This window comes from Bacteroides sp. An279, from assembly GCF_002159615.1.
GTDB lineage: Bacteria > Bacteroidota > Bacteroidia > Bacteroidales > Bacteroidaceae > Phocaeicola > Phocaeicola intestinalis.
Genome location: NZ_NFJA01000002.1, coordinates 1 through 57,671, shown reverse-complemented (window position 1 = coordinate 57,671; position 57,671 = coordinate 1). Strand labels below are relative to the sequence as shown.

Sequence of the window (57,671 nt, the reverse complement as noted above, 5' to 3'; positions counted from 1 at the left end):
TTCTTTTCATATCGCACAAAAGTAGCGAATTTATCTTAGAGAAAATCGTACCTTTGCAAAAACTTTGATGAAATATGAGGGTACTTATCATAAATACATCCGAACGAATAGGAGGAGCAGCCATTGCCGCAAGCCGACTGATGGAAGCCTTAAAAAGCAGTGGTATCAAAGCAAAGATGCTGGTACGCGACAAACAAACTGAACAGGTAACTGTAGTAGCACTGAAGAAGTCTTGGCGGCAAATCTGGCAATTCGTATGGGAGCGTATCATTATATGGAAAGCCAATCACTTTAAGAAACACAACCTCTTTGCCGTAGACATTGCCAACACAGGTACCGACATCACCTTGTTGCCCGAATTCAACCAAGCCGATGTTATCCACCTGCATTGGGTCAACCAAGGCATGCTCTCGCTGAAAGACATTGAGAAAATACTACAATCGGGCAAACCCGTAGTATGGACAATGCATGATATGTGGCCTGTGACAGGTATCTGTCACCATGCACAGGATTGTATCCGTTACCAAACGCAATGTCACGATTGTCATTTGTTGTACCGTGGGCACAAACATGACCTTTCTTATAAGACTTTCGTCAAAAAACAACGCCTCTACAAGAATGCTCCCATTACTTTTGTAGCATGCAGCCGCTGGCTGGAAGGATTGGCTCAGAAAAGTATCCTCACCCACGGACATACCGTAACCAATATTCCCAATCCTATCAATACGAATCTGTTTCATCCTACCGACAAGCTTGCTGCCCGACGGAAATTGAACCTCCCTGAAGACAAACGATTGTTGCTGTTCAGTTCAATGAAAATTACCGACAAGAAAAAAGGCATCGATTATTTAGTAGAAGCCTGCCGCCTCCTGAACGAAATGCAACCCGATTTTTGTCGCGAACTTGCAGTAGTGGTGGTAGGCAAGGAATCGCAACAATATGCCGACCTCTTCCCATTCCCTGTTTATTGCCTCAATTATGTAGGTAAGGAAAAAGAAATGCCGACTATTTATAACGCCGTAGACCTCTTTGTCACCCCCTCGCTTCAGGAAAACCTGCCCAACACCATTATGGAAGCCATGTCGTGCGGCGTGCCCTGCGTAGGATTCTGCATCGGGGGCATCCCCGAAATGATAGACCACCTGCACAACGGCTACGTGGCACGCTACCGCTCTGCCGAAGACCTGGCAAACGGCATCTGCTGGTCACTCACCGAAGGCGATTACCAAAGCCTCAGCACCGAAGCCCGGCGCAAAGTGCTCAGCACCTACGCCGAACACGTGGTAGCAATGAAATACATCGGAATCTACAACCGCATCACCGGACAAAACGACTGAAACACGCCTATGCTGACACACTTTCATCCCAAGTTCTCCATCATCACGGTGACCTACAACGCCGCTGCCGTCATCGAAGACACCTTGCAGAGTGTCATCACCCAGACGTACAAGAACATCGAATACATCATCATCGACGGAGCCTCTACCGACCGCACAATGGAAATCATCGGACGCTACCGCAAGCACATCCATACCGTAGTGAGCGAACCCGACCGCGGACTATACGATGCGATGAACAAAGGCATCCGCCTCGCTACGGGCGACTACGTGTGTTTCCTCAATGCCGGCGACGAGCTGCACGAAGACGACACCCTCCAGCTTATCGTCCACAGCCTTACGGGATTGACCGGACTGCCCGATGTCATTTACGGGCGTACTGCCATCGTCGATGAAGAAGGGCATTTTCTGCGAATGCGCCGCCTCGAACCGCCTGAGAACCTTACATGGCACAGTTTCCGCCAAGGGATGCTCGTCTGCCACCAGGCTTTCTTCGCCCGCCGCGACCATGCCGTGCCCTATGACCTCCGCTACCGCTTCTCCGCTGACTTCGACTGGTGTATCCGCGTGATGAAGCAAAGCACCGTGCTGCATAACACGCGCCTCACACTCATCGACTACCTCAACGAAGGCATGACCACGCGCAATCACCGCGCCTCCCTCACCGAGCGCTTCCGCATCATGTGCCGCCACTACGGCTATGTACAGACCATCCTGCTCCACCTCAAGTTCGCGCTGCGCCTGCTGTATAAGAAATAAATGATGTTTTTCACCACAGATTACACAGATTTTTTAAGTTATTTCTCTTGAAACGCAGATTGGCGCAGATTCACGCAGATAAAATAAAAATAATCTGCGTGAATCTGTGGTGAGAATCACCCGCGCCTCCGCAGGCGGAGCACAACCAGCACAATGGCACCTGCGAGCAGGATGCCCAGCGCACAGTAGGCAATAGTTTCAGTAATAGTAACCGATTTCGGCTCGAAAAGCAAACGGACGGTGTGCTTTCCGGCCGGGACATTGATGGCACGAAGCACGTAATCGGCTCTACCTACGGGAACTTCCTCTCCATCCACAAAAGCCTGCCATTCGGGATAATAGATTTCGGAGAACACCACCGTACCTCCGGCTTGTGAACTGATTTCGTACGTCAGTTCGTTCGGTTCGTAATGCTTGAACGTAATACTGCGTGTCGAATCGGCAACCGATGCTTGTGAAGGAGCTTTTACTTGCTCGGCAAACTGAAGATTAACTACGGCTATCTTGCGTAAGTCAACTACTGCAAGGCTGTCCAGCTCTTCATTGGCATTGCCCACATAACGCACATCGTCTACAAACCAAGCGTTGCCCATTGCGTATGGGTTCTGCACAGGCATCGTGCCTCCGCCCTGCAAGGGGAAGATGAAATATTTCGCGTTCAGCATGTTCAAGATACGTATACGGTCGGGGTCGAGCGCCGACATGTCACCTCCCGTCTGAGGAAGTTCAGAAAAGAGATTACCCATTTCGCCCTGGATGTACGCTTCAATAAGCTCCTGATAGCGGCGGAGCTTGGCGGCGTGATATCCCCCGATGCTTTTGTGCCAATAAGAAGTCTCGTTTTCATTGAAGGTATTGGTTGATAGGTTCAGCACCCGATAATACGTGGTATCCTTCAGAATCGCCTTATCGGTCTCCGAAGGCTGCGCGAAAGGTTTCATCTCGGTGCCTTTCGCCACAAACTGCGCGTCGTACAGATAACGCTTGTTCACCGTCCACATATCGAGCAGGCAGAGAGCCGCCAGCGAAAGGATGAGAGCGGTGGATTTCAGTTTCCCGCGCACATACATCAACAGCAGTGCCACACCCGCCAGAATGACACAGAAGCTGCGCCAAGCGTCGGCGGTAAAGATGCTGACACGCATTTCTTCGAGGTTCATCAGGACAGGCGCCAGATGTTCGGCGGGAAGCGCGTTCTGCAACGCGTTCATTTCCATCGTCGATACATACGAAGGGAAGAATACGCGGGGCGCGATGGCAAACAATAGCGACAAGCCTCCCGTAAGCCCCAGACTGACGAAGAACGCTTTTGCCTTTTCGCGCAGCAGTTCGGGATGCTCCACTATCTGTTTCAGCGCCAGCATCGCCAATAAAGGTATAGTGAATTCGGCTATGACGAGGATAGACGAAACGGCACGGAACTTATTGTACATCGGCACATAGTCGATGAAGAAATCGGTCAGCCCCATAAAGTTCTTTCCCCACGAAAGCAGGATAGAGAACAGCGTTCCGCCCAGCAACGCCCACTTCATCGGCCCCTTTACAACGAAGCAGCCCAATACAAAAAGAAACATCACAAAAGCGCCTACATAGACTGGTCCCGACGTGCCCGGCTGTTCGCCCCAATATTGCCCCAACTGGCTGTACAGGCCTGAATACACCGGATTGGCTTTGCTCATCGCCCGCTCGTTTTGTGCCAAAGGTACGGAGGCTCCGCCTTTCACGTTCGGCACGAGCAGCGAGAAGGTTTCGCCGATGCCGTAGCTCCATTGCGTAATGTAACTGCGCTCCAGCCCGCTTCCGGTCTGGTCGGCAGACTGCGGCTTCACCAGCTCGCTCTTGCCACGCATGCTCTCCTTACTGTATTGGTAGGTGTGATAAAGGTTCGACAGATTGATGCATACCGCCAGCACACCCGCCAACGCCAGCACGCCCGTTGCCTTCAGGAAGCGGGGGAAAGCCTTTTCCTTCCATGCTTTCACGCCGAACGCGATTGCCATAAAGAGCATCACGAAGAGGAAGTAATACGTCATCTGCAAGTGGTTCGACACTATCTGAAGTGCGGCGAAAAGCGCGGTGACGATACCTCCTGCCCAATACTTGCCGCGATACGCCAGCACCATTCCCGCAATGGTAGGCGGTATGTAGGCAAGCGTGACGAATTTCCAGATATGTCCGGCGGCTATGATGATGAAGAAATACGAGGAGAACGCCCATATAACCGCTCCCAATGCCGCCATCCAGACTTTGAAATTAAACGCACGAAGCAGGATGTAAAATCCCAACAACATCACAAACACGTACCATACATACGTGGGCAAATACAAATGATACAGATCTTGCACCGTGTTCAGCGTACGGCTCGAATCATATCCCGGAGCCAGCTGATATGTAGGCATTCCGCTGAACAGCGAGTTCGTCCAACGGGTCACCTTTCCGTGTTTTTGATGATATTCCTGATGTTCGCGTCCGGCTCCGATACCCGCTACCGCATCGTGTTGCGCCAAGATGCGCCCCTCGAACACCGCCGGATAGAAATAAGCAAACGAAATCGCTATGAAAAGCACAACCGCCGCCACATCCGGAAGAAGTTTCTTTAATTCATTCATACGATATAAGTTTTTGAGTTTTAATGGGGGCAAAGATAACACAATACTCCTTGAAAATGCTAACTTTGCGGCGTAAAATAAAATCATTTATGAAAATAGGAATCATCACCGCCATGTCTTCCGAGCAGAAGCAACTGGCAAACCAACTGGACAATAAAACGGAACATCGTGAGGGACCTTTCTCTTACATTGAAGGAACGGTAAAGAACAACACGCACATCCTGATGCAATGCGGCATCGGGAAAGTAAACGCTGCCGCCGGAACGGTAGAGCTCATCCGCAATTTCCAGCCCGACTGCATTATCAGCACCGGAGTGGCGGGAGGCATTGACAGCGAACTGAATGTAATGGATGTAGTGGTAAGCCGGAACATCGTTTACCACGACGTGTGGTGCGGCGAAGGAAATGCCTACGGACAAGTACAAGGTTTCCCCACTTTCTTCCGTGGTGATGACACCTTATATAATTGTGCACTCTCGCTCGATACCGAAACGCCGATTCACGGCGGACTGATTTGCACGGGCGATAAATTCATCACCGACCGCACGGAACTGAATGCCATCAAGCAGAACTTTCCCGAAGGACTTGCGGTCGATATGGAATCGGCTGCCATTGCCCAAGTATGCCATCTCTACCGCGTGCCTTTCATCAGTTTCCGTATCATCAGCGATACGCCGGGAGCGGACAAACACTTGGAACAATACAAGAACTTCTGGGGCGAAATAGCCGATAACTCGTTCCGTGTGACCGAAACCTTCCTGAAAGCATTACCGAACAAACTTTAAAACCCTACAGATATGAAAAAGATACCCAGCTTTACCGTAGACCATATCCGCCTGCTGCGTGGCATCTACGTATCACGCAAAGACGCGGTGGGAGACGAAACCGTCACTACATTCGATATCCGCATGAAAGAACCCAACCGCGAGCCGTGCCTCAGCCCTTCGGCTATTCACACGATAGAACATCTTGCCGCCACGTTCCTGCGCAATCATCCCACATGGGCAGACAAGATTATCTATTGGGGACCGATGGGATGCCTTACGGGCAACTATCTGGTTGTGAAAGGCGACCTTCAGTCCACCGATATCGTCGGACTGATGAAAGAGACTTTCCGCTTTATCGCCACTTTCGAAGGTGACGTGCCGGGAGCCAGTCCCAAAGATTGCGGCAACTACCTGATGATGAATCTTCCGATGGCACGATGGGAAGCCCAAAAGTTCCTTGACGAGGTGCTGGAGAAGCTGACGGACGCCAACCTGAATTATCCAGAATAATATTCTCTGAATACAAAGCCCCCGAAAACCGCTTTCTCTTGTGTTTCCGGGGGGCTTGTTCTTATTTTGACTAGATAACTTCGTCTGGTGTAAGATTAATAATCTTCCGCTTGTAAGATTAATAATCTTGCAGCCTGAAGATTAATAATCTTACAGCGGATGGACCTATATGATACCTTACAATTGTTACAAATAATCCCGTAATAATTTGGCAAACTATTTCCATTCTAATTTCTATTTCAAAATTTATTTCGTCACAAGGTTATATAAACTCTGATAATCTTTTACTACTCCATAAACCACTTTACTGTCACTTATCGCAGCAAAATGGCGGCGTGCACATTCTATCTTTGCATCCTCAGAACCTCTAAGTTGTGATTCCTGCCAGTCATTGCCTTTAGTTTCTGCAATGAAATATATATGCTTTACACTGCCTTCCTTAAATGCTACAGCCCAGTCTGGATTATAATGCCCCATAGGGGTATTGATATAGAATCCACGTGGCAGTTTGGTATACACTTCCACCGCATCTTCCTTTTCCAATGCTTCTGCAAAGTTTTTCTCTGTGCCTTGGCTATCAACGACTACAATATCATACAGCGATTTGGCACTTTCCAGAGCATTGATACCCAATTTACCTCTAATGGTACTTTCTGTAAAAATATCCATATCGTAAGTATTCGTACTACGCTCGTATGCTATTTTCTGGATAACAGCTATAGCTTTGGCATCATTAATGATATTTGCAGTCTTTATAATGAATTCTTCCGGATTCATCTTGAACTGAGCAAAGGTTGTTGGTTTAATGCCCTTTAATATTTCCACTATGGTTTTTCGTGTTAATCCGGTTGCATTTACCAGATCACCTACCAAATCATAGCGGACACTATTACCAACAGTCTCCGAAACACGGATTGTACGTGTCTTTCCTGCCGTCATGGCTACTCCAGCCTGTAAAGACTCCTTGTCGCGGATATTTTCTAATGAACCACCCTCTATTACAATGTGTATTTCTGTAACACTCAGATGTTTGTCAATACTTTCTATGGCCTTCTTTATCAATTCATCTGTACTGAAATCCACTTTATAGTAAGTCTTCACATTGATACGTTTCCAGACTTCTGTAAACTTTTCTTTGAACAAATCTTCTCTAAATGTGGCAACTTTTGGCTTACGTGCATTGTCCGGTTTCATGCTATCCGGGTTAAAGATGGTATCAAGTCTGCCAAGTATTCCAGCTTTAATTGGATTCAGCTCTTCTCCCAAATCAATAGTTCCGGATTTCTTGTCATTGAAATACTTCTCTGTAAGTTTACCTTTCTTCACATAGCCATTACTGATAAGCTCCTCATGAATTTCACACGCCAATTCACGGTTGATTTTTATCTCTTTACCGTCTGAGGATACCATTACAATATCTTCAAACAAATGCGCCGTTACTTGAACTGGTCTGTCTGCCACATCTTCAGCGAGTTCACTCTGAAGCTGTTTGCTGAAATGCTCATAGCTTTCGCTGGCTATCACCGTCAGGATATTGACATCGAACACACCATCACCCAACACATCCTGATCCTGGCGCTCACCATTCTTATTTACGCAAAGACGCATACCACGGCCAACTTCCTGACGCTTCTTTATTTCGCTGCCGGTATCTTTCAATGTACAAATCTGGAATACATTCGGGTTATCCCAACCTTCTTTCAGGGCAGAGTGAGAGAATATAAAGCGTACCGGTTCCTCAAAACTCAACAGCCGCTCCTTATTCTTCATAATCAAATCGTATGCACGTATTTCATTATCTCCCTCTTTTTCTTTTGAATCAACGGCTATCCCCTTCTTATCCTGAGAAAAATATCCTTGGTGTACTTTTTCTGCTGAGAACTTATGCAGATATCGGACATATTCTTCATCAGAGAAACGCGGCTGCATTTCCTCAATTACATTTTTGTATTCTTCTTCGAACATATCAGCGAATTTACCATTGCTTGTACCGTCTTTTTCATAAATACGATAGCTATTTACATGGTCAATAAAGAAGAGTGAAAGCACTTTAATTCCTTTATGAAACAATTCTCTTTCTCTCTCAATATGAGTACGAATAGTTTCACGTATCTGAATCCTGCGAAGCATATCCTCATTTATTTTTCCAATAGCATCACCCTCATAAAGAGTTATGCCGTTCAGAAAACGAACAGATCCCTCAACACCATCTATGCGTTCTACAATGAAGTGGTTGTCATATTCCGCCAGTTCACCACTTTGCTCATAAAGATTAAATCCTTCACCCACCAATCTCGTTGCTTGCTTGAAACCATTGGCTGTTTTTACATCAAACGAAATGCGGGCTTGCGGATTACCTTTTCCTATTACAATTTCATCCAGATAGACAAAACCGTTTGTAGCCGTTGAACCTTTTTGTGAGATACCTTTTACTTCAATCTTCTTCACCAACTTACGGTTGTAGGCATCCATCGCATCCAGCCTATACACCATATTGTACACATCGTCTTTCCTATGGGTTGCGCTATACAGTAAAGTGAACAAAGGATGAAACTTCGCAATTCCTTTTCTTGTAGCGTTTGTCTTATTTGCACCAAGAACACTTTGCGGCTCGTCAATAATCATAATCGGATTTGTCTGAGCCAATATATCAATAGGTCTTCGGCTACCAAACTCATCACGTCTGGAGAATATAATACGTGCAGCAGCATCACCACTACGTCCTTCCAGATTCTTATCTTCGTTCATGGAACTGTTGAATGCCTGTGTGTTGATAATCATCACGTGCAGTCCGCTATCATTGGCAAAACTATCTATCTTGGAGAGTTGTTTGGAATTATAGACAAAAAACTGGATACGCTTGCCGTATTCTGTAGCAAAGTGTTCCTGCATGGTTTCAAAACTCTTCTGCACACCTTCACGAATGGCAATACTGGGCACTACTATGATAAACTTATTCCAGCCATACAACTTGTTCAGCTCATACATCGTCTTGATGTATGTATAAGTCTTACCGGTACCGGTCTCCATTTCAATGGTGAACATCAGATTTGAAATATCACCTTGCAAATATTCAACAGGTTTAAGTCCCCAGTTCATCTGAATTTGTCTCAGATTCTCCGTAATTGACTCTCGGTCAAGCATCAACTTCTGATTACCAAAACCCGTCAAATCAAACACTCCTTTATTCTTACCCTGGTCTATCAGAAAATCAGCACTATCACAATATTGCTGACCGGTAAATATATCTGTCACACTTTTGGCTGCATCAGCCTGAAAGCGTTGGTGCTTATATTTCAGTTTCATTCTGACTCTTCTTTTTTTTCAAGTTGTCCAACATACGGATAGAATCAAGATAATCTTGTTCTACGTCACTGATGGTTCGTTGTTTGTATTTACGGTACTCGTTCGTAGCATGTTCCATAGCCTCTGTGTGCGACACTTTACCGGAATCTTGCAATAACTGTTCTCCCGACATGGTCAGGATTCTGTCAAGATAGTTTGCCCAGTCACTCATTGTCATGGGTTGTTCACGCTCTGCCTGACGCTCCGCAAAGTCCAGATATCCGGAAACCAGTTGCCCCATTGCGCGAAGTTCTTTTTCGTCCAAATAATTCTTGGCAGTCTTTGCTTCTGCCAATGTAGGTTGAGTACCCTTAAACGTCAGCAAACCCATAAAATCCTTTTCGGCATCGGCACGCTCCACAATCAGTTCAGCAGCCGTATGTCCGTGAACCGCATAATGAATTTTATTCTGTACTTTTTTAAAGAACTCCTGGCTTACGGAAGCACGAGGATCATAATCTATACTGGTAGCATATATTTCCAACACCTGACGGTAGAACACCTTTTCTGTGGCACGGATATCACGTATGCGCTCCAGCAATTCCTTCCAATAACCACCGCCACCCAACTTTTTCAACCGCTCATCGTCCAGTGTAAAGCCTTTTATCATGTATTCTTTCAGCCTTTGTGTCGCCCATTGCCGAAAGCGAGTGGCTATCACAGACTTGATACGATAACCAAGTGCTATAATCATATCCAGATTATAGTATGTAGTATTATATGATTTTCCATCTGAAGCAGTTGTTCGGAATTTCCGAACAACTGAATTTTCCTCCAATTCTCCTTCTTCAAAGATATGTTTGATGTGTTCACTCACATTCGACTTGCTCGTCTGATACAGTTCACACATCTGTGCCTGAGTAAGCCAAAGTGTTTCATCCTCCAGTCTGACATCAATCCTAGTCTGACCGTCAATGGAGGTATAAATAATCATCTTATTTTCTTCCATACCTCAACACTTTATATAACCTTGATATTTTTTATGGCTTCTTCCTCGCTCCAGTCTAACAACTGTTTCAGGGTTTCAAACACATTGATTTTTGCATCGTCACGGGCAAAGCAACTGTCACGGAACAATACACGGAGCGGTTGTTTGTCAGCCATGGCTTTTACGATATTTTCTGTAATATCATCTGCAAAGCAAGCCACAAGGTCACCATCATTAACCGAATAAATCATCTTTCCATCTACTTCTTCACTGGTCATAGGCAAAGAGAGCTGTACACCCCAACTGAGCATAGCTCCAAATAAAAGATCGAGATCTGTACGGTCACTCTTAACGTTATTGAGGAAAAGGTCAAGCTGTGCTTGGTCGTATTCCGCTGGAGCTTTCTTTACTTCTTCAAAATTGCTATCCGCCAAGCGGAATACACGAAAACCTGTGTCAAGGTTTTGGGTTGTCAATGGGGATTCTTCCTTGATTTTCTTTCCGGCACGGCGGATACGTTCTTTTCCGATTCCACAAATAGTTTTATAACCTTGTTCTTTTTTAGTTTCGCTTACCTCCTCGGGTAACTGTACAAGAATAAACTTGTAACTAGTTTGTTTTTCTGCATTAACTTTCATCAAAGCATGAGCAGTTGTAGCTGAACCAGAAAAGAAATCCATAACAATAGAATCTGACTTCAAATTAGCCAATGTGATTAATCTTTCTAACAATCTTACAGGTTTAGGGCCATCAAAAACTCCCTTATTACCAAACAAAGAAACAACCTCTTTAGCTCCTTCTTGGCTATGACCAACCTCCTTATAAAATAAGATAGAAGTTGGTGCCATTCCTTCATATTTCAGTTCAGAAAGAAAACGTTTTATTGATGGGGTACTATCTCCATTAGGACCAAACCAAATACGATTATCTTGGAGTCTCTCAGCGAAAGCTTTCGCTGAGAGACTCCAGCAGCGCCCTGCTGGAGGCTCTACTATTTTCCCCGAAGGGGTCGTTATTTTATAATCACACGATGATGTATAAGTTTTTACTGACATATCGCTTGCTTTCCACACTCCACGAGGATCATTATCAGGATTAGAATATCTGGCATTAGCTTCTTCTGTTCGAGGTAATCGTCCTATAGTAAACTTTTCTAAATCTAAAGCATACATTAATACATAATCATGACTATTAGATATGTATTTTGCATCATTTTTAGGCGAATACGCTCTTTCCCAAATTAACTGAGCTATAAAATTTGATGAACCAAATATCTCATCACAAATATTCTTCAGATTTCTCTGCTCATTATCATCTATCGAAATAAAAATCACCCCATCATCTGTAAGTAAAGAACGAGCTACCATAAGACGTGAATACATCATCGAACACCAGTCCGAATGAAAACGACCATTAGTATCTGTGTTCTTACGATAACGATTCCCTAATTCATCCACATTACCCGAAGCTAATTCTTCTTCATTTTGCGAACGGGCAAAATCATCATCATACACAAAGTCATTACCCGTATTATATGGCGGGTCAATATAAATCATCTTCACCTTACCCATATATGACTTTTGAAGCAACTTCAATACCTCCAGATTATCGCCTTCAATATACAGATTCTGTGTATTATCCCAATCCACGCTATCCTCTACTACCGGACGCAAAGTCTTTGTAATAGGACGAGCAGCTTCACGACGAGCTTCCTGTTTGCCCGGCCAAGTAAACTGATACATTTCATCCGCATCTTCCACTGCATTGTCTCCAAGCAGTTGACGCAAGGTCTTGAAATTTACCACATGACGCAGCTCTCCGGTTTTATCATCCTTTACTTCCGTAAAGCAGGATGGTGCTATCTGATAAAGAGCTTCCAAATTCAGTTGTGTTCCGTCAACTGAGCTCAATTCTAATTTATTGGGTTTCATGATTATATTTTGTTCTTATTTCGTTTTTGTTATATATTTCTGATTAGGAGAATTCTTACTCTCTAAAGATGTCATTTCAAGCAGTTCACCAAGTATCGGGTCGATATAAACACGCTTCATTCTGTTCCTATCAGCATATCCTAAATAATCGGCTATTTCCTGCAATGTACGTGCTTCACGGCAGAAAGCAATTAAGGCATCGCGTATTTCCTTTTTTTTCTGCTCTCTTGATTTTACACCTTGAGTTTTACTCCTTGAGTTTTTTACTCCTTGAGTTTTACTCCTTGAGTTTTTTACTCCTTGACTATAATCTGAATTAATGGAGTAAGAAGTCCATCGTCCCCTATTGTTGGACAAGAGCATACCTTTGTCAACCAACGCATAAAGAATTCTTCCTGCCTCCAAAGGATTTTTACCTAATAATTGCTGTACACGATAATTGGATATATTATCTTCCGTTATAGCCGTAGCTAAAACTAATTGACATTCTTTATCAAGCCTGTTGTATTCACTACCATAAATCTCATTCAACGCTTGATGACATTCCTCCGGAATAAGTGATACCATAGAAAGGGTTAATTCAACAAGATGTAAGTCAGTCCGCTCTACTAAAAACGGCTTACGCCAATTTTCCTTCTTCCAAGCGTTCAGGATTGTAGGAAACCCAGAACCGATATTGTCGCCGAAACCAATCATTCGCAACATTGATTGCATATTTGGATTTCTTGCCTTTGAATTACCTCCGGCATAAATATCCATAACGGGTATTTTAAGTGTGCCTGGATTTGAAAAGACAAAACAGTCATCATGTTTCTCCACTCTGAGTACACCGGTCACCATATAATCTGCATGAATAACAAGATTGGTCAATGCCTCACGAATAGCTTTATGTACAGCAGTATCGTCTATTCGTTCCATTCCCTCCAATCTGAAAGGACGTTTTATATCACTTACCAACTTGGATTGTACACGCATAAAGAAATTATACAGATTATTCTCCCAACGCCCGTCGTATGTCAAACGGTCGCTCCATCGGCTATCCGGTTGCAAATTTGTCATATCAAGATAATCCATGCGGATATTATCAAATCTTTCTCGGATAGGAAGCCCCTTTCCAAACATAAGCAAACCGGCTAAAGTCAAGCCTTCTCTGCGTGTATTCCTATCAACTATATACCCTCCCATATTCAAGAGAAATTCCCTATCAGAATAATCATTCCACACATGGTCTGGATTTGCTGTACGAAAACGATTTCTATAGGCAGCAAGAGTAGGCGCATCAATATCATCCATCGTATAATTTTCCATCAATACAGAATCATTACCGCTATCGTTTGCATCACGAATCATAGCTTTAACATCGTCTTCCGTACAATGGTAATCACCTTCATAGTTCCGTTTGAAAGACCCGTTCATAATATTGCCGTTGATATAAATAGGACGTTGCCTATAATCTGCCTGCGGCACATGAATACATAATAAGTCATAACCTTGGTATTGTATTATTTCAACATCGGCATCGGTCAGAATATTACGGTTTACTTTATTGCTATTTAAGGTATCAAAGAACTCCTTCCTCATTTTCTGCGGATTGGCAACTCCTGTAATTTCAAATCTTTTATCTGAGCTGGTTTCATCCATATATTCCTTTACCCCAAGCATAATGGTTCCACCTATCGTATTGGCAAATGAAGAATATGTTTCCCATACTGATTTAGGTATCTGTCCTTCAGCTTTTTTACACTCAAAAGTAATCCGTTCTCCGAGTTGTAATAATATATTTATATCATTAGCATTCATTATATCTATCATTTATGTCCGATTAATCGCAAATGTAATTCATTTAAAAATCTTCTTAATGATTTAACCTCGGCATTCAATTCTATTTGTCTAGTAAATTGTTTTTCAGCTTTTATCTTTTTTTGAAGAGAAACAATCTGTTTCTGAACACTTTCTATTTGCTTACGCAAATCAACCTGTTCTTTATATTCTTCTCTAGTAGATGCATACAATCCTGATATTTGACTGAGCAAACCGTTGTAAACGGCATCCATAGATTGTCCCTGAATATTTAGCGTACTGGCATCAATACGTATATCCCGTTTCAATTCGTCAACTCCACATTTCCATTTCTGTTCTCCATGAACAACCGACATTTCTTTATGATGCATCAGTAAATCAAACGTCTCACCGTACTCAATAATGAAAACCGTATGCCGTGGCAGCAACTCATCCATTGCACTGAAAGGCTTAATACTGTACTTGTCTTCTTTCATCCTGCAATAGAACACATCAATCTCATGCACATATTCACCATCTTCTACATTGAGTGTCGCAGGTACAAGTTTATACAGCCATACAATACCTTCAAACTCTCGTGTCAGAAATTCACGCAAGGAAGAATCGCCACTTCTTCCATAAAACGCATTCTTTGGCACTGGCTTATTGACTATTGTTGTGGATGGAAAATTCAGTATATTATCCATAATCTACTTAATCACCAAAAAACAAATCAATTCAAAATCATCCAGTCCTTTAATGTTATAGGTCAAAGCACTTGTTTCACCTACAGAGAAAAGACTGTCTATATCACTCTCTTCTTTCACTGTGATAATACTCTCTATGGCCGATTGCAACAGGTCGCTGTAATGACGCATATTCTTTCCATCACGTGTTTCCTTGTTGAACTGCTTGCAAAGTATCTTATCAGGTTCTATCTTGTCTTTGCAGGCATAACGCATCTTGTCGAGCAATTTTTTAGGAGAAAGATGGTCACAGATAACTGTTCCGGTATGTGAAATATAAACCATATAGAATGGATGCAGCAAATTAGAGTGGTCGATATTCACACCATTGTTCTTGTTCTTCAGCACATAGATGACACCCGGCTCTACCAATTCAGATGCACTGACTACGGCACTCATTCCAAAAGGTGTCAAATCCATATTGGGATGTTCTTTCAGATTGGCAAGTAAATCCAAACGAAATTCATTTAGTCCCAAATCCATGATATTGACACCTGTATCCATATCCTCAATATCTACCACTTCATTCTGCAACTTCTTCAACTGGTTGCGACGGTATTCCAAATCGCCTTTTTCATTAGCAGACAATAGGTTATCATCACCCGTACTGGTAATGACTGTTGCCTTCATTCTACTTTCTACACGACCTTTCAGCTTGATGTAATCATCCAATTCCATATCCGGCCAGTAATTTACCAACTGAATCACATCATTCTTGCTTCCGATACGGTCTATACGACCAAAACGCTGAATAATGCGTACAGGATTCCAGTGTATATCGTAGTTGATCAGATAATCACAGTCCTGCAAGTTCTGTCCTTCACTGATACAGTCGGTTGCAATCAGTACGTCTATTTCCCTTGTATCATTCGGATGAATGGCATCCCGGTCTTTTGACATAGGAGAGAAGTAGGTCAGTATGTCATTGAACGTACACTTTAGTTTCGGCAAAGTACACTTTCCCTCTGTACTGCCTGTTATCAGAGCTGTATGCAGTCCGCAATCGTTCAGTATTCTTCCAGATAACTGTTCGTAGAGGTAATTTGCCGTATCAGCAAAAGCTGTAAATATCAGCACTTTCTTATTGCTGCCATTGATTGGATGTTCAAACTTTTTTTTCAAGTCTGCTACCAGCTGTTGCAATTTCATATCATGTTCCGGTGTAATATCCTTTAGCATAAGGATGAGCAGTTCCAGAACTTCCTGGTCAGCCTTCAAATCACGCCGCCAACTAACATAATCCATGTCCCGAAGATTGATTTTTGATTTACGGCCTACAAACGGATCATTTTCATTATCTTCAGTATCAAAATCCTCTGAAAAATCAGTTACGTCTATTGTTCCTGCACCGCTTTCCTGGAATTTATCAATAGCAGTAATAGAATCATTTATAAAATCACGAATTCTTGTCAAAGTCAGACGGAAAGAGTTCACGCTACTTTCCAGACGCTTCAACAGGTTGATAGCCATCAATTTCCGAATACCTTTTTCACGTCCATCTACAGTGAGTCCCTCACCTTCATAATCTATTCCGTAATTACCTTTTTCACTCTCAAAAATAAACAAAGAAGGTGTATATATGGAAAGATTCAATCGGTTAAGCATTTCCGCTATATCCGCAAAAGTAATAGCATCGTTCAAATCCGTAAGCTTAGGTCTGCGTGATATAGGTGACAAACGTTCAGGAAATTTGCCCACATCATTCGTGTTGTAATACTTAATGATATGGCTTCGGCTTCTGGCTATGGTAACTGCATCAAGCAACTGGAAGAAATCATAACTTAATGAATCTACCAGTTTCTCTGTTGTTCTCTTTTCCGGAGGCAATTTAGCCCATTTAGAATAAACAGTCTGTGCATCTCTGAAAATGCTATCTATGTTCTTCCCTGTATCAAGCAAATCGTTTATATTCTCGGCCTTTCCTTCATACGCAAGTTGCAATTGATTTTTCAGGTCACTGAACCGGTTGTTTACAGGTGTGGCGGAAAGCATAAGCACTTTAGTCTTGACACCACTGCGTATGACTTTATTCATCAGCCGGGCATAACGGTTTTCCTTGAAATCATCATCTTCATCCTCATTATCAAACCGGCCGCCATTGCGGAAATTATGGCTTTCATCTATTACAATCAAATCATAATTCCCCCAGTTCACCCGTTCCAAGTCAAGTCCATTACTCAAACCTTTATCCCTTGACAGGTCAGAATGAAACAGAATGTCATAACGCAAACGGTCTGCCAATACCGGATTGTTCTTATAGTTAGAGCGGAATGTCTGCCAGTTGTCGTTCAACTTTTTGGGACAAAGAACCAATACATTTCTGTTTCGGTTTTCGTAATACTTGATAACCGAAAGAGCCGTAAATGTTTTTCCCAAACCAACGCTGTCAGCAAGAATACATCCATTGTATTTTTCCAGTTTGTTTATGATTGCCAGTGATGCATCGCGCTGGAAATTATACAGTTTATTCCAAATAACACTACTTTTGAATCCTGTAGCTTCATTAGGCAATACATCCTCGCTGATATCTTCTAAAAACTCATTGAAAATATTGTATAACGTAATGAAATAGATAAAAGACGGGGCATTCTCCTTATAAACGGTTTCGATATTTTCTATGACATTATCTGTCACATCCTGAAACTTCTCTTTGTCCTTCCAGAGTTCGGCAAAATTCTTCAGAAACATATCAGTAGAACTATGTCCCGGCATACCTACAACCATCGGACATATATTATTTCCTCTATCAAGCCCAAGTTCGGTAGTAGTAAACTCATTGAAAGGCATATAGGTATAGGTTTCTTCACCTTCCTTTATATTGAGGAAGGTATTCATAGAACCATGAGTTATATTTGTCTTGAACCGTGCTTTTCTACGAATCCAGTCTGCACATTCCCTTGCAATAGCCCGTTGTGTAAGCTGGTTTCGAAGCCTTATTTCAAAATCAGATCCGAAAAGACTCCTTTCACGATTTAATTTAGGAATATAGAACTCTCTTTTTTGCTTTTCAGACTTATCCGTATAGAATGTCGGTGAAGTAAAAATAAAGTTTACACAATCCACCTTTTCCAGTTCTTCTTTCAATGCTTCATATGCATAAATAGAAAAACTGGCTGCCGCTATAGAGATTTGACTATTACCCGAAGACAATACCTGTTTCAAATCATCTATAACACGTTCTGTTATATTATTGAATTGCTTCGGTGTTCTCATAAATATCCTTGTTCTTATTAATTAGATCTCGAACTTCAACACCTAACAAAAAAGCAATCTTAGTCAGAGTCTGTAAATCTGGTTGTGAAGTATTCGTACACCATTTAGATACGGTTGCAGGATCTTTCTTCAACTCGGAAGCCAACCACTTACTAGTTCTCTTCTTCTCTACTAAAACAACTTTTAATCTATTAATATCGGCCATTGTATTCTCAATTTCTTTGCGTTATACGCAAAGATAATAATAAATATGGACCTATAAGATGAATCATGGTATTTTTATCACAAATACTACCCAAAGAAACCCAATCACTCGATTGGCTGAATAGTTGGTGCTTTATAAGTAAATCCCTTTTTCTCTATTAGTCACAAACTTTTTTGCAACAATAGATTTTTGTTACTAATAAATTTTATTGAATACCGCAAACATCCCATGTAGAGGCGTATGCGAATATTCATTTAAATTTTTATATCTAATAGACATTATATCGAATATGGTTCTAGGGTGCTGATAACCAATACCCCTGTTCTTTATCCTGTATAAACTCTAATATAATAAACTAATATTAAGCTATTTATATAAATAAGTAATCAGAATTAAATGACACTATCTTTTGAGGAGTTAAGAAGCTAAGCCAATACCTTCTATGTATACGGCTCATTGACTTACTATTGGCTTAACTCCTTAACTTCTTAATTTCTATCATATAAATTAAATACGACTACTTAATATAATAGATATAAGATCCTAATTATCAATCCGAAACTTGGATTTTGAAATATACGAAGAGTTGCCATAGCTACGAAAGCTTCCCTTTGTTGAGGGCACGAAATCCCAACCTATAAATCTGCGTTTCAAGAAAAGCTCAATACACATACTCCACCTCCGACTTGCGGAAACGCAGCACGCGGGTGTCCTTGGCTGCGCCGCCGTTCTTATGCAAATAAAGCGCATCGTTTTTCCCGGGAATAAACCAACCTGTACCTTCCGGCGAGTGTACGCCAAAGAGTATATTGTTGTAATGCCCGTTATGAAAGACACCTTCGCTGTCGTTCCACTGCGATGCCACGCCATACCACGTAACCGGTTCATGCTCGGGGAAATCGGGGCTCCACATCTCGATGAGAATCAGGCTAGGCAAGGCTACATTGCCTACCGTCACATCGTTTCTCCGCTTCTGCAGCCGCTTCACCTGGCTGTGCCCTTCCCACGGAGTGCGCAGCGTGTGCGTGCCGTTCCACATCACCCATACATAATCGGTTGCGTCAAAGATGCGGTTGAAATCTTCCATCGACGGAAGTTCGTAACCTTCGGGGGCAAGCGCATCGGCAGGCAGGCGGTTGATATGCACGGACACCTGGTGATTGTAGCCATCCAATGCCGCCGTACCGTTTTTGTCTATTACCTGCAACCCTGTGCCGCTGTCACCTTGATATGCCCATTTCCACAAATCAAAAAACGCTTCGGGCGGGCACGCTCCCAAGTACTCGAAAACGGTCTGGCCTGCGCGGCGCGCCGGATCATCGGACGAAAGCACCTGGTCTTCAAACGAGCGGGAATCACCACGGGCATTGTACTTGCACCACCAGATGCCGTGCATCCACGTCACTGGCAATCCATAGTTGCGGCGAGACACGGTATATTCCTCGCGCTGCGAGCCATCGGCACGGTTGCTGATTACCAGCGTAGCCGACTGCCTGCGCCCGTTTGCCGTAACGTCATTCGGCCGCCAGCCTGCCAGCACCCGATACGCACCTTCTCCGCTTCTTACAGAAACAGGGTCAAGCTTTATCCACGCATCTTCGCCCGCTTCGTATTCCACCGTCAATTCTTTCTCTGCAGGCAATGTAAATACACCCAGCTCATTATCTATATAACGGTCGAAATCGAAGGTATACGTCCCGACGGCATACTGTAATTTTCCCGAAAGCCGGCTGGGGTTCCCGGCAAGCCTCAGCGTGATTACATCTTCAGGATACACGTACTGCATTCCTTTACGGCGAAAGCGAAGAGCGGTTTCGACAGGTGGCTGTTCGGGAGGGAAAAGCGGCTTGCGGATACGGAACCGCTGTCTGCCCTCAAACAGCCCCTGACCGGCAAGCGGCTCCACTTCCAACGATGCCGAAGCATCTACCGGGAGCAATTCCAATTCATCGTCACACGCTACTGCCAGTACCATTTCTACAGGCCCGTATGGCAGATTCACGCCATTTTTCTCCGCAGCGACTTCTACTCCGGCAGGCAATTCTGACGCCGCGGCATCTACTTGTGGAGGGGCAGTCAGGTCGGGATATGCTGCCGTACTATCTCCCTCTCCCCAAGCTTCCACCATCAGTTGTGCATCAACCTGCAGAACGTCTTTCCGCAATACGATGGCATATACCGTATTGCGCCGGATATCTGACGGCAACGGCTGTTCGAAAGCATACACCTTGCCATTTATTTCTGCTTCCAGACTCACCGACAAATCCGGATTAGCCTGTTCGTACACATACAGTATTCCTAACGAATCGCGTGTCAGGGGCGCATCCGGCGTACTGATGATGCAGTCTTCCTTGGCTGTCCCTTCGGGCGAACGCACTGCATCCCCTGGAAAAAGATAAGCCTGCCGTGCCACTTGTTTCACCGCAAAACGATTCACCGATACCGTCCCTTCCGGTACTTCTATCCGGAAATCGAAACGGGCTACTCCACGCGTTAAAGCCAACGGTATTGAAACAGCCTTTCCCATCTTGCCTGACAAGTCTGCTTTTCCGGTAAAATAATTCGATATCCGATGCCGGTCAGCTGTCAGTACAGTTTGCAACCAATCTGTTTCTTTTGTCGTTCCTTCTTCACACGCAGGTTCTTCATTTGCTATTACATAAAGTGTACCCGAAAGCCGGTCGAGCGGCAGATGATAATCATCTCCCCCGACCGATAATGGCTCATACACTTTCTGCAAAACGCCTTCTTCGAAACGGTATGCCCTAAGCGATGTTATCTCGTCTTCTCCTGGAAGCGAAGACGGCTTTCCAGCCACCTGAAACGAAGATCTGCTGATACATAGTTCCGTTGTCCCGGAGGAAACAGTTTCCTCCTGTTCCCATCTGTCGGAACAGGAAGAGATAAACAGCAGGCTACAGAGCAAACCGATTATATACAACCTTGTTTTCATAAACATGCCTTAAACGTTTAAGAAGCATGTTTCGCTTCCAGTTCCGTATCATTGCCTGGCTCCCATTCATCGAAGCTCACATTCAGATTCACACTGATATAGTCTTTACGCACGATAATCTTATTGACTGTATTGCGTATCACAGGTTCCGATAAAACCTTGGTCAGTGTCTTCCGCTCGCCGTCAATCACTGCGGTAACACTTACCTCCAGCCCTTCATTTGCCTGCTCGTACACGTACAACACACCAGGAGTATTTGCCGTAAGCGGCCGGGAGAATACGACCGTTGTATCCTTGCGCTCTACTCCTGTGGGCGAATGGGCATCCGGATTGGCAAACAGATAAACCGAACGTGCCACATTCTTCAATGTCAGACTTTCGACAGATGCCGTACCTGCCGTTTGCAGGTCAATGTCAAAGCGTGCCATTCCTCGTTTCATCGACAAGGGAAGCTCGGTCTGCGACTTGTCAAAGCTATCCAGACTCAAACTGCCGCTAAAGAAGTGCACTTCCTTCCCTTCCTTCAAGTTCAGCACGGTCTGTTTCCATTCGTCTTCGGTGATGCGCCGGTCGTGCAATGCGTTCAAATCAATCATTCCTTCGGTATTGGCTATCACATACAGCGCCCCTTCATAATCGGTCAACTGTAAATTGAAAGCGGAACCATCGAAAGCCAAGTCGTCATACACCTTAGCCAATGTTCCTCCGATAAACTGACAAGCCTGTATATGCTCTACCTTGTCTTCACCGTCTACAGTGTCAGCCAGCTGGTCATAACCTGCTACTCTGGCTTTGACAACAGGCCTTACAGCCGTTTCTTCATTACCGGGATGCTCAGAATCGGCACAAGCCATTGTTCCGAACATACCAAACAATAAACTTCCCATCCATACTGTTTTCGCGTTTGTCATTTTTCTCATACACTTTTTGTTTTTGATAATCATTTGTTCAACATTCATTTATTCATATATATATTCCACCGGTTTCTTTATGCAACGTATCGTACGTGTTTTTGTATTGTTCTGCGGCACATACTTCAACCAGTTCTCACCCGGTTTTTCTGTATGCGCATATCCTTCCATTACCCACGTGTTCGAAGAATGTCCATGCGTGGCAAGCAACAACGACATCCGGGCAATGTTTCCAGGAGTGGTGTTCCATTGATGTCCCAACCCACAAAGTACCCAGCGGGCACCTTCGTACTGAAACTCATAAAAGGCAATTACTCCATACAGATGCCCTTCGAACGATACTTCCCGTTCGGTTATCGTGACCGTCAGCTCCTGCCCTGCCGCGTTCCGGTACGTATGCGTTCCCTGTCCGCCCAAATTGAAATCCGTATTCCGGGTAAAAAAGGCATAATCATCGTAATCAGGTATCTGATATCCTTCAGGAGCCATTTCTTCGGAAGATAACAGACCGAAATTTTCAGCAGAGTTTCGCATACCTTCATAATAAAAAGCCGTTTCGTTGTGCTTCAACGGATATCCGTCGGGATAACCTGCCTGATACTGATATCCCAGCAAATGCAACAGTTCGTTTTCGTCGCACGTGCTCAAATAAGTTGCCAAGTCTATTTCCTTTGCCGGATCTGTACCGGCCAATATCTGGTCGCTGAATGTTTTCACATTTCCGCGCAAATTGTATTTACACCACCACGTCCCGTTGATGTTCGCCACCGGAAGCCCCCAGTTTCGCCGGCGTATCACATATACTTCCCGGTTCTTTCCATCTGCATCAGATATGACCAACCTGCCTTCCTGCACACGTCCGTCTGCCTGAGGGTCGTTCGGTTTCCATCCGCCTACGATGCGGTAAGTTTCTCCGTCGGGCGTCAGCTTTATCCAACGGGAAGTGCCAGAATCAAACTCCATACCGGCTATCTTGCCGGCAGGAAGAGTCAAACGCCCCAATTCACCCTCAACATAACGGTCGAAATCGCATATTCCCTGCTCGTTCAGCTTGATTTGTCCTTCCAGTCGGATGGGACTGGGTTCGACCACCAAAACGACTCTGCCCGCATACACGTTTTGCCGATATACCTCCAAGTATATATATTCCTCTTTTGTTCCGGGCATCCGCATACTGGTCGAAACAGATATGTCGGCTATTGGTTGCAGCCCCCTGCCTGCCACCCGTTGTACAACAACCCCGTCTACCTGCCCTTCTATTTCTACATCCGCCCCGGATTCTCCCAGCAATACCAGATGTGAATCGGAACGTGTATAAGGGATGAATACCGTATCTCTCGAAAGGTTGACACGGACACCTTCCGACAAGCGGGAAGCATCCACATCGACCAGCCCATTCAATTGAAGGCCGGACTCTGTCTCACCACCAGCTTGCCAATTGTCTTCGGTCACCGATACCGACAGGTTTCCCCCTCTTCCATAAACCGAGAGTGTATAAACCACATTGCGCCGGATTGCGGCAGGCAAAGAAGTTTCCAACCGATGCTGCGCTCCATCAAACGAAGCCAGTATTTCCACCTGCAACTTGTTATTTGTCTGTTCGGGCAAATAAAACAAGCATTCACTACCATTCTCAAAAGCTACATATTCTTTCCGAAAATCATACGTAGAGGCACCATCTGGTGTTTCTACCGATTCCTGACCATTCAAATAACCTTGCCGATAAATATGGGAAACCGTAACACGGTGTACCTTTACTCCTTTATCAAAAGAAGAAAGGTCTATCCGCGACACGCTACGCCTCAGCGATACTTCGCTTTTCCCCGACGAAATCCCGTTCGGATCCATCCATCCGCTCATTGCCAGACCACCTTCTTCGGATGCCAATTCATCTTTATCGGCACTTAGTTTCAGAAACTCTGATTTGGTTGTTACATCAGGCAACACCTCCTGCAAATTCCTTACCTTTCCGGCATTGGCAAGCAGGCAGATTTCTCCTTCCGCCCTTTGGGGCTGGAAGATATAGCTGCCGTCTTCTCCCGCACGGAATGAAGTAATGATTTCTTTCAGCACCTCCCCTTCAAACCGATATCCTTGTATCGTCAGGATACGTGCATCCTGCTCTATCCCATTCCCTTCCAAATCATCCACCGACACACGGGCAATGATTTCTCCTTCCGACACCGAAGGGACCGACATCGTTTCCCGGGTACAGCCTGCAAGCAACAGGCCTCCCAATGCATATAATATGATTCTCTTTTTCTTCATAACTCCTTACATTTTAAACTACTCATTATTTATAAAGAGCCGGACTCTGTTTGCTTTTCAGATAATCAGGCGAATCAATAGGCATCAAATACAAATGGTCTACATAAAACTGATTCATCAGCTCCTGTGCCCACGGCCCGTAAGTAAACGCACTATCGTGGCTATACCCCATAACGTGCCCCAGTTCGTGAAACATCACCTCGCAGGCATACGTATCGGTATAATGGCTGAGCCAAGCACCCTGATACGCCCCGAACACATCGCCTCCGCCCAGCCCGAGCACTCCATTTCCCGTATAGACCAATCCTACCCGCAATGAACGAGGCTGGCGCATCTGTTTCAATACGGTTTCAGCACTTACCTTGTCGGTTACTCCTCCATTTCCGTAAAGACGGTCCTCGTTGGCACGCAAGATATCCTCGTGTTCTTGCATATCAATCATATAGGTGAAATTAAGGAAAAACGCCACCACTTCACGGCAATGCACCGGACGGATTCCCATCCAGTTTCCTGCCGGTCCGCCATTAGGCTGGTCGGGATCACCTCCATACAGGTTGAAAGTCACCTTCCAACCGTGACGGATAGCTTGCAGCTTTTCCCAATAAGCATCGCCCGAAATCACTTCGTAACTGGCATCAAGGGCAGCCGTCAAAGGTTGCGGAGGCACTTTTATCCATTTCCCCGAAACGGTACGATACATACATTCTGAAGTGAAAAGCGGAATCTGACCGTAAAAATCGGCAAAAGCCGGTACCGTATCAAAGTAAGCCAAGTCAATGTATTCATCGCTCACCGAAGGAAAACGGGCACGCACCAGCACATCACTCAAATCACGCGGTGAATAAAAGCGCATGTGCAAACGCCCGTCATCGGTTATCTCTACCTGCAAAGGTTGAGAAGTGTCAAACGAACGCTGGCGGGTATCCGTATAGATTTCTTTCCGCTCTTCATCTTGCAAGATTTTCGCGTGCCCGCCTTCTTCATACGCCATTGGAGTAACAAACATCACTCCTGCCTTATCATCGGGATGTACAACCGGAGTATGCACCCGATAAATACGGTTTGAAACCAACGAATCGACGGTAAAATCATACGTCCGCTCTATCTGATTTTTCCGATAATCGCGTGTCAATACCGTGACCGCTCCCTGCAGAGGCACTTCACCGGAAGCTGGAGGCAAGCAAAAAGAAGCTACCGAATCCAGCGGCCAGACCACAGGCTGCATATCCACCTCGTCCGAAAGCGAACCGTCGCCCGAAAGAGTCGTATAAAAAGACACTGCATCCCATATCACTTCCTTGTGTACGACCGCGGTACGCACGTAAGGATTGCGAAAAGCGAACGAAAAGTCCACCCTGCCGGCTATCCGCCGTTGCACAATCTGCCCGGGTGCCGAAACAATAATCTCGGCTCCGTCTACCCCCGGTTTCCGGGAAACAGAAAAAGAAGTACGTGAATAGAAATAATCCGCTTCCAGCGGTTTCGACAATTGAGCAGAAAATATCAGCCAAGGCTCGGATACATTATTCAGTTCGCGGATAGAAACCCCATCTTGTCCGGCATCCCCCCGGATACCCAATACCAGCAAGGTATAATCTCCTTCCTGTAAACCTTCAAGGTGTATTTCTGAAGCTGCATAATCATAAAATCCTTTCAGGTTGGTCACTACACGCCCTGCCTCGTCCGCTACATAAAAAACAACACGGTCGTATGTCCTGCCCTTGCTTGTAACAAGGCGTGACGGAACATCTTCACCTTCATAATCGGCACATTGCAAGACAAAGACTGCCTTGCTTCCCTCCCCTCCTGGAGGTTTCATCCATTCTTCCCGGCTACAAGCCGTCAGCATCAGACTGCATAAGAACGTAATCCAAAAACTTTTTTTCATCTTGTCAGTTGGTTGATTAAATAAATAGTCAATCAATTACAAACGGCCGGAACTCTTTTCCGGCACCAGCAATACAACAACCGATAACCGCTTTTTGTTCAGACGGGACAAAAAAACAATGTCATCACTTTGCTTTTTCAACAATTTATGAACACCCCTTCTATTTAACATGTCTGCAAAACGAAGATATATTCATAAGCAATTTCAGATAACTGCTACAGCCTACGAAGATAACTGCAACGGCAAAGTAAGTATATATTCATTTTGCGCATCCTTATTGGACTAATCTAAAGAACATCCATACCATATTCTACCATACAGAGATGCAAGCCTGTCTAATGTATATAAACTTCAGAAACGGATACCTATTCCAATCGAAACCATATGCGACAATCTGTGCTTCTTTGCCTCGAAACACCTGCCTTCCCATACCAAATTACGGAAAGAAGCATAAGGATCAAAATCGGAACACGTATAAGCCAGCAAAAAAGCCAGATGTTCATCAACTTCCAAAGTCAGTGCTGTACGTATATGCCAAAACACTTTACGTGCCCCTCTATTTTTTATCGATTCCTGATGAATGGCAGTCCAGGCTCCAGCTTGATTAGGATAATAATCAATGACTACCCTTCGATCTGCAACAAAAGGAACGGTAGCACCAGGCGATACCGTAAGATAAAGTGCATACTCTTTATCACTGCCCAAAAGCACAGGAGGTGTAAACAGGCTGAGAGAAGAGCGAAAGGCAAATATTTCTCCGATGCTTTCCACATCTTCCACACTCCACCGCAAACGGTTATCAGACGTAACCCCGTTGAATGAATAATCTGCGACAAATGGCCTACTATAAAATATACCCACCGACACCCCCGCATAACAAACAGGACGGAATGTGACGGATGGTTCCACACTCCAGCATCCGTAATTGTCAAACGATGCATACAAATCGCATCCCCAAACCTGTTGTTTCTCTTCCTGTGCCCTGACATGCAAACAAGATATAAGACATAAGCCAAACAAAAATCGTCTCATAATACAGTAAAAAATAGCAAAATAACATACTTATCATAGAAGCAATTCATCCTATAAACAACATAACACTCATTCCTGTTTTTTGTTCATACCGCATTATCCTCAACAAGTTCCCGAAAAAACGTACTGCAATAAAGACCAAACATCAATAATGCACAAATTCCCAGTAAAAAGGCACAATAATCCATGTACGGATATTGGAAAATGCCTTTCCTTTGCAGAAAACATCAATAAAGAAATTATGGGAAAACTATGGTTAACTGTTGTGTGCTGTTGGCTTGCCTCTTGCGCTTTGGGAGCAACAGACTTTGTATGGAAAACAGGTAGCACGATGAATGTGGCTTGTGCATCAGGTGAAGAACCCGTAGTGCAGGTTGCATTGGACTTACTGAAACGGGATTGCGAAGCCGTACTTTCGCAACCCTTCTCGGTTATGGAAACCGAAGGGGATATCTATATAGGAACGCAAGGAAAGAGTACACTTCTGGAAAAAGTGGCAAAAAGAGAAGGGATAGACCTTTCTTGCCTGGACGGACATCCGGAGGCTTTTTTCATTAAAGTATTAAAAAACGGAAAACTATTGGTGGCTGGTAGCGACAAACGAGGTACAGCATATGGCATCTTAGAACTCTCATGTATGCTGGGCGTATCGCCTTGGGAATGGTGGGCAGACGCTACACCGGAGAAAAAAACGGAATGGCGCATCGAAGCGGGCTTCTGCAAGCTGGACTATCCGACGGTACCCTACCGGGGCATCTTCATCAACGATGAAGACTGGGGACTGATGCCTTGGAGCTACACCAACCACGAACCTTCGAATATAAAGGGACAAATCGGTCCGAAAACCCATGCATGCATTTTCGAGCTGCTCTTACGCCTGCGTGCCAATACCTTTTGGCCGGCAATGCACGAATGTTCGGTACCTTTCTTCTTTACCGAAGGCAACAAAGAAATAGCAGACCGTTACGCCATCTACCTCGGCACTTCACATTGCGAACCAATGATGCGCAATACCAACGGTGAATGGCGACGCGTGGGCAAAGGCGACTACAATTACCTGACCAATCGCGAAAACGTGCTAGCCTTTTGGGAAGAACGGGTAAAATTGCTCCGCCAATCGGATGACATCTATACGTTAGGCATGCGTGGCATACACGATAGCGGAATGTTAGGTGCCAAGACCGTAGACGAACAGAAGCGGGCACTGACCGACATATTGAAAGACCAGCGGGCACTGCTGGCGAAATACAAAGGCGATGTAACCCGCGTGCCACAAGTATTGATACCGTATAAAGAAGTACTCGATGTGTACAATGCAGGGTTGGAAGTACCCGAAGACGTGACTCTGATGTGGTGCGATGACAATTACGGATATATCACCCATTTCCCTACTGCAGAAGAAGCGGCACGCCCGGGCGGCAACGGTATCTATTACCACATATCTTACTGGGGGCGCCCACACGACTATTTGTGGCTATCCACCCTCAGCCCATATCTCATCTACCAACAGATGAAGACCGCCTACGACCGCGGCATCCGTAAGATGTGGATTCTAAATGTAGGAGATATCAAGCCTGCCGAATATCAGATAGAATTGTTTATGGACATGGCTTGGAATATAAACCAGATAGAACAGGAAGGAGTAACCCGACATCTGCAAAACTTTCTTGCCCGCGAGTTCGGTACGCAGGCATCCGCCTACCTGCTTCCGATGATGCAAGAGCACTATCGCCTTGCCCATATCCGCAAGCCGGAATTCATGGGAGGCACACGCACTGAGGAGAAAGACCCACGGTACAAAATAGTAAGTGATCTGCCATGGAGCGAATCGCTTATCCACACACGGCTTGCCGCCTATCAGGAACTGGAAGACAAAGCTGCTATATGGGGCAGACTCATGCCTGAAACCAAACAGGCTACGTATTACCAGCTAGTACAATACCCCATTCAGGGAGCTTCCCAAATGAACAAGAAATGCCTCTATGCCCAACTGGCACGTCACGGCAAAGCAGACTGGAAGCAAAGCACAGCAGCATTCGACAGCATCGTTTCCCTTACCCGCCACTACAATACGCCGAAGTGGAAAGGCATTATGGACTACAAGCCGCGCAACTTAGCGGTATTTCTGCCCATTCCCGAAACGCATACTGCGGAATCACTGAAGCCCGACCGCCCGTACCTTTATAAATGGAACGCACTGGAAGCCGCTGAAGGTAATCCCGTGATGTGGGAACACTTGGGCTACGAGGGCAAAGCAGCAGGCATCCGCCAAGGTGAGGCTGTATCCTTCAGCTTCGAGAATTGCCGTGCCGATTCAGTAGAGGTGGAACTCCGCTTCCTGCCCACTCATCCCATCAATGGAAAAGACCTGCGCATCCGGGTAGAAGTAGACGGTCAGCCGTCGGACATCATTTCGTACCGCACGTATGGAAGAAGCGAAGAATGGAAGCAAAACATCCTTTCCAACCAAGCTGTGCGACGCATCACTTTTCCTCTCGGCAAATCCACTTCACACCGATTGACGGTACATGCGATAGACGAAGGCATACTGCTGGATCAGGTTTATCTTTATGCTAAACAGTAGCCAGAAACTTATACCATACAAGTTGATGAAAGCGTAAGCCATATTACACATCCTCACGCAGATATATGCATGCATTATCTCAACTTACCAGAGGCTGTATATAAAACAATCACGGAAATACATCTGAAAAAATCCATTGCATTTCCGTAACTGCATATTGGCATAATGAAGTCAAAGTCAATCGAATAAATCAGCCAGTTTTTCTGCCAACGCTTCTCCTCTCAGATTATCACCGACCATCCGACCTTCGGCATCTATCAGATACATGGTCGGAACAGCTCTTACCTTGTAAAGCTTTGCCACTCCGGTTTCATCCAAGAAGTTAGGCCATTTCAACTGTTCTTCTTTTACAGCTTTTTCCCAATCGGTTTTTTTCTTATCAATGGAAATACTAATTACCTCAAAACCTTCAGAAGCGTACTGTGCATAAAGTTTTTTGATATTAGGAATTTCCTTGCGGCACGGATTACACCACGATGCCCAAAAGTCAATCAGGATGTATTTCTTTCCTTGGCAGAGTTCTTGGAGAGTGATTTCTTTTCCCGATGCATCTTTTACCATAAATTCAGGCATCTTATCACCAATTTTACCAGTCGGGTAAAGTTCGTCTTTCACCAGTTTTCCATAATAAGAGGCTTGTGCGGCAGGTGAGAGTTCTTCGTACCACGAGCGCATGCCTTCGTTCATGTAAGAAGTGAGCGAAATCATCAGCAACGGTCCCCAGTAAGTGTCCTTGTTTTCCATTACCGTTTGGCGATAAACAGAATCTACGGTTTGGAAGAAACGCATTTCATCTTCTGCCATTTGCTTACCGGCCTCGCTTGCACGCAACTCTGCCACTTTTGCCTGGTCTTTTGCCTGATAGGCTTCTTGTATAGCATCGAGGAGAGCTTTATGTTCTTGCTGGTTGGCATTGAATAGAGAATCCATACGACCGCGTACCGCCATCAGCGAATCGTAACGGGCTGTCAGGGGAGACCCACTTACGGATAACTTGTCGAGACTATACGAGGGAGTTCCATTCACATCTTCCGATACAACCGCACCTTTGATTTCGATAGCTGTATTTTCCAGCATCAGGCGGCGCGAGCCGTAGGCGTCTTTTACGGTAAGTAATACGGCGCGGGGTTCTTCCATTTTCCCGATAAAGGTGAATTTGCCTCCGATTGCCAGAGTGTCGGCTATCGGGTCACTTTTTTCGTGACATACTGGCATGAGTTGCACGTAGGCACTGTCTGGAAGTCCTTCAATCGTTCCACTTATCAGATAACCGTCTTTAGGGGCTTGGGATGTACAAGCTGCCGTAAGGGTTCCCAGCAGCAAGATTTGCATTAAGTTTGTTACTTTCATACTTGTTGTTTTATGTATTTTTATTTAGACACGTTTTGTTGAATGCTTCCGTTTCCGGGATTGTTAATAGCACCTGCCGGGAAAGGCATTGTCCACAGATGAGAATCCGGACGAAGCGTATAAGTTTCACCTTCGTAGGTTTTCGTCATGGTGCGTGCATACGTACCTTCTTGGTTGAAGCGGCGTGCATCGGCAAAGGGTACAATGGAGAATATCAGTTCATTGTCTTTGGTACGGCGAATCAGTTCGATAGCTTCGGTTAATGTCGAGGCAGTCAGCGGCTGGTATACTTCGGGACGGATACGGGTTTGGCGCACAGCGTTCAGGGTGTTCATCGCTTCTGTGAAATCTCCTCCTTGTGCCAGACGTGCCTGGCATTCTGCCTTGATAAGATAAACTTCTGTAGTGGTCAGTCCTCCCCAGTTGAAATAACCGTTTCCTACTCCACGGTAGTACGTGTCTTGGTTTTGCGAATAAAGTTTCCAACGGGATAAGAAACGTGCATCTCCCTCTTCAAAACGTTCGGCACGCTCTACCGGTATATTGAGTTCATTGGTCGTGTAGTTTGGCGAACCGTTTCCGCAACGGAAATAATAGTTCTCCACATACGAGTAATCGGTAGGTGTGGGTAGTCCGGTATAGTCTTCCGGATTCTCAATCGTGAAACGATGTTCATCGTAATAAGCGTTCCAGTCGTAAAGCTGGTCATTTTGTCCAAGAGCTAAGTTGGCATAGCTTAATGCTTCGCTGTAATTCTGCATCTGCAAATATACACGTGCCAGCAGGGCGTATGCGGCGCCCAGATTGGGATGAAGCACGGTCATCGATTGTTCGGGCAATCCACCGTCAATTGCTTCCTGCACTCCTTGGATGATGAAGTCGTATATAGCTTGTATGGTCACTTGCTGCGAAGGAGCATTGATATTGGCACTTGTGATGAGGGGTACGCTCAGCTTTTCGCCGGCGGTTGCCGCATCATACGTATCGGCATAATAGTTTGCCAATACGAAATAACAAAGGGAACGGATAACTTTGGCATAAGCGATGACTTCGGCACGTTCGGCATCAGTGGCTTCGGTGGCAGAAGGCACGTTTTCTACAATCAGGTTGCACGAAGAGATAGCAGCATAAAGCTGATAATATGTACTTTCATCGGCATTGTTCAACAAGATACGATCAGCAGTCTCATCCCACATATAGTTAGCACGGGTCAGGGTGGGACTATTCAGGTTAGAGACCGTTACGTAATAGTCATTCAGCAAATAAAGGGCATTGCTGATGGAAGTCTGTCCGATAGCATACTCATCACGCAACAGAGCTTCATAATCGGCAAGAGTAGACGGAATTTTATTGCCTTTTGGCACAATATCCAGATAATCGTTGCAGGAGCTGAAAACCAGCCCGCATACAAGCATATAGATGTAAATGACGTGTTTCATAAATCTGTAATCATTTTAGTTAAAAGTTCAGGTAAATACCACAGAGGTAATTCGGCTTGGCATAGCCACCCAGTAAGTATTTGGCATCATCACTTTTGGCTACGGTAAACGCGTTTTCCATACCTATCATGATGCGTGCGTTCTTCACATACAATTTGTCGCATACACTGCTTGGCAGACGATAAGTCAGCGAAAGGTTCTTCATCCTCCAATTGCTGGCATCAATAACGTTAACCGAAGAACGGGCGTACATATTATAGTAATTGTAATTGTAAAGAGTACTTTCCGAAGAGATATAACGTGGCACATCCGTATGTGCTTCGTCACCGGGTTGTTGCCAGCGGTCAGCAATGCGCTTGCTTACGGGACCCATACCGGAGAGATAAGCCACATTGGTATTGCGCATCTTATGTCCTCCCTCGAAAAGGAACTGTGCAGCCAATTCCCAGTTGCGCCAACGCAATGTAGTATTGATAGCACCACTGTAAACAGGTACTGTGGTTCCCAAATAAATGAGATCTTCTATTTCAGTCGGTTCCATATCAGTAAACAGGTTTCCCTCTGCATCATATACTTGCGGAGTACCGGTAGCGCTCAATCCCGCCCATTGATATCCATAAATGGCATTGTAAGGATTCCCCACACGCGGATAAGCAGAAGGATAATCAATAACCAAGTAAGAAACAGGTGCTTCTACGTTGACGTATGTCACTTTATTCTTGTTGTATCCCAATACGCCGCCGATGTCCCATGTCCAATCTCGCGTGCTGATAGCGGTGCCTGAAAGCGAAAGTTCGAATCCTTGGTTGGTCATCTTACCGTTGTTAATGGTATAGGTGCTATACCCCCAACCTTCGGTAGGCACACCGTTTGTATTGGCAAGCAAATCGGAACCTTTCTTATTGTAATATTCGATAGAACCGTTCAGACGGTTTTTCAAAAGAGAAAAATCAATACCGATATTGGTAGTGGTTGTTTTTTCCCAACGCAAATCAGGATTAGGGCGACTTTGTATGGTTCCGGAAATTCCGCCCACATGCATATTATTGTTATAATAAGCAGTCATATAAGGAGCCGAATCTTTGGCGATATTACCCCCGATACCATAACTGAAGCGTAATTTAAGCATGTTTATCCAATCAATATCGTGCATGAATTTCTCACGGTTGACATTCCACGCCGCACCGACTGACCAGATGGGACGCTTTTGATATTTCGAACCAGTTGCAAACAGATTTGTTTTATCCCAACGGATGCTGCCGGTCACGGTATATTTTCCGTCGTACGTATATGCCGCATTACCATAAAATGACACATAACGGTTGGTCAGTTCATTGATGTATGCTACATTCCCAGTTCCGAAACTGCCCCATCCCCAAATGCTTCCCATGGTGCTGAGCGCAGCTTGGTCGATGAGTGAATACGTCAGCAGGTCGGGGTCGTAATTATATAAGGTACGGTTGTCGAAGTTATTCTTGTTTTCGCGCGTCTCGGTTCCGAAAAGTGCCGTTACCTCATGTATGCCGCCGAATGTCTTGTCGAAATCCAGCTGCTGGCGGAAGTTATAGGCATGGGTTACATTTCCCGAGGTAAAGAAGATATTGCCGTAAGGGATATTGAACGTAGCCGTACCATCACCGTTTGCCGAGGCGTATGTATTAATGGTATTACGCACATCATACGATTCCTTATTCTGGAGTTGTTCGGTCGTGTAGTTCGCATATTCATACTGAAACGAAGCCGTATATTTCAGCCAATCGGTGAACTTAAAACTCAGGCGAGCGAAAGTACGATTGCTGAAATTACGATGGTCTGTCAGATTCATTCCAGTTTCGTCCAATGGCGTAATATCGAGGTTATACAGCCCGTTGGAAACCAGCGTACTCATTTGTGATGCGTTGTAACGGTCTTCCTGCCGGTTGGTATACCGCGTACCGTCATCGTTCATCAATCCATCGTAAGGCATATACGTATATCCTGGCGAGAAAAGACTGTAACTTTGCGTTGTACCGCTTCCGTAATTGAGGTAAGTGCCTACCTCCAAGGTCAGCCATCGGGTAATTTGGGTCGAGTTCTGCAGGTTGATACCAATGGAGCGGTTATCCGAAAACTTGTCGCTCATCTGTTGTCCCTGATAGCTGACCGAAGCATTGAATGTGTTTCGTTCGCTTCCTTTACCGATGCTCAGGTTGTATTGTTGCGTAAAAGGATTGCGCATGCCGTAGCGTTCTATATCATCGTAATAACGATAACCGCGCGATGCCAGTGATGTCAGGCGCGCGTTCATATCGGCTTCGGACAGTGTTCCGGCATAATACCCTAACAGGGCGCGGATTCCTTGCGATGTGTAGGTATTGTCATCCAACAGGCTTTGCGCATAAGCAGAAGCCCCTTCTCCCTGCAAATTAGGATTCTGTGCTGCCCATTCTCTTTCCAGTCCTATCATAGTGGCAGCATCAGCAAGATACTTGTCGGCATAGGTAGAATAAGGCTGTACGGTAAGTGTGGCAGAGAATGAAATGTTGAGCTGGTCTTTCTTGGCACGCTTGGTAGTAATAACCACAACGCCGTTTGCCGCACGTGCTCCGTAAATGGAAGTGGCGGCTGCATCCTTCAGTACGGTAATACTTTCAATGTCTTCAGGATTCATGTCGGGCACGCTTTCTATCCAGTTGCCGTAACCATCATTGGTAGTCTTCTCTACAGGGAAACCATCGATGACATACAAAGGAGTAGTCAGTCCGTTCATGGAAGTGACTCCACGGATTTGCCCGTCGCTGAATCCGGCCACCCGTCCTTCCAGCATCGAACTGATGTCCGGTATGCGTTGGGTTTCCAGCTGATCGGCATTTACTTTCGAGAAAGCTCCTGTTGCCCGCTCCTTCGAAATGGTCTGATAACCAGTCACTACCACTTCGTCCAGCAGTTCGGTAGCAGGCTGGAGGTGAATGGCATAATCAACTGCTGCCGTCAGGCGAACCCGCTGGGTTTCGTAGCCTACAAAGGAAACCTCGATTTCTTGTGTTGATTTGGGAAGTGTCAGACTGAAATGACCGTTCATGTCTGTGATGATGCCGGCAATGGAATTGCCTTCTGCCTCAACTACCTGTTTAACGTATGCCGCAGGAAGCGGTTCGTTATTTTCATCGGTCACGATACCGTGAATGGTACGGTTATACGCACCTTGTGCCATTCCTTCAAGAGTGAGCAGCCAAATAGCTGCCAAAGTCAGGAAGAAACGGTAGCGATAAAATGTCGTTCGTCTCATACTTTCTTGTGTTATTTAAAGGTGTTTCATTCGCTAAAATTGTTGCAATATTACAAAATTGTTTTAATATATGAAAGCAAATCCTGAAAATATTGTAACGGAATGCCACTAGAGCATCTAGAATACGTCAACCGGATATTTCTTGAATCTCCCTTTAAACATTACCAACCATCCAGTGGTTCGGCATGAAACGAATATTTCCCACTATTTCCGATAAAGAGCATGAATCAGGGAAAGCACCCATAACAATATGCCGAGTTTGTAATGCCACAATCCTATGGAAGAGCCTGGTCCTTCCACATAAGCTACCAGCAAGATGCCCGTAACTGCCACAATCAAAAAGGCTATGGACAGGAAAAAGGTTATCAGGCGTTTGCACGTAACTCTCTTTGAAACAAGAGTTTTATACCAATGCTTATGCCGCCTCACATGAGGCATTACCGATAAGAGCCAGATGAAAGATGCCACCACATGGGCTACTCCCCAATTGTGCCACGTTTCATGACTGGTACCATGCCCGGCAATGTGCAGCCCGATGCCCGTAACGGCAGATGCCACGAATGCTAATGGCAACAACCGCTCTATGCGGAATGCCATCCCCATATTCATCGTACAAGAAACCGATGCATCCGGTTTGAAGAAAACACCTTGAAGACAGGTCTTTATACATTTATTACATCCGATACAGGCGTCTGCGTTTTCGAATATCACATGCCTGTGCCCTAAGAAACCCTTACTGTCCAACTCTTCAGATGCACATCAATTCCTACATAAATATTTTGTCCTTCAAAATTTAATGTGTTACTTTGTTTACGCATAAAGTCATGGGGGTATTAAGTTATTTCTTTCATTTACAAATTTAATAATTCTCTTGGCTTTATGCTATTTTGCCAGCACATTACAAACATAGGAACTAATATTCTATCAGGTTCTTATACTTTATGCAGCATCAGAAATGTGCTGCGGCAGACACACATATAGGTCCATCCGCTGTAAGATTAATAATCTTCAGGCTGCAAGATTATTAATCTTACAAGCGGAAGATTATTAATCTTACACCAGACGAAGTTATCTGCGCTGGGAGAAGAAGATAATAACAACCTTTTAAGAAACTATTTTGAATTTCTCCAAAAAGCTTCTTAGTCTTTGTCGGCTCCCAGATAAAAGCCTATATTCGTCTGCTGATTATATCCCATATTCTGCATTGTTTGCGACATGTCATAAGTATGGTCATTGGTTAATGCAGTAAAACGGTAACTTGTCGGATAATTGGTAGAAAAAATACGGATTGAAGTATTGTCTTCTGAAGGCAAAATCACTTCTTCACGCCAGTCACCTACCATATCCCCATAATAACAGGGATTATATTTTGTTCCATGATTCCCTTGATTTGTTCCATATCCCGTATTGAAATTGACAAGCCGGTTTTTGTTGGTCATCGGATTTGCTTTTGCGCTTACAATTAAAGCCCGGTCGTACAATTCACGGGTAAGTTCTCCACTCCACCATATTGCTACATTATACATGGAACCTCCGCCAATGCCTGTAGGAATAGACACACCTTCAAGAGGAACATTACCCGAACTTGCACAATTATAAACGCCGGTATTCAAGCTGGACCAATATTCAAAGTTTGGACTATCCGGATCAATATCTGCCACAATGGAACGTCCAACATCGCCGCTGGGACCAGCTCCATGCCCTGAAATCAGATTGCCATTACGTGCATCCAGTATCTGACAACCATATCCCAATCCTTGATTGCTATAAGTATCTTCCTCTTCAAAAGATGCTTGTACCTGTAATCCCTGACGGTCTTTGATAAATTTGCCGACACTCAGAATATCGCCATGTCCGTTGCCTGTACACCATAATTCACCTCCATCGTCATCTATGGCTGCCGAACCGTAAAGTATTTCGTCTTTTCCGTCTTCATCCAAATCGGCTACACGGAAAGCATGCGCCCCCATTGCCAACCATTTTTCCGCATGTCCATCAGCTGTATCAAATTGCCAACGAGCAACCAATTCATTATCTTTAAAATCTAAAGCCCATACCTGCCAGTTCAGGTAAATACCTCTTGTAATGATTAAGGAAGGATTGCTTGTACGCGTTCCTGTTATCTCGTCAGGTATTCCATCCAGATAAGCGGCTCCAATAAAGAAACGGTCCATCCGATTACCGTAGTCATCCCCCCAGTATTCTTGCCAATATTGGGCACGGGAAGCTTTCGAACCTGTTCCACCGCGAGGAATATTATCCGTACGGCAAATTTCGCGACCGTCATATCCGCGACATAAAGAAATATATTCGGGTCCTTCGAGGATAAGTCCTAAAAGTGTCGGCAAGGCACTGCCTGAATACCAACCGACTTCATCATAGTGGATACGGTAATCATGTACCGTTCCATCTTCATTGGTTATTGTCTTTCCATCCCCGAAAGTTGTTCCCTCTGATGAACGAAAAGCAATTTCACACAATCCGTCGCCATCAAAATCATATAAAATAAATGAAGTATAATGAGAACCTGAGCGTATGTTAATACCTAAATCGATACGCCACAAAAAAGTTCCGTCCAACTTATATGCTTCCAGCAAAGTTGTTCCCCCATACCAGCCTCCTTGGTTGGCACCATCATACGGTTCACGTTTTATCACGATTTCCGGCCATCCGTCACCGTCAAGTTCACCGACTTGTACATCATCGGGTTGATAATCTACTGAGGCATTCGGAACATTCATATCCAATTTGATTTCACGATAAAACGTCTGAGCCATTTGGGAAGTGAAAGTAGTTTCACATAAAGTTTCGTCCTCTCCGGTAAGAGTCACGCGATAATGGTTTTCCTTTGTCGGGTCAACATCTTCATCAATCCAGCATGAAGAGTCGGTTATAGGTTCGCTGTTCAGCTTCTCTTCTGCATTATTTGCAGTTGATTTATATATATCAAAAGCTGTACCTGCAGGATCTGTAGGAAGCATACGCCAGCTCACTAAAGCACCATGTATACCGGTCGTTGAGTTGGCATCTTCGTCAGGAGCAGGATCATAGCTGACCCACATCAGTCTGTCGCCAGTAATTATATCAGTAGGAAGAGAAGGAAGTTCTGTCACAGAATTGTCTAGAGGTAAATTGTCCGAACAAGCAAAAACAGTTCCAAGGCAAGCCAGTCCAATCAAGTAATTGAGTTTATTCATGTTATAAGGTTTAGTAGGTTTGTGAGTAAAAAAATGCGCCCGAAGCTTCACACAATCACTTGCTCCTGCCTCGCGCGACTTTGAAAATTAATCTAACTTTTGTATCCATAAACCCGGTTATGGAAGCATGAAATCTTCCAGTGCGGTTTTATATTCAAGTGTAACGGTGCCTGTCTGTGTACGCACATTCAGACAGACATCGATGGTATCGTCATCTGTCAGTCCTGTCTGGATAAAACGGGAATAGACTTCATCGGGCATACGCAGGCTGATAAGCGATGAGGTTGTATTCCATGCATTGGGTGCATTGTTATCAAAATACAGATTGAATGTAGCTTTTTTTCCTGTTGTGTCTATATCACGGTTGCCATCATAATAAAGCAGGAAAGAAACCGCACTATAAGGGTCAAAATAGAAGGTAGGAACTACATTCATGTAACCGTTTTGTATATAATACTGTCCTTCGGTCTGGTTGACGCTTTGCACAGCCCTATTCTTAAGAGCAATAGAATCTTGCCCGAATATCTGGTAGTCTTCGCTCAACGTATCGACACAGGATATGTAGGTAGGAATCTCTGCAGCCTCACTCAATACAATGTCATACGTGTGTCCGGATTCCAAATCCGATACATTTGTAAGGCTTTCATCTGATGTATCAAAACTGACTACAGCCCGTCTGACTTCTTTCAGCCACGAGATTTGTGACAAATTGGAAGGAACCAATACCGCATCAAAGTCAGTATACAGCCGATAGCCTTCCAGTTCGTTACCACTTACCGTTACAGCCATGTTGTTGAAAGTAACACTTTGCCGGTTGTCATCGTTGTCCAGACACGATACAAGCGTCACAACCGACAGGCACACAACAGACAAACGAAAAATGTTGAATAATCTGTTCATTTTATGTAGATAAATTAATAGCATGTACCGCAGAGGCATATTGCCTGAAAGTCAATATCTTTCTTGTCAGGTATATGCTCCTGCGGTATTTCTGTTTTTACCAACCTTCGTTTTGGGTCAGGTTAGGATTCTTCATGATTTCAGTCTGCGGAATGGGGAAGAAATACATTTTATCATCCCAAGTACGGCTCACTTCATTACGCGTGTAAGTGATGGTTCCGTCCGCATTCTGGGTAAGCTTCATTTCAGTAATGCTCTTCAGCTTATCCCCTTCTTTCCAACGGCGCAGGTCATAGAAACGATGTCCTTCGAAAGCCAGTTCTACCATACGTTCGTTCTGGTATTTCGCCCAGAAAGCATCGTTGCTCATGCCGGTAGGGAATTCCGGCATATTGACATCCGAACGCGTACGGGTAACACTTGCTGCTTCACGTGCCGACATCGGGAACTCAGCCGAAGTTGCATCGGCAGAACCCAAATAGCGGAATACCGCTTCGGCATAGTTCAGGTAAAACTCACCCAGACGGAACGTAATCCACGTATGACGCGAACTTTTAACCGTACTATTTGCACGTAAATCGACTGCCGGGTCAAGATACTTTTTCAGGTAATAGCCTGTAGGAGTAGCTCCTGAAATAGGTTCGCCATTAGTACCACCGTAGAAAGTCTGTATCGGTGCTGTATTATAAGAGGGCCATCCTGTATCGCCGTTCTTTACCACGGTCATGGAAAAACGCGGGTCACGTCCTTCGTATGGGTTTTCCGGATCATATCCGCTGCCGGCTTCATTGATACCTAAACCAGTTGCCTGCATTTCGTACGCATCTACCAGATTTTGTGAAGGACAGTTGCCCGAACCTCCACCGGTAATACCAATAGGATAATTGTATTCTTCAAGCACGCTGGAAGCACCGGAAGCATCCTTCGAGTTGACATAGCGGCGCATGAAAATCATTTCACTATTCTGCCAGTTGGTCGTCCCCCACAAGGCAGCGTATGTACCTAATTTGAAATCTCCTGCCACACAAGCGTCAATCAGTTCCTTGTTTGCCTGTGCAGCTTTATGCCACAATTCCTGGTCGTTGCTTTCATTGAATAAAGGACTTGCCGCATAAAGAGCTGCACGTGCCTTCAGTGCCAATGCCGCATAACTGGTCAAACGGCCACTTTCTGCTGGAGAAATACCCAACAAGCCCAAGTCGGTATAATCTTCAGGCAATAAAGTCGCAAGTTCGGCACATTCTTCTTCGATAAAGCTGAACACTTCCTGTGCCGGTGTACGGGTCAAGCTGTTCACATTGTCTACTGTCACCATTTCGGTAAAGAAAGGAACGGCACCGTAGCAACGGATCAGATTGAAGTAGAAGTAAGCCCGTAACAACCGTACTTCATAGAATGAATTGTTATAACGGAACATACGCGCTTCATAATCATCATTTTGTTTGAGTTCGTCAAATGTCAATCCCTGAAATTCCTGCAGGTATTGATTACATTCTTGAATGGCACGATAGCTTGTAGTCCATGTGTTCGAAAGTGGGTTGGAAGGACTCCAAGAACCATTGGTAAAGTCACACACATCGCCACTGGTATAGGCATACTCGGCTTCATCACATGCCGAAGCCAGCATACCGCCTCCATACACTTGTCCGAAATCGTAGTCAAGCTCATTATAAATATTGGTCACCAAGCCAATCACTTCATCATAGCTTTGTGCCAAATAGTCTTTTTCGTAATTGGCGTATTCGTGGTAGTCCATGTTACAAGCACTCAGCAATGCCACACACGCTGCGCCTCCTATGATATTTTTGATTCTCATATTTTTTCCTTTTTATAAATTAGAAACCGATTGACAAACCAATCACGGCACTACGCGTCAACGGTGCAGTGGCTCCGTATGCTTCCGGATCGGCAATCTTGATTTTATCAAAGCAGAGCAAGTCGATTCCCCGTACATAGAGTTTGGCTTTGCTCAATACATGGGTCTTCTTCATCCACTTTTCCGGGAAATTATAATACAGTTCTACCGAACGCAGCTTCAGGAACGAACGGTCTTCCAGCCATACGGTATTGGTCTGGTAGTTGTTAGCATTGCTTTCTGAGCTTAGACGCGGATACAAAGCATCCGGATTCTCCGGTGTCCAACGGTTTTCGTATGCATGTTCAGAAATCGTTGTGTTATTGATTAACGGCCAGTACAAGCTGGTAGTATTCAATACAGCCGAATAACGTCCTGTTCCTTGGAACATGGCATCGAAGCCCAATCCTTTCCATTCAGCTCCCAAGTGGAACGAATAGTAGATTTCGGGCGCAGTGGTGCTGTAACCGATAGCTACTTTATCGTTATCATCAATAATGCCATCATTGTTCACATCTTTATACTTGATGTCACCCGGACGCAGAGTTGTACCGAAATTCTGTGCCGGACTGTTGGCGATATCTGCCTCATCCTTAAAGAAACCGATGGCCTGCAAACCGTAAGTCTGCTTTACCGGATTGCCGGTCTGAATCAGGTTGTCATACAATCGCGGTTCTTCCAGTTGCTCGATAATCTTGTTCTTTGCCAACATAAAGTTACCGCCGATATTGAACTTGAAGTCACCGACCTTCTTCGTATAATTGGCACCGATTTCTACCCCCCAACTATCTACGATACCCCCGTTTTCATACGGAGCGGTAAAGCCCAATACCGATGAATACTTACCGCTGGAACTTACCCAAATATCTGAACGGCGTTCGTAATACGTATCGAATGTCAGGTCAAGCCCCTTGAACAGGCTGGCATCGAAACCAAAGTTATACTTATACGCTTTTTCATGCGTAGAGTTCAGCGAAGCCAGACGTCCTAACACCCAACTGGTTGTACCTTGCGAGTAGTTGGTATCGAACGGATAGAAACTACCACCCCCATAAGTCTGTTCCCAGTAATTGGTTACATCTGAACCGTCTTCTTGCGGCAGACGGTCGGCATTGATGATACCAAATGATGCACGTACTTTCAGAAAATCAATCCAGGATTGGTTTTGCATGAAATTTTCTTTTGAGACAACCCATGCCGCACCGACAGTAGGAGAAAAAGCCCACTTGTGTCCCGGAGCCAGTTTGTTCGAAGCAGAGCCTACCAAAGTCAAATCAAAGAAATAACGGTCTTTCAATCCGTAATGTGTATACCAAGATACGTTCTGGCGATACCAAGTCTGGTCTATACCTTTCGTATTACGGTATTCGTAATCCCAACGCAATTGGCTGTAGATTTTGTTCGCTTCGTTAATAGTCTTATTATAATATAAGGTACCGGCAAAATTAAATACTCGTGTAAAGGCTGTAATTTTCGAGCCTTCACCCAGTGCACTTTCTTTACCATCGGTATAACGGGTCAGCTCGCCCGGTTCACCGTCTACCCACGAAGAAACTGCATCACTTCCATAAATGAATGTTTTCGAATAGTCTTCGTAATACAAAGCATAATTGTCATAACCCAACATCAAGCTGGCACCCAATCCCGGTGTGATAGCAGATAAATCCTGGTCTAAAGTCATATCGGCATACAAGGTACGTTCGTGGAATTTGGTGTATCCTGCATCCTGTGATACGGCAACCGGGTTCATTGTGCCTGCCCATGTAGAGCTACCACCCCAAGTTCCGTCTTCTAATTGTCCCGGATAAGCAGCCGAAGGAAGTTTATAAATCATACTGCCCCAAAGGTCGGCACTGGTATTACTACTCGTATTACCACCCGGCGCACGGGTTTCCGACAAAACACCTACCAAATTCAGTTTCAGTTTGGTACTCGAAGTCAAATCAATATCCAGATTTGTACGCAAGTTGGCACGCGAATATTCGTCTTGTGTAGAATAACCATCGTTCATATACGGATTGGCTATAAAACCTTTATTGGTAGTCAGATTTCCCATAGCGTAGTAACGAAAACGTTCGGACCCACCTCGGAAACTGATATTGTAAATGTTAGTAGAAGCCACATCGCGGAATGTTTCACCTATCCAATCCACATTCGGATACAGATAGGGATACTTTCCTGAACGGAAAGCATTCAATTCGTCTGCCGAATAACGGGCAGAAAGTCCGTCATTTGCCAGCGCCTCGTTGATGGCATTGGCGTATGTATAACTGTCGGCAAACTTTGGCCGGCGTGCTTGCCATTCGAATCCATGGTCGTACGAGAATTTCACTTCACGCGTATTGTATTGTCCTCGCTTGGTGGTGATATTGACTACACCGTTAATGCCTTTGTAACCATAAATAGCCACGGCAGAAGCGTCTTTCAATACTGTTACCGATTCTACTTCTTCAGGAGTAATATCGGTAATGTCACGCTCGATGCCATCTACCAATACCAACGGAGTAGTAGACGAAAGTGTCTGCAAGCCACGTACAAAGAAAGTTGGTTCATAATTGGCGTATGTACCTGTCCCTTGCAACGTCATCAGACCTGTACCGTAACCAAAAAGTGAATTTCCAATATTTTTGGCACTCCGTTTGTTAAACTCTTCATTGTAAACAGTAGAGACCGATGACGTGGATTCCTCCAGACGCTGTGCGGTACGATAGCCGATCTCTACCACTTGGTCAGCATATTTTTCCGGTTTCCCCGGCGAAGCGATGCTGTCTGTTGTTTCCTGCGCGTAGCCCGGCATTGTGCAAAGGGCAAACAGTGCAGCAGGTATGATTAGTTTATCTTTTCTTATCATAAGTCGAATTACTTTTTAATAATTGTGTTTCGCATTACCATCCTGGGTTTTGAATCAAGCCATACCCTTTGTTCACTTCTGTCAACGGGAAAGGTGATAAATACCATTTTGCATCAAAACCATTTGTCCACCAGTAACGTACCGGATTGGATAATTCATACTTCTCATATTCAAAATGTGTAGGATAAGGTTGTGTTTTATCACCATTATACCATCCTTCTCCGGCAAATTCACCCGTACGGGAAATACGCAAGCCATGCAATTGTTTTTCGAAAATATCCGCACGTTTATAACGAATCAAATCAAAGAAACGGGTGTCTTCCATACCCAGTTCGCAAGCACGTTCGCGGAGGATTTCTTCCAACAAGGCATCTTTATTGCCAGTCAGGTTCTTATCCGGATTGCATTCTGCCAGTCCTTTCATTCCCACACGGGCACGTACAATGTCTACTTGTGCTATGGCATCTGCCAAACGATTGTTCTGGCACAATGCTTCTGCATATGTCAAATACATGTCAGACAGGCGTAAAACGACCCATTGTGTATAATGACGAAGCATATCCGGTCCCATCAGATATTTTATCGGTGCATATCCCGTAGCAAAAGAACCGGTTTGATTATCTGGCTCTTGTTGCGCATCGTAACCGCCAACCCAAGCCTCGAAACTACGTCCCGACATATTGCCGGTCGTCCAGTCAAGCGCAGTAGGCTGCCCGTTTACAATGGCTTCTTCATACAAACGTGGGTCACGTGTCAGGACGATGTTACTTTTTCCATCTTCACCTCCATTCGGAGAACCGGTCATGAACATCTCGTCCAAACGCCCTTCTGCAGCGGTCTTGTCCCAATCAAAGGGTGTACCGTCTGCCCATGGGAACATTTCCACATACTCTTGTGTAGGAGTATATCCACGGCGAATCCCATTTCGGCTTGCATCGGTTGTACCAAGTGGATCACCCCACTGATGCCAAATATAATTACCCGACTTAAAGGCATCATACCCAAACTGTCTGGTACTCATAAGTATCTCAGGACTATCCAATTCCGCATAAGAAGTACGATAAGCCAAGCGGTAGTCCTCCGGACGAGTTCCTTTAGACTGTACCAACGAATACCCTCCATTAGCGTTCAGTTCATTGAAAAACTCTTCACAAGCTTGCAGGCACTGTGTCCACAGTTCAGCCTTATAGCCGCCATACCAAACCAAGTGTTGTGCTTCTGCTTCCGAAGAACCGCCAGCATATGCTACATCATCATTAAAAAGCGGAGAAGCAGCAAATTGCAGGATACGACATTTCAATGCCATTGCAGCTGCGCGATTCCAACGACCGGCATTAGTTTGTGGATTATCTACTGTCCAAGGCAACACTTCTTTCGCTTCATCAAGCAATTTAATCATAAAATTAACGGTTTCTTCTACCGTTGCACGAGGCAAATCATAGCTGGCATCCGTACCGCTAAAAGAATGGTCAATAATAGGCAGACCTCCATAATGACGGAACGTATCAAAATAACGCGAAGCGATGATACACTTTGCCTGTGCTACAATGGATGCCTTTTCAGATTCTTCCATTCCAGGCACACGGTCGATGTTTTCTATGATTAAATAACCATAACGAACAGCTTGCCATACGCGGTTTTTCAAATAATCCCATTTATCTGAACGCTGACCATAATTTGACGTATGCGTTCCATAATAATAGCTGTTTACAATACCACTTGACAAATAAGTATAAATATAACAGTCCGTCAATGCTTCAGGCTTACCGACATAAGGATTGGAAGATTCACAAGGATAAGCATCGCTCGATGAATTACGGAACGGAAGACCATAATACTGAAAGGTATATAATGTATTCAAAAATTGTCTCACGTATTCCGGGCTATTGAATACTGTATCGCTGGTCACATCACCACCTGGTGCTTTCTCCAAGAAAGCACTTCCGAACTTGATATCATCCACACATGATGTGGAGACAACTGAAGTCAGAGTCAGTCCTGCGGCAACAGCGAAAAACCATTTATGTTGTTTCTTCATGATTTTATCTTTTTATTAAGGGTTAAAAACCAAGTTTCAAGCTCAGCGAAAAAGTACGAGTTAACGGATAAGTCGGCTGGTTGCTGGCTCTTGATTCCGGGTCACCCCACTTATACGGAGTAAAGGTCAGCAGGTTGTATCCGCTGAATGCCAGTTGGCAAGTGCTCAGCTTTAGCCGTTCCATCAAAGGGAAATGGAAATTATAAGCAATCTGCAGGTTCTTCAGACGCAGATATTTGGCATCCTTTTCCCATAGATTTGAATCCTGATAGTTGTTCGAATCACCATTATCGAAAGTAGCACGCGGATATTCGGCATCCGGATCCGGGTTTGCCGTTGTCCATGTATTTTCTACTTGAGCTACCAACAAACCTCCCTGATTGGCATTGTTGCGGTCGGTAAACGGCTTACGGAAAATACTTGAGATGCTGCGGCTTACGTTCCAGGCACCCGTCCATTGCATGGAGAAATCAAAGTTCTTCCAGCTAAATCCGAGATTTAGACCTGCCATGTATTCGGGGTCATCGGTATAGCCTAAATCACGCGTCTTGTCATCAGGGGTAATCGCACCATCCCCATCCAAGTCTACATATACACAGTCACCATTCTTCAACTCTACCAATTGGGTCGGCATTTCTGTTCCAAACACTTCCCGGTAATGAGCCGGAGTGGTATTCTCATCGTAGTATTCGAAGAATTGGTATTGCAAGCGCGAACCGATACGGTGTCCTTTTGAATATTGATATTCTTGGTTCAACGGAGCTTCCTTGCGTTCAATAATCTTGTTTTGATTGTACATCAGGTTCAAGTTGACAAAATAACGGAAATCATCGCCAATGCGGTCATTCCATTTTAAAGAAATTTCCCAACCCCAGCTGTCTACTTTACCAAGATTTGCCATCGGCAAAGTGAAACCCAATACCGAAGGAGCCGTACCGTCGCTCAGCAAGATATTGGTTCGTTTCTCCTTATAATAATCGAAACTACCTTGCAAACGGTCGTTTAAGAAATACATATCTACACCATAGTTCTGTTTCAACGATTTTTCCCAAGTTACATCAGGATTATTTTTGGCTGCCTCATACGCACCTGGACTTACTGTTGCATTATTAATACCAAAAAGATAACTATAACCACCATTTAAATTCGATGCTGTTGTATTATTTACGTAATATGGGTCGGCTGTGTACATGAAACGGCTACCACCAATCTTATCGTTACCTACCAGACCAATGGTGTATCTCAGTTTCATAAAACCGATAAACGGTTTGATGGGTTTCCAGAACTTTTCTTCACTGACGACCCATCCGAAAGAACCTGCCGGGAAAGTACCGAAACGTTTGTCTGGAGCAAAGTTTTCCGAACCGTTGTAACCGATATTGAACTCAGCCATATAACGGCTTTTCCAGTCATAGGTAGCACGTCCTACCAAACCTACATAGCCTTGTGGAATAGATGAGAACTCAGTCGGATAATATGTCTTCGATTGGTTGTACAGTGCCAAAGCTGTCACGTGGTGATTACCAAACGTACGGTCATAATTGAAAGCAGCTTCCATATACCAGTTACGTGACTTCGCAGGGTCGACATCTTGGTATTTCAATTGCGAATTTGTACCGCTTTTCTTATATACAATGGTACCATCGTCTTGCAAAACCGGTGTATAAGTTGCTATACTTGCCGTAGCGCGTGTATACGATGTAAAACCACTGTTGTAAGAACCTTTGACACGGAAGCTTAATCCTTTGGTAATGAAATCCAGTTTTTGGCTTAATTGCAAATCGGCATTCAATGTATTGTTGCTGGTCTGCATAAAACCTGCGCCATAATATGCCATACCTGTACCTCCGGTAAACGGCAATCCATATTCGGTGGTAGTATATACCAACTTGTCATCTACCAGTCCCGGACTGGAGAACGGAGTTGCATAATACATCTCCAATAGCATACCGGCACTTCCTTGTCCCGTATAAGGTTTCCAGGCGTTGTTTACGTTTCCGGCAATATTCATTGATACGGTGGTTGTCTTGGTTACATCGATATCCAGATTCGAACGGTAGTTGAAACGTTTGTACTGATACGAAAGGTCGTAAGGCAAATCAAAACCGTTAAACAGACCTCCTTGTGTATAGGCACCTGCTGATACGAAATAACGGATACGGTCGGTACCTCCCGAAATATTTACATTATGCTGGGTCTGCAACGTCATGTCCTTCAAACAGTAATCTACCCAGTTTGTGTTCGGGAAGCGGATCGGATCACTTCCTGTACGGAATTTCTCGATTACATCCGGTTGGAACATCAGTTGGTCTTCTGTATATTCGGGATGGTCATTCAGCTGCATCTGATTATAAAAGGTAGCATACTGGTATGAATTAGCCAACTCAAGTGTCTTAGTCGGCGCAATGATACTTGCCGAGGTAGAGAATGAAATCTTCGCTTTTCCTTCTTTACCACGTTTGGTAGTAATCAATACGACACCATTGGCACCACGCACACCGAATACCGCTGTAGCCGAAGCGTCTTTCAAGATGGTGATGCTTTCGATTTCGTTCGGGTCGATGTCGTTCATACTACGCTCTACACCATCCACCTGGATTAACGGTGCTGAGTTTTCCCATGTAGCCTGACCACGAACGAAGATGCTGGCAGCATCGTCACCCGGTTCACCTGAGTATTGCACGGTGGTTAAACCGGCAAGTTGTCCAGACAACATATTCGATACAGAACCGGTGGGCGACTTAAGCAAGTCATCACCTTTCACGCTGGAGATAGCACCTGTCACGGTCACTTTCTTCTGTGTACCATACGCTACGACCTCCACTTCACCCAACATCTGTGAGTCATCTTCCATTGTTACCCGCATTCCTTCTTTAGCCACCACTGTTACAGTAGTATAACCGATAAAAGAAATTTGCAGTTTAGTACCCGGTTTTACATTCAACTGAAATTTACCATCAAGGTCGGTTATTGTACCGGTTGTAGTTCCTTCTACAACTACACTTGCTCCAATCACTGGTTCTCCTTTACTATCGTATACAGAACCTGTAATCGTACCCTGCTGTTGGGAAGCAGTCGCAGCACGAAGAGATTGGAAGCCTAAGGCCGGAGATACAGCCGTTACTGTACACAAAAGTGCAAACGGCAAGATCCCCTTTTCTAGAAACTTTTTCTTTCTCATGTTATTAAGGTTTGATTAGTGTTGTGATTAAGATTATATTAAACAAAGGTATTGCCTTTCAAGGCCCGGCAATCATCACTTTACATATCCATTTTTTATATGTTGTTTTCATCTGTTTCTTATCTTTATTAACAAAAGATTTATAAGACGCAAAGAACCACAAAAAAGGTGAATTTTAAAATGGAAAATCGTGTATAATAATGGAAATTTTTATCTATCTTACTTGGGAAAGGAGAAAAAATGCAGTTCTTATCACGATTCTTCCCTAAAAAGGGAAAAAAAGGCTTTTTTATAAGTTTTTTATCCGATAAAATAAGCTATTGGGAAAAACATGCCTTAGGTTGTCATTTCAAGGTTAAATAAAGTTATCCTTTCTTCTATTACTGTAGCAAAAATATTTTATAAATGCCTGCCATCAGCCAATCCAACCGCGTTGAAAACGCAATAGTACTGCATTCGCCAATACAGTATATATTCATTTTTCAGGGGTATGTATTGACTGTTGGCAGACATTTAGAAACAGTTCTCCCAATGTCTTTCGCAATACCGGATGCAATGTTTCACTGGCTATCTCCACCAAAGGTTTCATAACAAACTCACGTTCGGTCATTAAGGGATGTGGCAGGACCAGTTCTGGTGTATACAAGATTACATCATCGTATAACAGCAGGTCTATATCAATCAAACGGTCATGATACACTCCTCCGACCGATTTTTGGGTACGCCCCAATGTGCGTTCGATTTCTTGGGTCCGATACAAGACTTCCATTGGAGGTAAAATGGTTTCCACACATGCCGCTGCATTTAGAAATTTATGTTCGGAAGCGAACCCCCATGGAGCAGTTTCATAAAAAGAAGATAGGGAAATCACTTTCCCTATCTCGTCATTTATCAGTCTGGCAGCAGTACGTAGATTGGTTGCTTTGTCTCCCAAATTCGTACCCAGTCCCAAATAGACATTTGCCATCCTTTATCGAATTACTTGTTCAATATCAGCATCGCATCGCCATAAGTGCCGAAACGATAATCTTCTTTCAACGCCTCTTGATAAGCATCCATTACCAGCTCATATCCTCCATACGAACATACCAGCATCAGCATGGTAGACAAAGGCATGTGGAAATTGGTCACCATTGCATCGGGCAATACGAAATCGTAGGGCGGGAAAATGAACTTGTTGGTCCAGCCCTCATATTCTTTGAGATGTCCGTCTGTTCCTGTAGCCGTTTCGATGGCCCGCATCACGCTGGTACCTACCGCGCATACCTTGTGTCCGCTATCCTTTGCTTCATTTACAATACGGCAAGCCTCGGATTTGATGAACATTTGTTCCGAATCCATCTTGTGCTTGGTCAGGTCTTCCACATCAATGTCGCGAAAACATCCCAATCCGCAGTGCATGGTAATAAATGCCAAGTTGATACCTTTGATTTCCATACGTTTCATCAGCTCGCGGCTGAAGTGGAGTCCTGCAGCTGGTACGGTTACAGCCCCTTCATACTTGGCATAGATGGTTTGAAAACGTTCGGTGTCTTCCGGTTCTGCCGGACGACGGATAAAAGGAGGAAGAGGCGGCTCGCCCAATGCATAGAGAGCCTTCTTAAATTCATCATGCGGACCATCATAAAGGAAACGAAGGGTTCGTCCACGTGACGTGGTATTGTCTATTACCTCGGCCACCATTGAATCATCATCGCCGAAATACAACTTATTTCCGATACGTATTTTACGTGCAGGATCCACCAGTACGTCCCATAGGCGGAGTTCTTCGTTCAATTCGCGCAACAAAAAGACTTCAATGCGCGCCCCTGTCTTTTCCTTGTTTCCATACAAACGGGCAGGGAATACTTTCGTGTCGTTAAAAATGAATGCATCCTGATCATCAAAATAGTTCAGGATGTCCTTGAATATAACATGTTCTATCTGACCAGTAGACTTGTGTACTACCATCAGCCGGGACTCGTCTCTGTACTTCACCGGATGCAAAGCAATCTTTTCTTCCGGTAACTTGAATTTGAATTGTGACAGTTTCATCTTCTTCTCCTTTCCTTATATTATTATTCCAGATACCAAGCGGCTTTGTTGAACGGGTACAAGCTTTCAGATATTTTCAGCTCCTTTAACCGGTAAGGAGCTATATTCCCATCCTATTCGAACATTCCGCCAACCAGGTACTTAAACTTAGTCAACTATTACATCCTGCTGGTTCAGCCAGCTTTCAAAATCTTCTACTTTCATACAATTTTCCAAGGTCACTTCACCCACGCGAGTACGACACAACGCAGTCAGGTGTGCCCCACTGTGTAATGCTTCCCCGATGTCGCGTGCCAATGCGCGGATATATGTACCTTTGCTACAGACCACGCGTATCTTTATTTCGGGTAGTGCACATTCCAGCAATTCAATCTCATCGATAACCAACGTCTTGGGCTTCAGTTGTACTTCATCACCTTTACGCGCCAGTTCGTAAGCACGCTTCCCATCTACCTTGCATGCAGAAAATGCCGGAGGCACCTGCTCTATAGCACCCACAAAGCGCTGCAATGTTTCTTCCACCAACTCACGGGTAATGTGTCCGGTAGGATACGTGGCGTCTATCTCTTTTTCCAAATCATACGACGGCGTGGTGGCTCCCAACTGTAGGGTCGCCACATATTCTTTCGTATGGTATTGGAATTCTTCGATACGCTTTGTTGCTTTTCCTGTACAGACAATCATCACCCCAGTTGCCAAGGGGTCGAGTGTCCCGGCATGTCCCACTTTTATTTTTTTCACTCCCAGCTTGCGGCTGACGTGATACCTTATTTTATTGACAAGCGCAAACGATGTCCATCGGTACGGCTTATCAAAATACAACACCTCTCCTTCTTTAAAGTTCATCAAGCAAGTTCCAAATTATATCCTAAAGCTGTCATTATCAAAATTACTCCTCCCACAATGATACGATACCATCCGAAAGCTGCAAATCCGTATTTCGTCACAAAGCTGATGAAGAACTTGATGGCGAGCATTGCTACGACAAATGCGACTACATTGCCTACAATCAGCGCCTCCATATTTGCCGTGATGATTTCTGTACCACCGTCCATAAACAGTTTCAGCATCTTGTAGACCGTGGCGGCAAACATGGTAGGTACGGCAAGAAAGAAAGAAAACTCGGCAGCAGCCTTACGGGTAAGCTTCTGTGCCATACCGCCTACAATGGTGGCCATCGAACGCGATACGCCCGGAATCATTGAAATGCACTGGAACAGTCCGATACAAAAAGCACGTTTCTCGGTCAGTTCAGTCGTTTCGCTTCCATTTCCGAACAATTTGTCGCAAAACAGCATAAACACGCCTCCTACAATCAACATTACCGCAACCACAATCACACTTTCCAGCATAGCATCGATCATATCACTGAACAACAGACCTAATACAGCTGCAGGAATGAAGGCAACCAACAATTTCCAATAAAAATCGTACTTATGCAGGAAACGTTTCAGCGTTGAAGCTCCTTCGGGAGCCGGTTTATGATTCAGACGGAAAAAACGTTTCCAATACAAACATACCACCGAAAGAATAGCTCCAAACTGGATGATAAACGTAAATGCTTTCACAAATTCGGTACTCTCTACCCCCAGCACATTTTGTGCTATAATCATATGCCCTGTCGATGAGACAGGTAAAAACTCGGTCAACCCTTCAACAATCGCTATTATGATTGTTTGCAATAAATTCAAATCTCCTTCCATTATTTATTGATAATTTGACAATCAGCTATTTATTATTTATGCCAATCAGGAGTTGAAAGGGAGTTAGAAACAGTTATCGCCCGCCAGGCGGACTGGAAATTAAAGTGATAACTCCTGTGAAACATAACTGCTTTTAATTCCTGATTCACATTATATTTAGTTGTCTATTTGCAAATAGCAAGCCGAAGTAGTAACAAACTTATTCTTTCGGTTTGCGCAATATACCATAAATCATTGCGATAAATCCTATAAAGCAAACTACCGGTGCCACCTTGATACGTCGCGCACTGAAAATGTCCGGTTCGAATGTAGTTTCGGTAGAACCCGGTCCTGACATCAGCAAGAAACCGATGATGATTACTACCATCCCTCCTGCCAATAACAGGAAGTTAGTCTTGTCAAAAGCAAATTTTCTTCTATCCATAATTTGTTCTTTTATAGAAATAATAAAGAAACCTGAAGAGTGGAAAAAGTTGGAGACCATTGGAAATGGCATGAAACTTACACTCTCCTTAATTTCTTTACCTTCTCCTAATTATAATATAGTTCATTGGTCTTCATCCGCAAATAACGGTTAATGGAAATCCATGCACAAAATGTCGTTATCACTACCCCGAACAAGAATACCGCCCCCATCACCACCAACATTACCCCAGGGGTTATTACCGCCAGCAAATCGGGTTCATATCGTACCAGTGCATACGCTGCTGCAACCAGTATCCCGTCGGCTATCACTCCAGCCAGGATACCTACCCATACATTACGTACCAAAAAAGGACGACGGATAAAAGCCCAGCTTGCTCCTACCAGTTTCATGGTATTGATAAGAAAACGTTTGGAATAAATGGTAAGCCTGATAGTATTGTTTATCAATGCAAATGATATCAGCGTAAGCAGGGCAGCAAGCCCTAGCAATACCACACTGATTTTACGGATGTTACGGTTGACCGCATCCAACAGGTCTTGCGGATAGTTGATTTCGATGACACCCTTTTCCGAAAGAATTTCGTCCTTTATCCAGGCTATGCTGTCCGAATTGGCATACTCCGCATTCAGCTTGACTTCGATAGAAGCCGTAAACGGATTGTAACCTAAAAACTCGGCAGGGTCGGTTCCCATAGCTTCCGATTGCTCCTGCAATGCCTGTTTCTTTGAAATATAATCGGTTTGCTTTACGTAAGGCTTGGCGTTCAGCCTGTTCCGGAACTGTAATATGTCGGGGTCTTTCATATCATCGCTTATCAATACAGAGAAAGCTATATTCTCGCGTACATATACAGATAAGTTGTTTGCTGCCAGCACGAAGAAAACCACCGTCCCCAGCAACAACAGGACCAACATGGTGCTGATGCTGGAGGTAATGAACTGCATATCTATCAATGCTCCCGATTTTTTGCTCATGCCTTCACTTTTTTCTGAAACACATATATCATCGAACTGCTCCGTTCCTTTTTCACTAATGAAGCCAGACCGGCTTCCATTCCCTTCAGCATCCCTTTTACGAAAGGAAAACTGCTTTTCCGATACTTTTCCGAAAGCATTGATACGTAAAATGCATCAAACGGCATCGGATGACGTTCGGTCAAGATGAACCCATGCTTGGCTCCGAACTGCTGTATGACAGACGGAGCAAAGTGCCACAAATGACGCGGCACATCATATGCCGCCCACATTTCCTTATAAAAACGGGCGTCAAACGAAGTTGGGTTAGGTACAGCTACAACCAGAATACCCCGGTCGCTCAGCAGGGAATAAATCCTCTCCCACGTTTCATTTAAATTCTGCAGGTGCTCCATTACGTGCCATAATGTCACCACGTCAAATGAACCGGTTTCGTATGCCGGCAAAGCTTCAGGAGCATTCACTTCCAATCCGAAATGTTCACACGCAAAAACTCTTGCCTGCGGACTTTTCTCGATAGCCGAAACCCGCCATCCGCGTCCAGACATAAAGTGAGGAAAATACCCTGTTCCTGTGCCGATGTCAAGCAAACGCCCCCGGCTCAGTCCGCAACACCGTTTGATAAGTCGTGCCTTACGGCGCAACATGTATTGACGCACACAATGGTACAACCGGTTAGCAAGTCCCTTGCGCGTATCGGTATGCGAAATATAATCGGGCGACTCGTAATAACGTCCTATCTCACTTTCATCGGGCACATCCTGCGTGAAAAGGAATCCGCACGATGCACACCGGCAAATGTCGAACGGTTCATTTGTGGCATAGTGATCGGTACAAGTCATCACCTTCTCCAGTTGGTCTTTGCCGCATAACGGGCACGTATCTATATGCAGTCTGTTCACTTTATTCCCTAATTTGGTGCAAAATAACAAATAAATCGGGTACGAATACCTATCTGTTAAGCTTCTTTAAGGATATTGGGAAAAAGCGGAAAACATTTGTCTGGCCTACTCAGTCTGCACCGTTTTCTTCCGGCATCTTGTTTTCGGGCTTTTCGATGCCGTCTGCCGTGGCTCGTTCTTCCATAGTTGAACCGAGCCAGTACGGGACAAGTGCCCGGCATTATCCTCTTTTACAACATCTACGATGCTTTCGTGCCTTTCCGCTTTTCCTTTCGCAACACGAAGCCTATCCATGCGATGCCCAATCCGACCGCACTGAAGAACCCGTGCAAGCAGCCTTCATGTACGGGGAAACGTACCTCGCGCACATATTCCGGATTGTAAAGCAAGGCAATCTCCCCTCCTTCGCGCATGCCGAACGTCAGATAGACTTCCTTTGAGGTGTACATCTCGCCGAACTCCACCGTTTCGTAGCGCACGTCGACACGATGTTCCCACCGCATCTTGCGGTACTTGTACACCCGTTCCGACTCTATCCGTTCCACTACTCCGCGGGCAGGATTCCAGTCTTTCACTATCATGCCCAGCGAAATGAAGCCGCCTATTCCCAGCGCCAGCATCACAAAGCCGATAAGGAAACAGGCTACGTAAGCCATATCATGAGATTTCATAAAGCCTCTTGTTCGTTTACATTCACGAGGGTAAATATAAACAAAAGTACACACATAAGCAAACATGTGCATAAAGATATTGTCAAAATACCAACAACCTGCCAATCCCTTTCCGCACAAGACTATACACATCCGGCAAGGCAAGCAGTTATTTCAAGCATTTTAACTGGTAAGAACTATAGTTTCACCATGATAAAACTGCCGTTTTAACCTGTTAAAACTCCCTGAAACTACAGCTTCCTTATGCAACACATGCTTCTGAAGCATGCATAAGAAGCAATTTATCCACACATTCCACTTGACGTTATCCACAAGCTATAAACACCTATAAGAAGGTTTCAACAAGTTTTTCAACTATTTGTTTACCATTTATCAACAAAATTCTTAACCGATAAAAACGCTTGTCTTCTATATTTTTGTATCTTTGTACTGATGAGAAACCGAAACTGAAAAACTGAACTTTTACCATTTACCTGCTTATGAAAAAAATAACGCTCCTTTTCCTGACAAGCTTTTTATTGATTTCGTGCGGAACATTCAAACGCTTGACTCCAGAAGAAATCAAGGCCATGACCACAACACACATCAATGAAAATTATGATCTGGTCTTTTCTTCGACTGTATCGCTTGTGCAATCTCAAGGTTTCCTGATAACCGATGCCGATAAAACGACCGGGTTCATCATCGCATCCAGACAGGAAGACGATAATCTCGCCATTGTCTCTAAAATCCTTTTTGGCAGTGCTACGGAATCTTCTACTGCCCAAGCATCGTTTTTCATTCAAAAATTGCGGGATGACCTGACTGAAGTGAAACTGACCCTTTATCAAGGCTATGTTTCATCAGACCTGATAGGCGAATCGCAAACAGAAACCAAAACCGTCACCAACAGCATTGTAACAAAGCCGAAAGTTTACCAAAATTGGTTCACCGCATTAGAAAAAGAAGTGGAAAGCCGCAAAGCAATGATGCAACAATCTTCAGTGAACTGACCGGTATTCTCGTTTCCCCACCGTCAAGTTAGAAGTGCAACTCCGCCACCGCCTTCCTCCGTCCTTGGAGCGTAGCGGAAAGGGCGGAGGAAGGCGGTGGAAGCCCGGAATCAGGGTCATCCGG

General features: G+C 44.5%; 38 protein-coding genes (1 of these 38 running past the window's edge). 6 read left to right on the top strand and 32 right to left on the bottom strand.

The window, feature by feature from the left end:
* Positions 1-10, bottom strand: the beginning of a protein-coding gene (locus B5F78_RS00765; protein WP_087248434.1) for a glycosyl transferase. 824 nt of this gene lie to the left of the window's left edge; the window shows 10 of its 834 coding nt (coding positions 1-10); its start codon is at positions 8-10; its stop codon lies off the left edge, out of view.
* A 64-nt stretch (positions 11-74) separates the two neighbouring features.
* On the opposite strand from B5F78_RS00765, the gene B5F78_RS00760 reads away from it, so the two are divergent.
* Positions 75-1,337: a glycosyltransferase family 4 protein gene (locus B5F78_RS00760; protein WP_022039013.1), complete on the top strand. Its 1,263-nt coding sequence runs from the start codon at positions 75-77 to the stop codon at positions 1,335-1,337.
* A gap of 9 nt (positions 1,338-1,346) precedes the next feature.
* The gene (locus tag B5F78_RS00755) at positions 1,347-2,096 is read left to right on the top strand and encodes a glycosyltransferase family 2 protein (protein ID WP_087405689.1); all 750 of its coding nucleotides are present in this window, start codon (positions 1,347-1,349) and stop codon (positions 2,094-2,096) included.
* A 116-nt stretch (positions 2,097-2,212) separates the two neighbouring features.
* Here the strand turns inward: B5F78_RS00755 and B5F78_RS00750 are convergent, their stop codons facing one another.
* Complete coding sequence (locus B5F78_RS00750; protein ID WP_087405688.1) at positions 2,213-4,705, bottom strand: YfhO family protein; 2,493 nt, start codon at positions 4,703-4,705, stop codon at positions 2,213-2,215.
* An 89-nt stretch (positions 4,706-4,794) separates the two neighbouring features.
* Here B5F78_RS00750 and B5F78_RS00745 point away from each other — a divergent pair, with 89 nt between their 5' ends.
* Both B5F78_RS00745 and B5F78_RS00740 read left to right on the top strand, forming a co-directional pair.
* Positions 4,795-5,490, top strand: coding sequence for a 5'-methylthioadenosine/adenosylhomocysteine nucleosidase (locus B5F78_RS00745; protein ID WP_087207990.1), 696 nt, complete (start codon positions 4,795-4,797; stop codon positions 5,488-5,490).
* A gap of 12 nt (positions 5,491-5,502) precedes the next feature.
* On the top strand, positions 5,503-5,982 hold the full coding sequence (locus B5F78_RS00740; RefSeq protein WP_087395386.1) for an S-ribosylhomocysteine lyase: 480 nt from the start codon (positions 5,503-5,505) through the stop codon (positions 5,980-5,982).
* Positions 5,983-6,228: 246 nt separating this feature from the next.
* Here the strand turns inward: B5F78_RS00740 and B5F78_RS00735 are convergent, their stop codons facing one another.
* From B5F78_RS00735 to B5F78_RS00680, 12 genes are all read right to left on the bottom strand, one after another.
* A complete protein-coding gene (locus tag B5F78_RS00735) occupies positions 6,229-9,288 on the bottom strand; it encodes a type III restriction-modification system endonuclease (protein ID WP_087405687.1) in 3,060 nt (1,019 codons plus the stop codon).
* Positions 9,272-10,276 (bottom strand): virulence RhuM family protein, encoded by a 1,005-nt coding sequence (locus tag B5F78_RS00730; protein ID WP_087405686.1) that lies wholly within the window; start codon positions 10,274-10,276, stop codon positions 9,272-9,274. Before B5F78_RS00730 ends, B5F78_RS00735 begins: the two co-directional genes overlap by 17 nt.
* Before the next feature lie 11 nt (positions 10,277-10,287).
* A complete protein-coding gene (locus tag B5F78_RS00725; RefSeq protein WP_087405685.1) occupies positions 10,288-12,186 on the bottom strand; it encodes a site-specific DNA-methyltransferase in 1,899 nt (632 codons plus the stop codon).
* A gap of 15 nt (positions 12,187-12,201) precedes the next feature.
* Positions 12,202-13,986 carry an RNA-binding domain-containing protein gene (locus tag B5F78_RS00720; protein ID WP_087405715.1) on the bottom strand — a complete coding sequence of 595 codons (1,785 nt, stop codon included), beginning with the start codon at positions 13,984-13,986 and terminating at the stop codon, positions 12,202-12,204.
* 8 nt (positions 13,987-13,994) lie between these two features.
* The gene (locus B5F78_RS00715) at positions 13,995-14,672 is read right to left on the bottom strand and encodes a DUF4391 domain-containing protein (protein ID WP_087405684.1); all 678 of its coding nucleotides are present in this window, start codon (positions 14,670-14,672) and stop codon (positions 13,995-13,997) included.
* Positions 14,673-14,675: 3 nt separating this feature from the next.
* On the bottom strand, positions 14,676-17,924 hold the full coding sequence (locus B5F78_RS00710) for a helicase-related protein (protein WP_087405683.1): 3,249 nt from the start codon (positions 17,922-17,924) through the stop codon (positions 14,676-14,678).
* Entirely contained in the window at positions 17,899-18,129 is a 231-nt protein-coding gene (locus tag B5F78_RS00705) for a helix-turn-helix transcriptional regulator (RefSeq protein WP_087405682.1), read from the bottom strand. Before B5F78_RS00705 ends, B5F78_RS00710 begins: the two co-directional genes overlap by 26 nt.
* Before the next feature lie 661 nt (positions 18,130-18,790).
* Complete coding sequence (locus B5F78_RS00700; protein ID WP_140399971.1) at positions 18,791-21,082, bottom strand: hypothetical protein; 2,292 nt, start codon at positions 21,080-21,082, stop codon at positions 18,791-18,793.
* Between the two features lie 17 nt (positions 21,083-21,099).
* A complete protein-coding gene (locus B5F78_RS00695) occupies positions 21,100-22,002 on the bottom strand; it encodes a hypothetical protein (protein WP_140399969.1) in 903 nt (300 codons plus the stop codon).
* A 39-nt stretch (positions 22,003-22,041) separates the two neighbouring features.
* The gene (locus B5F78_RS00690) at positions 22,042-24,261 is read right to left on the bottom strand and encodes a hypothetical protein (RefSeq protein ID WP_087405680.1); all 2,220 of its coding nucleotides are present in this window, start codon (positions 24,259-24,261) and stop codon (positions 22,042-22,044) included.
* A 25-nt stretch (positions 24,262-24,286) separates the two neighbouring features.
* A complete protein-coding gene (locus tag B5F78_RS00685; RefSeq protein ID WP_087405679.1) occupies positions 24,287-26,149 on the bottom strand; it encodes a hypothetical protein in 1,863 nt (620 codons plus the stop codon).
* Positions 26,150-26,500: 351 nt separating this feature from the next.
* Positions 26,501-27,181, bottom strand: coding sequence for a hypothetical protein (locus tag B5F78_RS00680; protein WP_140399967.1), 681 nt, complete (start codon positions 27,179-27,181; stop codon positions 26,501-26,503).
* 241 nt (positions 27,182-27,422) lie between these two features.
* On the opposite strand from B5F78_RS00680, the gene B5F78_RS00675 reads away from it, so the two are divergent.
* Positions 27,423-29,765 (top strand): glycosyl hydrolase 115 family protein, encoded by a 2,343-nt coding sequence (locus B5F78_RS00675; RefSeq protein ID WP_087405714.1) that lies wholly within the window; start codon positions 27,423-27,425, stop codon positions 29,763-29,765.
* Positions 29,766-29,942: 177 nt separating this feature from the next.
* On the opposite strand, the gene B5F78_RS00670 is transcribed toward B5F78_RS00675, so the two are convergent.
* The 18 genes from B5F78_RS00670 to B5F78_RS00585 all read right to left on the bottom strand — a co-directional run bounded on the left by B5F78_RS00670 (position 29,943) and on the right by B5F78_RS00585 (position 56,555).
* The gene (locus B5F78_RS00670) at positions 29,943-31,115 is read right to left on the bottom strand and encodes a TlpA disulfide reductase family protein (RefSeq protein WP_087207975.1); all 1,173 of its coding nucleotides are present in this window, start codon (positions 31,113-31,115) and stop codon (positions 29,943-29,945) included.
* A gap of 20 nt (positions 31,116-31,135) precedes the next feature.
* Complete coding sequence (locus B5F78_RS00665) at positions 31,136-32,554, bottom strand: RagB/SusD family nutrient uptake outer membrane protein (protein WP_087405677.1); 1,419 nt, start codon at positions 32,552-32,554, stop codon at positions 31,136-31,138.
* Between the two features lie 19 nt (positions 32,555-32,573).
* A complete protein-coding gene (locus B5F78_RS00660) occupies positions 32,574-35,822 on the bottom strand; it encodes a SusC/RagA family TonB-linked outer membrane protein (protein WP_087207971.1) in 3,249 nt (1,082 codons plus the stop codon).
* A 204-nt stretch (positions 35,823-36,026) separates the two neighbouring features.
* The gene (locus B5F78_RS00655; protein WP_140399965.1) at positions 36,027-36,533 is read right to left on the bottom strand and encodes a hypothetical protein; all 507 of its coding nucleotides are present in this window, start codon (positions 36,531-36,533) and stop codon (positions 36,027-36,029) included.
* A 428-nt stretch (positions 36,534-36,961) separates the two neighbouring features.
* Positions 36,962-39,019: a rhamnogalacturonan lyase family protein gene (locus B5F78_RS00650; RefSeq protein WP_087405675.1), complete on the bottom strand. Its 2,058-nt coding sequence runs from the start codon at positions 39,017-39,019 to the stop codon at positions 36,962-36,964.
* 117 nt (positions 39,020-39,136) lie between these two features.
* Complete coding sequence (locus tag B5F78_RS00645; protein WP_239473365.1) at positions 39,137-39,919, bottom strand: hypothetical protein; 783 nt, start codon at positions 39,917-39,919, stop codon at positions 39,137-39,139.
* A gap of 97 nt (positions 39,920-40,016) precedes the next feature.
* Positions 40,017-41,735 carry a RagB/SusD family nutrient uptake outer membrane protein gene (locus B5F78_RS00640; RefSeq protein WP_087395419.1) on the bottom strand — a complete coding sequence of 573 codons (1,719 nt, stop codon included), beginning with the start codon at positions 41,733-41,735 and terminating at the stop codon, positions 40,017-40,019.
* Positions 41,736-41,754: 19 nt separating this feature from the next.
* Positions 41,755-44,622 (bottom strand): SusC/RagA family TonB-linked outer membrane protein, encoded by a 2,868-nt coding sequence (locus B5F78_RS00635; RefSeq protein ID WP_087405712.1) that lies wholly within the window; start codon positions 44,620-44,622, stop codon positions 41,755-41,757.
* A 37-nt stretch (positions 44,623-44,659) separates the two neighbouring features.
* Positions 44,660-46,663, bottom strand: a complete 2,004-nt coding sequence (locus B5F78_RS00630; RefSeq protein ID WP_022040371.1) for a RagB/SusD family nutrient uptake outer membrane protein — start codon at positions 46,661-46,663, stop codon at positions 44,660-44,662.
* Between the two features lie 22 nt (positions 46,664-46,685).
* Entirely contained in the window at positions 46,686-49,844 is a 3,159-nt protein-coding gene (locus B5F78_RS00625) for a SusC/RagA family TonB-linked outer membrane protein (protein ID WP_022040372.1), read from the bottom strand.
* 475 nt (positions 49,845-50,319) lie between these two features.
* Positions 50,320-50,811, bottom strand: a complete 492-nt coding sequence (folK, locus tag B5F78_RS00620) for a 2-amino-4-hydroxy-6-hydroxymethyldihydropteridine diphosphokinase (RefSeq protein ID WP_087405674.1) — start codon at positions 50,809-50,811, stop codon at positions 50,320-50,322.
* 11 nt (positions 50,812-50,822) lie between these two features.
* The gene (gene queA / locus B5F78_RS00615) at positions 50,823-51,878 is read right to left on the bottom strand and encodes a tRNA preQ1(34) S-adenosylmethionine ribosyltransferase-isomerase QueA (RefSeq protein WP_022040374.1); all 1,056 of its coding nucleotides are present in this window, start codon (positions 51,876-51,878) and stop codon (positions 50,823-50,825) included.
* Between the two features lie 147 nt (positions 51,879-52,025).
* Complete coding sequence (gene truB / locus B5F78_RS00610; protein WP_022040375.1) at positions 52,026-52,724, bottom strand: tRNA pseudouridine(55) synthase TruB; 699 nt, start codon at positions 52,722-52,724, stop codon at positions 52,026-52,028.
* On the bottom strand, positions 52,724-53,581 hold the full coding sequence (locus tag B5F78_RS00605; RefSeq protein ID WP_022040376.1) for an undecaprenyl-diphosphate phosphatase: 858 nt from the start codon (positions 53,579-53,581) through the stop codon (positions 52,724-52,726). The genes truB and B5F78_RS00605 overlap by 1 nt, the downstream gene beginning before the upstream one ends.
* Positions 53,582-53,780: 199 nt before the next feature.
* Positions 53,781-54,005 (bottom strand): DUF3098 domain-containing protein, encoded by a 225-nt coding sequence (locus tag B5F78_RS00600; protein ID WP_022040377.1) that lies wholly within the window; start codon positions 54,003-54,005, stop codon positions 53,781-53,783.
* 107 nt (positions 54,006-54,112) lie between these two features.
* Positions 54,113-54,982, bottom strand: coding sequence for a cell division protein FtsX (locus B5F78_RS00595; RefSeq protein ID WP_022040378.1), 870 nt, complete (start codon positions 54,980-54,982; stop codon positions 54,113-54,115).
* Complete coding sequence (locus B5F78_RS00590; protein WP_087405711.1) at positions 54,979-55,884, bottom strand: class I SAM-dependent methyltransferase; 906 nt, start codon at positions 55,882-55,884, stop codon at positions 54,979-54,981. The genes B5F78_RS00595 and B5F78_RS00590 overlap by 4 nt, the downstream gene beginning before the upstream one ends.
* Before the next feature lie 239 nt (positions 55,885-56,123).
* Positions 56,124-56,555, bottom strand: a complete 432-nt coding sequence (locus tag B5F78_RS00585; RefSeq protein WP_087248405.1) for a DUF3592 domain-containing protein — start codon at positions 56,553-56,555, stop codon at positions 56,124-56,126.
* A gap of 479 nt (positions 56,556-57,034) precedes the next feature.
* Here B5F78_RS00585 and B5F78_RS00580 point away from each other — a divergent pair, with 479 nt between their 5' ends.
* Positions 57,035-57,547, top strand: a complete 513-nt coding sequence (locus B5F78_RS00580; protein ID WP_087248407.1) for a hypothetical protein — start codon at positions 57,035-57,037, stop codon at positions 57,545-57,547.
* Positions 57,548-57,671 lie beyond the last annotated feature (124 nt).

What these genes read in the sequence shown, in the direction of transcription:
- B5F78_RS00595 (WP_022040378.1), bottom strand. Translation starts at nt 54,982, where the DNA reads ATGAGCAAAAAATCGGGAGCATTGATAGATATGCAGTTCATTACCTCC.
- B5F78_RS00720 (WP_087405715.1), bottom strand. Translation starts at nt 13,986, where the DNA reads ATGAATGCTAATGATATAAATATATTATTACAACTCGGAGAACGGATT.
- B5F78_RS00640 (WP_087395419.1), bottom strand. Translation starts at nt 41,735, where the DNA reads ATGAGAATCAAAAATATCATAGGAGGCGCAGCGTGTGTGGCATTGCTG.
- B5F78_RS00600 (WP_022040377.1), bottom strand. Translation starts at nt 54,005, where the DNA reads ATGGATAGAAGAAAATTTGCTTTTGACAAGACTAACTTCCTGTTATTG.
- B5F78_RS00690 (WP_087405680.1), bottom strand. Translation starts at nt 24,261, where the DNA reads ATGAAGAAAAAGAGAATCATATTATATGCATTGGGAGGCCTGTTGCTT.
- B5F78_RS00580 (WP_087248407.1), top strand. Translation starts at nt 57,035, where the DNA reads ATGAAAAAAATAACGCTCCTTTTCCTGACAAGCTTTTTATTGATTTCG.
- B5F78_RS00745 (WP_087207990.1), top strand. Translation starts at nt 4,795, where the DNA reads ATGAAAATAGGAATCATCACCGCCATGTCTTCCGAGCAGAAGCAACTG.
- B5F78_RS00680 (WP_140399967.1), bottom strand. Translation starts at nt 27,181, where the DNA reads ATGAGACGATTTTTGTTTGGCTTATGTCTTATATCTTGTTTGCATGTC.
- B5F78_RS00585 (WP_087248405.1), bottom strand. Translation starts at nt 56,555, where the DNA reads ATGAAATCTCATGATATGGCTTACGTAGCCTGTTTCCTTATCGGCTTT.
- B5F78_RS00625 (WP_022040372.1), bottom strand. Translation starts at nt 49,844, where the DNA reads ATGAGAAAGAAAAAGTTTCTAGAAAAGGGGATCTTGCCGTTTGCACTT.
- B5F78_RS00750 (WP_087405688.1), bottom strand. Translation starts at nt 4,705, where the DNA reads ATGAATGAATTAAAGAAACTTCTTCCGGATGTGGCGGCGGTTGTGCTT.
- B5F78_RS00695 (WP_140399969.1), bottom strand. Translation starts at nt 22,002, where the DNA reads ATGAGAAAAATGACAAACGCGAAAACAGTATGGATGGGAAGTTTATTG.
- B5F78_RS00760 (WP_022039013.1), top strand. Translation starts at nt 75, where the DNA reads ATGAGGGTACTTATCATAAATACATCCGAACGAATAGGAGGAGCAGCC.
- B5F78_RS00715 (WP_087405684.1), bottom strand. Translation starts at nt 14,672, where the DNA reads ATGGATAATATACTGAATTTTCCATCCACAACAATAGTCAATAAGCCA.
- B5F78_RS00725 (WP_087405685.1), bottom strand. Translation starts at nt 12,186, where the DNA reads ATGAAACCCAATAAATTAGAATTGAGCTCAGTTGACGGAACACAACTG.
- B5F78_RS00740 (WP_087395386.1), top strand. Translation starts at nt 5,503, where the DNA reads ATGAAAAAGATACCCAGCTTTACCGTAGACCATATCCGCCTGCTGCGT.
- B5F78_RS00650 (WP_087405675.1), bottom strand. Translation starts at nt 39,019, where the DNA reads ATGAATAAACTCAATTACTTGATTGGACTGGCTTGCCTTGGAACTGTT.
- B5F78_RS00685 (WP_087405679.1), bottom strand. Translation starts at nt 26,149, where the DNA reads ATGAAAAAAAGTTTTTGGATTACGTTCTTATGCAGTCTGATGCTGACG.
- B5F78_RS00645 (WP_239473365.1), bottom strand. Translation starts at nt 39,919, where the DNA reads ATGAACAGATTATTCAACATTTTTCGTTTGTCTGTTGTGTGCCTGTCG.
- B5F78_RS00665 (WP_087405677.1), bottom strand. Translation starts at nt 32,554, where the DNA reads ATGAAACACGTCATTTACATCTATATGCTTGTATGCGGGCTGGTTTTC.
- B5F78_RS00660 (WP_087207971.1), bottom strand. Translation starts at nt 35,822, where the DNA reads ATGAGACGAACGACATTTTATCGCTACCGTTTCTTCCTGACTTTGGCA.
- folK (WP_087405674.1), bottom strand. Translation starts at nt 50,811, where the DNA reads ATGGCAAATGTCTATTTGGGACTGGGTACGAATTTGGGAGACAAAGCA.
- B5F78_RS00700 (WP_140399971.1), bottom strand. Translation starts at nt 21,082, where the DNA reads ATGAAAACAAGGTTGTATATAATCGGTTTGCTCTGTAGCCTGCTGTTT.
- B5F78_RS00755 (WP_087405689.1), top strand. Translation starts at nt 1,347, where the DNA reads ATGCTGACACACTTTCATCCCAAGTTCTCCATCATCACGGTGACCTAC.
- truB (WP_022040375.1), bottom strand. Translation starts at nt 52,724, where the DNA reads ATGAACTTTAAAGAAGGAGAGGTGTTGTATTTTGATAAGCCGTACCGA.
- B5F78_RS00605 (WP_022040376.1), bottom strand. Translation starts at nt 53,581, where the DNA reads ATGGAAGGAGATTTGAATTTATTGCAAACAATCATAATAGCGATTGTT.
- B5F78_RS00735 (WP_087405687.1), bottom strand. Translation starts at nt 9,288, where the DNA reads ATGAAACTGAAATATAAGCACCAACGCTTTCAGGCTGATGCAGCCAAA.
- B5F78_RS00630 (WP_022040371.1), bottom strand. Translation starts at nt 46,663, where the DNA reads ATGAAGAAACAACATAAATGGTTTTTCGCTGTTGCCGCAGGACTGACT.
- B5F78_RS00705 (WP_087405682.1), bottom strand. Translation starts at nt 18,129, where the DNA reads ATGGCCGATATTAATAGATTAAAAGTTGTTTTAGTAGAGAAGAAGAGA.
- B5F78_RS00675 (WP_087405714.1), top strand. Translation starts at nt 27,423, where the DNA reads ATGGGAAAACTATGGTTAACTGTTGTGTGCTGTTGGCTTGCCTCTTGC.
- B5F78_RS00670 (WP_087207975.1), bottom strand. Translation starts at nt 31,115, where the DNA reads ATGAAAGTAACAAACTTAATGCAAATCTTGCTGCTGGGAACCCTTACG.
- B5F78_RS00730 (WP_087405686.1), bottom strand. Translation starts at nt 10,276, where the DNA reads ATGGAAGAAAATAAGATGATTATTTATACCTCCATTGACGGTCAGACT.
- B5F78_RS00710 (WP_087405683.1), bottom strand. Translation starts at nt 17,924, where the DNA reads ATGAGAACACCGAAGCAATTCAATAATATAACAGAACGTGTTATAGAT.
- queA (WP_022040374.1), bottom strand. Translation starts at nt 51,878, where the DNA reads ATGAAACTGTCACAATTCAAATTCAAGTTACCGGAAGAAAAGATTGCT.